Below are 57,671 nucleotides of genomic sequence, written 5' to 3'. Positions count from 1 at the left end.
GGCATCATTGCATTCAACCGTGAATTAGACGTTGCAACTGCTCAAGCAATTGTTGACCGTCAATTCGTTGAAGTGATCATTGCTCCTAGCGTTGCTGAAGGCGTGCTTGAAGTGACTGGCGCGAAGAAAAACGTACGTGTACTTGTATGCGGCGAGCTTCCTGCGATCACTGAGCGTAAAGCACAGCTTGACTACAAACGTGTAAATGGCGGTCTATTGGTTCAAGACCAAGACTTAGGCATGATCACGAAAGATGACCTTAAAGTTGTGACTAAACGTGCACCAACTGAACAAGAAATCGATGACATGATCTTTGCTTGGAAAGTTGCGAAATACGTTAAATCAAACGCAATTGTTTATGCTAAAAACCGTCAAACAATTGGTGTGGGCGCAGGTCAAATGAGCCGTGTGAACTCTGCTCGTATTGCTGCAATCAAAGCTGAACATGCTGGTTTAGTTGTTGAAGGTGCTGTAATGGCATCTGACGCATTCTTCCCATTCCGTGATGGTATTGATAACGCTGCGAAAGCAGGTATCAAATGTATTATCCAACCGGGTGGTTCTATGCGTGATGAAGAAACAATTGCTGCTGCTGATGAAGCTGGTATTGCAATGGTCTTCACTGGCATGCGTCACTTCCGTCACTAATTGATTAAAAGTCGTATTTATTAATCCCCCTAAATCCCCCTTTGTAAAAAGGGGGACTTTTCACAAGTAAAGGGACATTTTTATTCGTGAAGCCCCTCTTTTTTACAGGGTGAGAAGCATGGCTTCGCAAGGTGGGATTCTATTCTTTTGAGGGATTTTTAGATGAATATTTTAGTTTTGGGTAATGGCGGTCGTGAACATGCATTGGCATGGAAAATCGCACAAGATGACAAAGTCGCAAAAGTATTTGTAGCACCGGGTAATGCGGGTTCTGCAACTGAAAATAAATGCGAAAATGTTGCACTTAACATTTTAGACAATGCTGCAATTATCGACTTTGCAAAAAACAATGCCGTTGATTTAATCGTGGTTGGCCCTGAAGCACCACTTGTAAATGGTGTGGTGGATGCTTGCCGTGAAGCAGGTGTAAAAATTTGGGGTCCAACTCAATTTGCAGCGCAGCTTGAAGGCTCTAAAGCATTTGCGAAGCACTTCTTAAAACGCCATAACATCCCAACTGCTTTCTATGATGTATTCACTGAAGTAGATGCAGCTAAAGCATTTGTTGAAAAAAATGGCGCGCCGATTGTAATCAAGGCAGATGGTCTTGCTGCGGGTAAAGGCGTAATTGTTGCCATGACCAATCAAGAAGCATTTGATGCGATTGATGACATGCTTGCAGGCAACAAATTTGGCGATGCTGGCTCACGTGTAGTAATCGAAGAATTTCTTGCAGGTGAAGAAGCTTCTTTCATTTGTATGATTGATGGCGACAACATTTTGCCAATGGCAACGTCTCAAGATCACAAGCGTATCTTTGAAGGCGACGAAGGTCCAAATACGGGCGGTATGGGTGCTTACTCTCCTGCGCCTGTTGTGACTGCTGACGTATTTGAAAAAACCATGAATGAAGTGATGCGTCCTACCGTTGAAGGTATGAAAAAAGACGGTCACGTGTATACAGGTTTCTTATACGCAGGTTTAATGATTGATGAACAAGGTCAGCCTAAAGTGATCGAGTTCAACTGCCGTTTTGGCGACCCTGAAACTCAACCCATTATGATGCGTTTAAAATCATCTTTGGTTGATTTGGTTGAAGCAGGTATTGCGGGTAACTTACCTGCAGAAGCTGAATGGGATGAGCGTAAGACTGTAGGTATCGTACTTGCATCTAAGGGCTACCCTGAAACTTCTAGCAATGGTGATGTGATTTCAGGTTTAGACACTGAAATGGCAGATGCGAAAGTTTTCCATGCAGGCACTAAAGCACTTGAGAATGGTGACATTGTAACTGCTGGCGGCCGTGTACTGTGCGTGACTGCGCTTGGAAACACCATTGGTGAAGCACAAGCGAAAGCATTAGAGCTATGCCAAAAAGTAACATTTGACGGTGTTCAATACCGTAAAGATATTGGTTACCGCGCAATTGCACGTGAAAATGCTTAATTAGATTTAAGAATAAAAACCCCGCTAAGTGCGGGGTTTTTTGATATATTCAATTAAATATCAAACAAATACTTTCTAAAAATGCGCTTTAATTTATTTAATCAACCATCTGAAGAAATACAATATTTAGGGACACCTTATACGCAAGATTGCATTGAAGCAATTGCCTTAGTTCTACAATTTGAAGAACAAGTTGAACGAGCACTTGTTTTAACTAATGATCATAATCATTGTTTTTTAATTAAAGGTTATCGAACTGTTTATCTCATTAGATATGGCTTTAGATCAGATTATATCTCAGAAGGTTATAAAGGTTTTGTTAAAGCTTTAAAACTATTGCAAAGGCATAAAATTGAAATCAAAGAGCTGCTTATATCAACTAAAGAATTTGAAATCATTAGGCAAAATTCGTTAAGTGATAGTAACGTAGAGTCTTTCTTAAATAGTTCTTATAGCCAGACTAACACAATTTATGATTACATTAGCAATTTAGATTTTATGCTTAATGAACCTTTAAAAATAAATGACTATTATCCTAGCGAATTGCCATTAAATTTAATTGACGAGAGAATTATAGATTTAGCTTTTAAGTTTAACTTAGATGCTGATGCATCAATAATGACTGCGTATACTCGATTAGAAGATATTATTCGAGAAAAAATAAATTCGCAAAAATTCTCTAGCTCACTAATGGAAGATGCATTTTGTTCAGACGTAAAGAAAAATAAGTTATCCCCCTTCAAATGGGAGGCAGAAAATGAAGAAGCCTCTAATGCCATAGGCAGACTATTTGTAAATATGTTTAAAGCTTATCGCAATCAACGCGCTCATAGTGAAGTAAAAAAATCCTTCTCTCAGCTCCAAAGAGAGTTTTTACTAATCAACGAGCTGTATCAACTAGAAAATGAGTCAATCAAACGATAATCTATTGTCACTATGACTAATCAACTTCAAACCCCTCGCCTCATTCTCCGCCAATGGCAAGACTCCGACACTGCTCCATTCATCCACATGTGTGCAGATGATGAGGTCATGCGTTATTTCCTTAAAAAGCTCAATGCTGAGGAAGCCACTGCATTTCTGCAACGCTTAAAAGATGCTATCGAAACACGTGGTTGGGGCTTATACGCTGTAGAGCTAAAAGCCACAGGTGAATTTATTGGCTTTATCGGTTTACACATACACCCGTCCGAATTTGAAATAGCCGATGCCCCTGAAATTGGTTGGCGCTTACTGCCGCAATATTGGCATCAAGGTTATGCCACCGAAGGTGCAAAAGCTGTACTTAAACATGCTTTTCGAAACTTAAGATTAGATAAAGTCATTTCATTTACAGCGATTTTAAACACGCCTTCGGAACGTGTGATGCAGCGCATTGGCATGCAAAAAGTCCGCGAGTTCAATCATTCGCTTGTACCAGCTGAACACCCACTAAACCGTCACGTGCTTTATGAAATACAGCGTAGTGATTACTTGCACATTCCATTTTGCTAATTCAATAATTATTCACGGCAAATTCAAAACTCTAACTCTGGCAAATATTGGCTATGGATGATGTTAAAAACTTTAATTTTTGTTACCGCAGGAATTCGTATACGAAAACTAAATTATCCATTAAATCATATAAAAAACCCCGCTAAGTGCGGGGTTAAGAAAAAATATCAATATCGATCACTAGCAATTAAAACATCTTGAGGTGTAAGCTGAAGCAACTGCAAACTTGTCTAAGCATGCTTAATCAAAATGGAATACATAGTCGACAACATCAGTATATTGCACTTTAAAAAATTGAATCTTGAGGAACAATAAACCTTTCGCCAGAAATATATTGAACAAACTCGACCTGCTCCCCAATTTGCACAACACACTACCCCGATGTGATTTCAACACGTTCTTTGACATGCACCTCAAACGTTATATGTTATTCTGATGACAAAAATACACCAATGGTTTTTTGGCTACCATCTTCAATTTTTAAAACATGGCTCACCCATCTACCGCCATAATGAACCGTAGGCTTTTTTACAATTGAGACGAAATCAAACTGATTTAACATAGCGTGCCTCACATAGCAATTTATTATGACCAATTATTAAGCAGTTCATATTAAACAATATAGTGGATTCAATCTTCCTCAGATTTAGATCTAAAATTTTGAAAAACCATGAATCAAAGTTGAACTTCAAATATATCAATAAAGATTTCGATGCAGATTAGATTGAAGCTCTCCGTTATTTTCACATGTGAATGTGACAAATTTTGTGTATGACAGGACTTATTTCATTTTTATCATTTTTTCAGCAATACATTTTAAAATTTGTTATATAGACCCAAACTTATACAAATGACGTAATTAAATAGCTTAATTATAAATAATATATTGTTTTTACTTATTAAATTATTTAATTAAACATATTCCATATACATTTTTGGTGCTAAGCATAACTTTTTAAATCACTATATTGAATAATAAAAAATTGATATGATGCCTAGCGAAATATAGAGATTTGCTTTATTAAATCTTTTGTTTACAGCAGCTTGCAATGGCTATCTTTTCCCATTTGGAAATAGACTCAGATCTAATTGTATAAGTCTGTGTAGCATTTTAAATTATTAAGCATCTATCAGCCTGTCTGATAAAAGACTTAAGTAAATCTCTCCATAATATGATTTGTGAATTTATTAATTTTATAAATTTACTCGGGTGAATATATGAAAAAGCTCCTAGGATTAGTTCTCGGTTTATCTGTGGGCCTTTCAGGCTGTGGTAAACAAGAAGCTCCTGCAACTGACGCCGCACAACAAAAAGACACTGCAGAAGTGCAAACTGTTACCATGGCTTCGACTGGTTCAGATGCTGATATTTGGCGCTATATTGCTACGCTTCCTGAAACTAAAGAAGCTGGCATTAAACTTGAAGTGAAAAACTTTACTGACTATGTGTCTATGAACACTGCTGTAGCGAACAAAGAAATTGATGTTAATGCATTCCAGTCATATGCCTATATGGTTGCGTTTAATGACAATAATAAAGATAAAATCGCACCGCTTTCGACTACTTATTTAGAGCCAATGGGTATCTATTCAAGCAAAGTCAAAAAACTTGAAGAGTTCAAAACAGGTGCAACAATCGCGATTCCAAATGATGGCGCAAACGAATCACGTGCATTGTTACTACTTCAATCTGCTGGCTTAATCAAACTTAAAGCTGATTTTGACGATGTAAAAGGTACACCTGCTGACGTCACTGAAAATGCGAAAAAAATCGTAATCAAACCAATTCAAATGGCGACTGCGGTTCGTGTTAAAGACGAAGTTGATGCGATTGTTTTGGGTAATACCCTTGCGATGGAAGGTGGTTTAAACGTACTGAAAGATGCGGTTTACTATGAGCCAATCGACCAAAGTACAAAAATGAACGTGAACATTCTTGCTGTTGCTGCTGACCGTCAAAATGACCCAGTTCTACAAAAAGTCGGCGCGCTTTACCACACTCCAGCAGTTAAAGCTTACATCGATGAACATTTTGGTGGTACTAAAATTGATGTAAACAAACCAACTAGCTACCTCACTGAAGCAAAATAGTAATATAATTTCTTCAAATAAACAGGCAAAGTTTACTTTGCCTGTTTTTTCATTTCTGAACCTTTTTTGACGCTATGATCCAATTTAAAAATATCTCCAAGCATTTTGAGCTAAAAGGCCAAACCGTTACAGCACTGGATCAGATTAATCTGGACATTCCAGATGGCTGTATTTTCGGTCTAATTGGCTACAGTGGTGCAGGCAAAAGTACCTTAATCCGTTTAATTAATTTGCTAGAACGTCCTAGTGAAGGGCAAATTATTATTCATGATAAAGACTTTACTGCTTTAAATTCGGCAGAGCTACGTCAAGAAAGAACCAATATTGGCATGATCTTCCAGCACTTCAATTTACTGCAAACCAAAACAGTTGCAGAAAATATTGAAATGCCGCTTAAACTTTTAAGTGTTTCTAAAGCTGAACGCCAAAAACGTTTAGAAGAGTTGCTCGAATTTATTGACTTAAAACATAAGAAATATGCCTATCCGGATGAGCTCTCTGGTGGTCAAAAACAACGTGTCGGGATTGCCCGTGCGCTTGCCAATCATCCTAAAATTTTACTGTGTGATGAAGCAACATCTGCTCTCGATCCGCAAACCACTAAGTCGGTATTGGCGTTATTAAAGAAAATCAATCAAGAACAAGGCATTACTATTGTGATGGTCACCCATGAAATGGATGTGATTGAATCTGTTTGTGATTATGTTGCGGTGATGGAACAAGGGAAAATCATCGAACACGGCTCAACCTTAGAGATTTTTAGTCAGCCAAAACACAATACAACCAAAAACTTTATTCAAACTGTATTGCAGCAACAGCTTCCTGTTAATATTTTAAATAATCTAGAAAATCAAAACCATAACAGTATTTATTGTTTAAAATTTCTGGGCAGTTCGGCACAGGAAACCGTCATTCAAGCGGTAATTAAACAGTTTGATATTAGCCTGAATATTTTGTTTGCCAATATGACTGAAATTAATGGTGCGGTGATTGGACAAATGTTCGTTCAGCTATTAGGTGATGCAGCATTGATTCAACAAGCGGTGGCGTTCTTAGAACAACATGGCGTTGAAGTCACTCAAGCAGGAGTTCAGCAATGAGAGATTTAATTGTTCAATGGCTGACTCAAATTACAGCACCCTTTTGGAAAAGTTCTTTGTCCATGGATCAGTTCGTCACTGCCCTACAAGAAACTTTTCACATGGTGTTCTTTGCCATGCTCTTTGGCTGTATTTGGGGTTTTATCCAGGCCGTGATTTTATATGTCTCACGTCCACAAGGCATTTTGCCTAACCGTGTCATCTACCATGGTTTGAACCCGATTGTGAATGCGCTGCGTTCATTGCCATTTATTATCCTCCTGATTGCGGTCATCCCTTTGACCAAAGTCATTGTGGGTACTTCAATTGGTACTTGGGCTGCAATTGTTCCTCTCACAATCTATGTTGGTCCTTACATTGGTCGTCTGATTGAAACTTCGTTGCTTGAAGTGAATGACGGCATCATTGAGTCTGCTCAAGCGATGGGTGCATCTCCGCTGCAAATCATTACTAAATTTGTCCTACCAGAGTCTCGTAGCTCTTTAATTTTAAACTTAACGACTGCAACCATTAGCTTAATTGGTGCAACAGCCATGGCGGGTGCAGTAGGTGCAGGCGGTATCGGTGATCTTGCCATTTCTTATGGTTATCAACGTTTTGATAGTAGCGTGGTCATCATGACCGTGATTGTCTTATTGATCTTGGTTCAAATCGTACAAAGCCTAGGTGATTGGTTATCAAAATTACGCTAAGCCTGCATAATTCATATATTTAAGCTCTCCTCGGAGGGCTTTTTAGTTTCTTAGATTCTAAAATTTAGTTTTTAATGCCGCAATTAAACCAAAATTTTTTTTAGTTTTAAATTATTTTGACGGCAAATTAGCAACACCATAAAATTTAAAATATAACCTTCAATATTACGTTTACAAAAATTTGAATGAGTACAAAATATAAAAAGAACAGGATTTTATATTCCCCATGCAAACAACACTGACAGCAAAAATTTTCCGCTTAAATTTTTTTCACAACAGCAATATTGATCACTTCAGCAGCATCTGCATCCATTGCTGATTATAACTATGTGACTAGTATTAAAGTAAATGATATTGACTTAGCCTTACCCTTGCCTGCATCAAAAGCAAATGCATTAATCAGCAAAAATCCAGTAAAGCTTAAATATGAATATTCAGAATGTGCCGGCAATACTTAATTTAATGTCACATCAAAAGGTAAATTTCTAAAATTTGAAATTTATGCTGAGGACAATCCTCAAGTTAAAAATGATTCATTCTATAAAAATATAAGCAGCTTCGCCCAACTTGGACAAACCAAAGGGGATGGGATGGAATGGGATAAATCCACTCAAATACGCGATAAAATTCAAATTGGGTCAAAACATCTGATAAGCCAAAATGACTATCAACAATTTGTAAAAGACTTTACCAAAAGTGCAAAATTGGCCAATCCAAATGAAGTGGCTTATGTGATTTTACTCTCACCTACTCATGCCAAATCCGTGCTGAAAGAGCCGCAAAATTATGATTTACCCTATATTGGTAACCTAGCCTTCAACTTTAAAAATGGCAAATTACCTGCCTTTTCAGTGAATCAAGGTATTGCTTGCTAAATCGTGATTGTCATACAGCGTTTATTGATTAAACAGTGAATTTATAAATCTGTATAAAGCCATGCAATAAACGCAAGTTTGATCTCAGAGCATGCTAAAATCAGCAGCTGTTTTCGCAGGGACTCATCTATGCACTTTGTACATCTTGGTATTTTTACAGAATTTTCCATTACTGAATCTATTGTACGTATACCTGATCTTGTAAAAGCTGCAGCTGCAGATGAAATGCCCGCTCTGGCCATTACTGACCTTTCAAATCTACATGCTGCTGTAAAATTCTATAAAAAGTGCTTAGATAAAGGCATTAAACCCATATTTGGTTCAACCATTCGTTTGAATGATGCTGAACACAAAGCTACTCTTCTAGCGATGACCAATAAAGGTTGGCGCAGTCTAACAGAGTTGGTTTCTGAAGGTTATATTTCTGGTCAACAGCTTGATATTCCTTGCGTAAAAAAAGATTGGATTTTAAATCAACACCAAGACTTGATTGTTTTACTGGGTATGCAAAGTGATGTCGGCAAAATGCTTTGCTCTTCCAACCCGCAAAAAGCTGAACCCCTGTTAGCTGAATGGGTCGAAAAATTTGGCAATCGTGTTTATTTAGCGATTACACGAACTGAGCGCTCGGGTGAAGAAGACTTTATTCACGAAGCAGTAAAACTTGCGAAGAAATTTAACATTGGTGTGGTTGCTCATAACGATGTGCATTTTATACGTAAAGAAGATTTCGAGGCACATGAAGCACGCGTTTGTATTGCCGATGGCTATGTCCTCGGTGACAATCGTCGCCCTAAAAATTACAGTCCTGAACAGTATTTTAAAACTGCCGAGGAAATGACGGAGCTGTTTGCAGACATTCCAACGGCTATAGAAAATACCTATCACATTGCGCGACGCTGTAATGTGTCATTACGTTTAGGCTTCCATGACCTTCCCGATTATCCAATTCCTGAAGGTCATACAATTGACACCTATTTTGAACATTTATCAAAAGAAGGTTTAGAAGAACGTTTAGCGCATTTGTACCCTGTCGAACAACGTGGTGACGACTGGCCAGAAATTCGTAAGCCTTATGATGAACGTTTAGCTTATGAAGTCGGGATCATCCTGACCATGCAATTCCCAGGTTATTTCCTAATTGTCATGGACTTTATTCAATGGTCTAAAGGTAATGGCGTGCCTGTTGGTCCAGGCCGTGGTTCGGGTGCAGGTTCCTTGGTTGCCTATAGTTTAAAAATTACTGACCTAGACCCACTACGTTATGACCTACTGTTCGAGCGTTTCTTAAACCCTGAACGTGTATCAATGCCCGACTTTGACGTCGATTTCTGTATTGCAGGTCGTGACCGTGTTATTGACTATGTTGCACGCACTTATGGTCGAGATGCGGTCTCTCAGATTGCAACTTTCGGTACCATGGCGGCAAAAGGTGCAATTCGTGACGTAGCCCGTGTCTTGGGTAAATCTTATGGTTTGGCTGACCGTATTTCTAAAATGATTCCGACCAAGCCTTTAGGTTTAAGTTTGGAAGAATCCATTGAGGCCGAACCACAGCTAAAAGATATTGTCACCAACCCATCAAATCCTGATAACGACGATGCAGCCGAAATTTGGGAAATGGCACTCAAACTTGAAGGCATTACCCGTAATACAGGTAAACATGCCGGTGGTGTGGTTATTGCACCAACTAAGTTAACTGACTATTCGGCTGTACTGTGTGATGCAGATGGAACTAACCGTGTAGCCCAATTCGATAAAGACGATGTGGAAGCTGCAGGTCTAGTTAAATTCGACTTCTTGGGCTTACGTAACTTAACGGTAATTGAAGATGCCATTAAGCACATTAATGCCCGTCCAGATATCACTACACCTATCGATATTTCCTTAATTCCTTTGGATGACAAACCTGCCTATGCTGTGTTCGCAGATGCAAATACCACAGCAGTCTTCCAGTTTGAATCCGTCGGCATGAAAAAAATGCTGAAAGAGGCACGTCCAAGTAAGTTCGAAGAAATTATTGCTTTCGTGTCTTTATACCGTCCAGGTCCGATGGATCTGATTCCTGACTTTATTTACCGTATGCATGGTGGCGAGTTTGAATACTTACATCCATTACTAGAAAGTGTCCTTGAACCGACATACGGCATTATGGTGTATCAGGAACAGGTAATGCAGGCAGCGCAGTTCTGTGCTGGCTATAGCTTGGGTGGCGCGGATTTACTTCGTCGTGCCATGGGTAAAAAGAAAGTCGAAGAAATGATTAAGCACCGTCAGATCTTTACTGAAGGTGCTGCAACCAAAGGTATTGATGCAGATACGGCCAACCATATCTTCGATTATATGGAAAAATTCGCAGGCTATGGTTTTAACAAATCCCATGCCGCAGCCTATGCTCTTGTTGCATATCAAACCGCTTGGTTAAAAGCACATTTCCCAGCTGAATTTATGTCAGCAGTGATGACCTCGGAAATGCAGAACACGGACAACGTGGTGTTCTTGATCGATGACTGTCGTATTAATGGTCTTGAAGTCTTACCACCTTCGGTCAATATGTCTTTATATAATTTCCATGCCAGCGATCCAAAAACCATCGTCTATGGTTTAGGTGCGATCAAGGGTGTCGGTGAAGCTGCCATGCAGTCTGTGATTGACTCACGTATCCAAGATGGCCCATATAAAGATCTGTTTGACTTCTGTCATCGTATTGACCTAAAAAAAATCAATAAGCGCACGCTTGAAGCATTGATTCGTGGCGGCGCATTGGATTGTTTAGGATTAGAACGCGCTGACTTGATGGCGCAATTGCCAGAAGCTGTACAAGCGGCTGACCAAGCCCGTACAAACCGCGAAACAGGGATGATAGATTTATTTGGTGAAGTTGAAGAAGTTCAGCGTAAACCTTCTAAACCTGTTAAACCGTGGTCTGATGAAGTTCGTCTTAAAGGTGAAAAAGATACTCTTGGGCTTTATCTAACAGGTCATCCGATCGATGTGTATCGATCAGAGCTAAAAGCCTTTATTTCACAGCGCATTAATGAGCTTACGCCTACACGACGTGGTGTCACTACAGTATTTGCAGGCCTCGTCGTCGATATTGCCAACTTCCCGAACCGCATGATGGTGACGCTCGATGATGGTACTGCACGTATAGAAGTGTCTGCGAATCACGAACGTTTTAACCGCTTCAAAGATGTGATTCAAAACGAAAAAGTGGTGGTCATTGAAGGTGAAATTTACGAACGTGAAGGTTTTGATCGGCCAATGGGTCGCTTAACTAAAGCCTTCAGTTTGAATGAAATCCGTCAAAAACGTGCCAATGCCATTCAAATTAAATTAACACCTGAACATTTTAGTAAAACGCTATCACGCGACATCCAAAATATTTTACTGCCTTTTTGCAATGTCGATATGTGTACGCATATCCCTGTGCAGTTATATATAGACTATCCATATGCGACGGCCGACATTCATTTGGGCTTAAACTGGAAAGTTGCCCCACTAGATGAATTACTGTCTAAGCTGCGTGACTACTTCGGTAAAGAATCTTTGCATGTCGAATATCATGTCAAATCCAAAGCAGCCAAAGCGGTAAGTTATGAACAAGCTTCTATTCCTGCGCAGGTTCCGCCACCGCCAGATGGGATGAGCATGGATGATGCCATGGATTTATACCAAGCAGAAGCCAATCAATTTTCTTAAAGTTTAAACGCTGTTTGAACTGCTTTTTTAAATAAACATATTGGAAATATCATGAATCAAACTGACAATGCTGCGGTTTCAGCACATCTCTCTCATGTGCGTATTGTCATGGTGAATACAACATTACCCGCAAATATTGGTAGTGCATTACGTGCCATGAAAACCATGGGACTTTCAAAGCTGGTCTTAGTTGCACCTAAGACTTACCCGCATCCAGACATTAATGCTTTGGCTGCCGGTGCTGTCGATTTAATTGATCAAATTGAAATCGTTGAATCATTAGAAGATGCTATTAAAGATTGTCATATTGTCTTTGGTACCAGTGCGCGTAGTCGTACCATTCCATGGCCATTACTTGACGCTCGCCCTGCTGCCGAAATGTCTCTCAAAGCGGTCTGCGAACAACAACAAGAAATTGCCGTAGTATTTGGCCGTGAAGACCGTGGTTTGACCAATGAAGAATTGGCAATGGCCAACTACCATGTCACTATTCCAGTGAATACTGAATATGGCGTCTTAAACGTTGCCCAAGCGATTCAGGTGATTTGCTATGAAATGCGCATGGCTGCCCTTGCACATACTGAGTTAACTGCAAATCCTGATGCCAACATGCATGTTACTGATGACATCGATATGGAATGGGATGAACCTTTGGTGACCCATGAAATGATGGAACAGTTCTACCCGCATATTGAAAAAATGCTGGCAGAGATTGAATTTATGGATCCAAAAAATCCAAGATTATTACCTTTACGCTTGCGTCGCCTATTTGGACGTATACAATTAGATCGTATGGAATACCACTTATTACGTGGCATTTTTAGCCGAGTACAGGCTTTAAATAACGGAACATGGAAAAAATCTACAGACAATGAGGATCAATCTAATGCTTAAGCAGCTTAAAGAAGATATACAGGCTGTATTCGCGCGCGATCCTGCTGCACGAAATACGCTCGAAGTCTTAACGACTTATCCAGGAATTCATGCCTTAATCATGCATCGTATGGCACATGAACTTTGGAAAAAAGAGTGTAAAGGCTCAGCTCGTCTATTGTCTTCTTTTAGCCGCTTTGCCACAGGCATTGAGATTCATCCGGGTGCGAAAATCGGTCGTCGTTTCTTTATTGACCACGGTATGGGTGTGGTGATTGGTGAAACAGCTGAAATTGGTGATGATGTCACCCTCTACCATGGTGTGACCTTAGGTGGCACGACTTGGAACAAAGGCAAACGTCACCCAACTTTGGAAGATGGTGTAGTGGTTGGCGCTGGTGCAAAGATCTTGGGCCCATTTACGGTGGGTAAAAATGCCAAAGTCGGTTCAAATGCCGTCGTGACTAAAGAAGTTCCTGCAAATACTACTGCTGTGGGCAATCCAGCACGCTTTATCACCAAAGATAAACCAAAAGATGAAGCGGAAACACGTCGTCGCGACTATGCAGAAAGTATTGGTTTCCAGCCTTATGCTGCAACCCAAGACCAAACTGACCCGATGTTAGAAGGTATGCGTGTATTGTTAGATCGTATTCAGCACAATGAAAAACGTATGAATAATTTGTGTCAGCGTTTGTCTCTCCTTGACCCAACGTTCAAAAAGCAACAGCTTAATGAACAACCTTTTAGTCAGGAAGAACTTAGAATCATTGAAGATGTGCGCCGCGAATGCGAAGCTCAAAGTAGTCAATCTAAAGCTTAACCAAAAGCAATCAGAATAAATTGCCTTTAACTTGCATGTTGTTCTGAGTTTTTTTAGACTGACCAACATGCTTTTTTTTATAAAATAAATTTAATGGATGAATCATATGACGCTTAAGCCCTTGGCAGTTGCTTGTATTGCTTTAACCCTTGCCGCTTGTGGAAGCGCCCCAACTAAAAATAATGCTCCTAAAGATGCCATGATTTTTGTAGAGCCTGAACTAACTCCACCTTTCTACGCACTCAACCCATTTAACTACGATGCACCACCTCCTTTTGAATTAAATTTACAAAAAGCTGCAGCACAGCCTGTGACTAAGATGGTGGTAACTAGCCCAACCGACCCATCCAAGCAATTAACCCTTGAAGAAAACCGCCTGATTATCCCCACTGTTGACAGCAAAGAACGTTCGATGAAATTTGCTGCTTTAGCAGGTGACAATGAAATCGACATTACTGAAATTGATGATTTCTTACAGCTTGTTGAAGGTAAAGCACGTCACTATCCACCACGTTTTGTTCAACGCCAAGAACGCAAAGGGTTTGAGCTTAAACTCAAGGAAGTTACGCAAAAATTAGATACGCTTGCGTCTAAAGACAACGCCTCTTTTGATATTTTAGTTCGTGCATTTAAAGCCAGTGTGATGGCACGTAACCTTGATTTGGGTTCTGTGTACACAACTAAATCATTAACTTACGCACAACGTATTTTAAAAATCAACCAAGATGATGCAGAAGCAAACTTCTGGTTCGGTTTTGGTTTATCTGAAGGTGGTGGTCAACGTGAAGCGATTCCATACTTAGACAAAGCAATGAAAGCCGGTGTTCAAGAAGCGTATCTTTCTGCAGCAAATAACTATATTGCCATGGAACAAAAAAAGAACGCCATTCAGGTTTTAAAGAACTATAAAGTTAAATATCCACAAGAAGCAGAAGTTGCTGATCGTTTAATTCAAGAAATTGAAAAGCAAGGTCGCTGGAATGTTTGGCAAGTTTTAAATCCACCAAAAGCTGCGTCTTAAATCAGACGATTTAAAAAATTCTTTTGAAAAAAGACCGTTTTAACGGTCTTTTTTCATTTAAGGTGAATTGAAAATCCTGACAATTATCGTATGATTTGAAAATACTTAACCTTATGCGCGGCCTCTTTATGCAGCAAAATATTAAAAAAATACTGCTCCTTGGAATCATAAGTACAAGCGTACTGAGTGGATGTCAGGTCGTCAGTGTCAAAAATCAAAAACTCAATGTTTCGATTGCCAATGAACGTGAAAGTATTATTTCTCGAAATAAACTTAGCGAAGCCAGTTTAAATGTCTTGTCGATGACAGGTCGGGAAGCCAAAGCCTGCACAGAAGACCCGAAAGCCTGTGTTGATGAGTTACAACAAATTCCTCAGATTCAAGATGAACAATTACTTTCTACAGCAAGTGAATTATATTTAGCTAAAGCTATAGAATATGAATCTTCTTCAGCCTGCAAGTTAGGTGTGCTCAGTAGTCACAAATCTGAAGAAAAACAAAAAATTGAACAAGACACTTATAATAAGTGCTTAGATCAACAATTGATACTTCTCGATAAAAGTATTCGCTATAGCTATGCGTACATGTTTAAAACCAAACGTGCGCCTGCTGATCGTATTTTTGATAACCGTCAAGTTCAAATCCGTGATTTCTATAATCAAGGGATTGCCAAATTGGTTAGCAGTTATGCACTACGTTATAAACCGCAAGAAGTCACCCAACAGATTAAAGTTGGGCAAACCACCTATCACATAGACTTCAGCCACTACCCAGAACTCAAAAATCGTAAAATTGAACAATTGATGTCAACCTATAACCTTAACTTCTCAGGTTTACGTTCAATTACCCGCCGAGATGGTTTTGGCTCCGAATTTCTTGTAGTTTTACCCGAAGAACATACGATTGAAACAGGCAAAGCAAAATATATTATCAACCCGATTGATTTTAAATATCCGTCTGGTTCAAATCCTAATATCCATCAAGCGCGCTATTTAGCTGCAACCTTAACGGCTGAACCACTAAGCGCTACAACTACAGTTGATCAAATTTTGAATCAACATGAGTTTCAAATTAAAGCTTACGACCCGTATAAGTATGAACAGGTCAATATTGCCAATAAAAACTATGCGCTTGCTGCCAATTTTTCTGCTCCATATGGTCTTTGGTTAGCACAAAATAACTTGGGTAAGGCAGCTTATTTATCACTGATTGACCGAGATGAAAAACTGACGATGCCGCATCTCTACATGCTTGAACCATATAATCCTGACAAGAAAGTTATCGTCTTGGTACATGGTCTTGCTAGCAGCCCTGAAGCATGGATTCGTCTGACTAACGATATTATGGGCGATTCAGTGCTACGTGAACATTATCAAGTGTGGCAAGTCTTCTATTCAACGAATATGCCGATTATTGAAAGCCGCTTCCAAATTTATTCCATTTTGACTCAGACCTTTAGCAAAGTAGACGCCAATGCCGCGGCTAAAAAAGATGCTGTTCTAGTCGGTCATAGTATGGGCGGCATTATTGCACGACTATTGGTCAGCCAAGCCGATACCACGCAAGCAGCTTTGAAAATGATGAATTCACGTCAATTAAATCAGTACCGAAATATTCCAGTAGTGAAGCAACGTATGGTGATTGATGATATTCCTAATTTCAGCCGTGCAATTTTTTTGGCTGCACCGCATCGTGGTACTGAATATGCAGATCGTTGGTTTACCAAAGCTGCTCGAAAAATTATTAAACTCCCAGGAGCTTTTTTATCGGCTATGGGTGATGTGTTAACTCAAGAAGAAGACCTGAAAGATTTATTTCGTGAAATTGACCATGGCTTGATCCAAAATGGACCAAGTGACTTAAGTCATCAATCAAAATTTATCGCGCTCACTGAAAATATTCAGCCGCGTAAGGGTTTGAAGTTTCATTCAATTATGGGAAATAACACCAACAGTCAAGATAAAAATATTATGACGGATGATATCGTACCATACACTAGTGCTCATCTAGAGGGTGCTGTTTCAGAAAAAATCATTAAAGGGGGGCATTCGATTCAAGAAACCCCTGAAGCTGTACTCGAACTACGCCGTATATTACGTTTGCATTTGATTGAACTTGGCCTCTATAAACCATAAGGCAATACAGCATTTAAATCGATCTACATATTTTAAAACCGATCTCAGGATCGGTTTTTTTTATTTCTGCATTTACTTGAATATGCCATTATTCAGGTAATTACTATATAAGCTTTTTTTTAATTATTTTAAAACTCAATGGCACTCGTTAAACTTTACATAAACCTTATATTGGAGATAAATTATTGTAAAATAAATTCAAAATATTGTGCCCATTTCCTAATTTTTTATGAGCATATCGAATTATGAAATTTTAAGGCTTTAAGTCACTTCTTCTGTGAAATTAAGGGTCTAATCATAACTATATAAAATTAAGTTTATTTTACGTCAAGTTTATAATCCATTTATCAACCGCTCTACCGCGATGAAGCGGCGAAAAAATTTTGTTTTCGCGGAATCATTATTTTTCTCCTGTATGCCCTGTCATGTACGGGGATTTATCAAGTGATTCCATAACGCAGTTTTGTAGATTCCTCTGTATATTTGGGTAGTGTTTATCATTCTGATTGCATGGGATTTATCTTTTTTCCGCATTAAACCCTTATTTTAATGTTTATACTTGTCTAGGCTCGATGTGCGCTGTTGCGATCATATTTATCATCTTTACTATGATTTGTAATGATCACAATGATGCGCTATTACATGCAGCCATGAAGTATGCCTTGGTCATCATCTATGCCTTTGTTGGTATGCGTTTTTATATTGCCATGGTTGCGGGTTGGTAGAACATGACCCACTGACTGGGCTAGCAAACCGTCGTCCGTTATAAGGAGCTTTAGAACAGCTATGGCATTATGCCCTACGCCATCAACAGCCTTTAAGCATCATGGTGATCGATATCGATATTTTTGAAAATTAAAATGATCATTTAGGTCATCAGGCGGGTGACATCTGCCTCACACAAATTACTGAGTTTTTGTCTCAAATCACCAATCGAAATGGTGAGTTAGCTGCACACTATGGCAGCGAAGAGTTTTTACTCCTCTTTAGGGTGTTAACTGAAGCTGAAAATTGAACCTTTGGCTGCCGATTTATTACGCAGAATTTAATCACTCGAACTTCCACATCCAGCCAGCCATATGTCTAAATTTGTGAAGATTAGCATCGGTACGGAAACGATCATTCCCTCTGAATCTGATCAAATTCAAAAATTTATATTGGCCACCGATCAAGCGCTTTACCTTGCAAAAGGCAGCGGTCGAAACCAATATCGATTAGCTCAGGCTGAAGCACAGGTTGATGTTTGAGTCACTTTATCGCTTTGTAAATGTATCCATTGTTGAATTTACACACAGACTTTTTAGCGTTTATAAATAATATTTTGACTGCTTTTTTTACATGCAGACAAACCTTTTCTGGCATTTTCCTGTCACTTTTTTTGCTAGAATCAGCAACACGATTTGTTAACGTACACCTGTGGTTTTGAACGAAGAGACAATATAAATATAAAGACTTTTTTTAAATCCAATTTTCATCAAAACAGTGTTATTCGTTTAGCAGCGCACAAATTTTTATTTTAAGGTATTTCGTTTCATGCAAGCTGATAATTCCAAAGTTGACCTTTCAACCCTGACCCCAATGATGCAACAGTACATGTCAGTCAAAATGCAAAATCCGCATTCACTGATGTTTTATCGGATGGGTGATTTTTACGAGCTCTTTTTTGAAGATGCGCATAAGGCAGCAAAACTTTTAGGAATTACACTAACACATCGTGGTAAAGCCAATGGTGAGCCTATTCCTATGGCGGGTGTCCCATACCATGCAGCTGAAGGCTATTTAGCCCGCCTTGTAAAAAAAGGGGAAACGGTGGTGATCTGCGAACAAATTGGTGAGGTAACTGGCAAAGGGCCGGTTGAGCGCGGCATTGTTCGTATCATTACACCGGGGACATTAACGGATGATGCACTAATTGCCTCTCATCAAAGTTCAAATTTAGTCGCGATCTGCTTACAACAAAATCAGATCGGGATTGCTTTACTAGACCTCAGTGCAGGTATTTTCAAAGTTCAGCAAATGGACTATCAGCTGGAACAATTGGCAATCGAACTTTCGCGTTTAATGCCGAGTGAAATTTTGATTGATGAAGATCTCATTGACCCGAATATTGTCGAGCAAATTAAACGTCAATTAGACTGCCCTGTCACTAAACGTCCAAACGTCGACTTCAATTTAAATAACGCACAAAAAACGCTGTGTGACCAATTTGCAGTTGCCACACTTTCAGGTTTTGGTATTGACCATTTACCTTTGGCGAAAGCTGCCGCAGCGGCTTTGATTCACTATGCAAAAGTGACTCAAAAAACTGCTTTACCACATATCCGCAGCATTCAACTCGAACAAAGTAGTGATTTTGTGGCGCTCGACCCCGTCACTCGTCGTAACTTAGAACTGATTGATCCCCTATTTGAACATGGCACTTCCCTGTTCCAACTTATCAATGATTGCCAAACTGCGATGGGTGGCCGTCTATTAAGTCGTACCTTAATGCAGCCTTTACGAGATACCGCTTTATTGGATGCACGTTTAGATGCATCACAAGCGATGCTGCAAGGCTATCATGAGTCTCCGATCCGCTTAGTTCTCAAAGAAATTGGTGATATTGAACGTGTGCTATCTCGTGTAGCTCTCGGCAGTGCTCGTCCACGAGACCTAGTTCAGTTACGTCAAACTTGTGCACAAATTCCCTATCTTCGACATGCACTTGAACCGATCATTCAGTCACACCAATCTAAGCTGATCGCTCAGTTAAATGATGAAATGGGTGATTTTCACGGCTTACATGAGCGTCTCATGTCTGCCATCGTAGAAAACCCGCCAGTGCTTTTACGTGATGGAAATGTGATTGCCGAGGGTTTCGACACTGAACTTGATGAACTGCGTAAAATTCGTGACCATGCAGGACAATTCCTCATTGATCTCGAAATCAAAGAGCGTGAACAAACCGGAATTTCAACCTTAAAAATTGGCTATAACCGTGTCAGTGGCTACTATATTGAACTCACTCGAGCGCAGGCTGAGCAAGCACCTGATCATTATATTCGCCGCCAAACCCTAAAAAATGCGGAACGCTACATTACCCCTGAGTTGAAATCTTTTGAAGATAAGGTGCTTTCGAGTGAGTCACGTGCATTAGCGCGCGAAAAAATGCTCTTTGAGCTATTACTTGATGAGTTACGTGCAGATATTGGCAACTTACAAATGATGAGCGCCGCTATAGCGCAAATTGATTTACTGGCTAATTTTGCCCATCAAGCTCGATTACGAAATTGGTCACGTCCTGAATATAGCCCTGAAGTTGGGATCAAAATCAAAGCCGGTCGTCACCCTGTTGTGGAATCTCTGAGCAAATCAGCATTTACTCCAAATGATACTAGTTTGGACTTTAATCACCGCATGGCGATTATAACAGGGCCAAATATGGGCGGTAAATCGACCTTTATGCGCCAAACTGCCTTAATCAGCTTATTGGCCTACTGTGGTAGCTTTGTCCCTGCCCAATCTGCCATTTTAGGGCCGATCGATCGGATATTTACACGTATAGGATCTGCCGACGACTTGTCTACAGGCAAATCAACCTTCATGGTGGAAATGACTGAAACCTCTCAAATTCTTCATCATGCGACCAATCAATCATTGGTACTGATGGATGAAGTTGGGCGTGGTACGAGTACCTATGACGGCTTATCACTAGCGTGGGCATGTGTACTCGATCTCACGCGTCGTATTAAATGTTTATGCCTATTTGCAACGCATTATTTTGAACTCACCGAGTTAGGCAAAGACGCTAATATCGATAACTATCATGTGACTGCTCGTGAGCTAAATGGCAACCTGATCTTACTGCATAAAGTTCAACAAGGCCCGGCGAGTCAAAGTCATGGTCTACAGGTGGCAAAGCTTGCAGGTATTCCTGCGGCAGTGATCAAAGAAGCACAAAATCGCCTTCGCATTTTAGAAACTCAGCAAAAGCAGCAACTCAATACGGCTGTACAAACCGATTTATTCTCTGCACTAGCAGAGCCAGAAGTCATCGAACGCGTGGTTGAAGTTGAAAAAACATCGCCCGTACTTGATGCCTTAGCAGATTTAGATGTCGATAACTTAAGTCCACGTGAAGCACTACAACAACTTTACGCCTTGAAAGATTTACTTAAGATCTAAATTTAGCAGAAGCGATAGATGAGATATGCAAAGAGCACCTATAAAGGTGTTCTTTGCATTGACACCATTCAAACGCGTAAATTAGTGAATGTTTGCTATCTACCACTGCGGCTATTCAGCAATAAATTGATAAAAAAAATTATGTTTTAAAATATTTCATGCTTAAAATGCACATAAAAATATTGTTCGATAAACAGATGTAATTTAATTAGTTTTTGAGTATGATTCTCATTCATTGTGAAATTTACATAAATTGTTCAGTTTTTAGTGATTTTAACAGCACTGCATATAATAATTATCAATAAAAGGAATTGTTAGTTACCCTATTTTTTGCCTAAAATACACCATTAGTTTATTAGAACCATATTTTTTAGGTAGCTGTCGCCATGACCTTTGTTGTCACTGAAAACTGTATTAAATGTAAATATCAAGACTGCGTAGAAGTTTGCCCTGTTGACTGTTTCTATGAAGGTCCAAACTTCCTTGTTATTAATCCAGATGAATGTATCGACTGTGCGCTATGTGAACCTGAGTGTCCAGCTAACGCGATTTTCTCTGAAGATGAGTTACCTGAAGGTCAAGAAGTATTTATCGAACTTAATACTGAACTTTCTCAAAAATGGCCGAACATCACTCAAATTGGTGATCAACCTGCCGACCGTGAAGAATGGAACGGTAAAGCTGATAAATTACAATATCTTGAAAAGTAATTTTACGCTTTCATGAAAAGATCAGCACATGCTGATCTTTTTTTATACTTAAAGCACACATTTCATTGCAAATTATTCAAATTTTCTCAATCAAATTGGATTAAAATAGAACGAGTTTATAAATAATTGATTTCTATAATGAAGCATTTACTCAAGGGATTATTGTCCGTTGCAATATTCCCTCTTGTTTTCATTGGTTGTACAACTACACCACAAAAACAAGGTCACACTATTACAACTCCCGACGGTAAACGTATTTACATACCTCAAGAAAAAGTGGCGACCATCAGACAAGCCCCGCCTAAAGTGGTGCCTTATGCATACAACTCATGGGTCGCATCTGTTGATAATTTACGTCGCGTTCGAGACTATGAAGTCTTTTTAGAGAAAAATGGTGTAGGCAATATCATCCCTTCATTTGAGCTGATGCGTACTGCACGTGATTGGCAAAAATGTGGTCGCTCAGAATATATGGTGCCTAACCGTGAATTATGGCAAAACCAAATTGCAACCTTACGTGTCTTTAAATATTTAGTTGCGGCCAATATCTTAACGGACTTTGAAGTGACTTCGGTTTATCGTGATTTGCCTTTGAACCAATGTGCCGGTGGTGCAAGTTCATCTCGTCACCTATATAACTCGGCGATTGATTTCCGTATTGGACCTGCGTACCCGCAGCCCGAAGACTACAGTTATATTGAAAATACCAAGTTCCGTTTATGCCAATTTTGGTCACAACACGGGCAGAGTCTCAATATGGGATTAGGTTTATATGCCAGCGGACAAATTCATATTGATACTCAAGGCTACCGTACTTGGGGGCCTGATCACTCAAGTCGCTCATCAATGTGTAATTACTAAAACATTACATCGTCATAGCAAGACCTCTTCGTAGGTCTTTTTTGTACATAAAATATTCAAATATAGAACAATAAATTGCGATGTTGGTGGAAAGGTTTAAAATGCTTGCATCAATCACGAGGTGCGACAACATGCAACAAATGTGGACAGACATTGATGCTTACATCGATTCACATTTAATTCCTGAAGATCCAATATTGACCCAAACACTTCAACATACGGATGAACGTGGCTTTCCTGATCATCTTGCTGTAGCGGCTAATCAAGGCATGCTGCTTCAAATGTTAATCCAAATGAACAAGTGTAAACGCGTTTTAGAACTTGGAACTTTTGCAGCCTATAGCACCATGTGGCTAGCACGTGCATTACCTGATGATGGTTATATTCTGACCATTGAAGGTCGTGATACACATGCTGCCCTCGGTCAAGAAAATATTGATAATGCGAAGCTTGCACAAACGATTGAATTGAAATGTGGTCGTGCGGCAGATATTTTACGTGCCCTTCCTGAAAATACCGAAGCTTTTGACTTTATTTTTGTCGATGCAGACAAACAGAGCTATCCTGAATATTTAGAATTAAGCCTAAATTTATCTCATTCAGGTACAGTGATTGTTTTAGACAATGTGATTCGTGCAGGCGAGATTCTGAACGCTGAAAACCACAAACCAAGCATTGAAGGTATTCGTGATATGTTCAAAGCTATGCAAAATCATCCGAAAATTTTATCTTGCACAGCACTTCAAACTGTTGGTTGCAAAGGTCATGACGGTTTTGCAATTGCAATCGTTAAATAATCTCAATCGAGGTGTTTTTTAAACACCTCGAATAAAGGTATAAAAAACAATCAATATAATATTTTATTTTAAAAACAATTACTTACAAATACTACACACAGAGTTATCCACAATTTTTGAGGATAACTCTGATTATTTTTAAATCAACAACTTATTATTTATTTACTCGTAATTGTCCGTCTATTAAATCAACTCTGTTCGTTTGCTCAACTTATTTTACAACCAACAATGGAACACTCGAATTTCTGAAAATACTGGTGGTGATACTGCCCAAGAAGAACTGATGGATTTTACTGTGGCTAAACGCACCCAGTACGATTAACTGAATGCCATGCTCTTGTTGATAGTCCAGAATATTTTCCGAAACATCGCCATAGCGGTATTCCGTCACCACATCTAGACCGGCATTGGTTAAATAATTTTTTGGATCATCCAAGATTTGTGGGTGATCTCCAACATAAACCAAATGACATTGTAAGAGTTTGAGTAGATCACTTTGTGCCACACGCTTCATTAACTCAACGCATTTAGGCGAATATTCATAGGCAAAAATAAAGCGAGTCGGTGGTTTAAACGTTGGTCCTACGGTCATAACTGTACAACTTGCACCACGAATAAAGTTTTCAACATTACTACCGAGCGGCTTATTGCGCTCTGCTGAACGTTCACCTACCCGACCAATTAAAACAATATCGTCATCTTGCAAAATATTAAAACTTTGCTCTAAGAAGTCACCCTTTTCCTGAATATGGGTGGTTTGAATCCCATGCTTATCTTGGATCATTTCAGAAATGTGTTTGAGCAAATTATTACTATAATCTAAAGCTAAATCACTTTGTTTTTGTTCTAACTCCGCGAGTTCTTTCAAGAGCATGGCATTACTTTCAAACCCAATCACGCCACTGATTTCACCTAAGTGATAACTTGCCGGATAGTAATCAAGTATTTGTAGTAAAACCAACTCGCGGTGAGTTTGTTTAGCAACCCAAGCAGCAGCATCAGCTAGTGCATTAATGCATGGAGAAGAGTCGATACAGGCGATAACTCGTTTCATGATTAGCCCTCGTTTTATTATTGCTTGGCTATAAAATGTTGTTTGTTATTTTTAACTTATCACAACTCTGTTTCACTGTGCATGCAATTGTGTAAGCATAAAAAATATTTATGACGTATTTGGCGATTATTTATTCACGATATCGAATGAATTTTGCAGGATTTCCAGCAATGATTGCACGCGCTTCGACATTTTTCGTCACCATACTGTTCATACCGACTACAGCCTGCTCAGCAATGTGAATGCCATCCTTGATTCCAACATGCGTACCTAACCAAACATCACGCTCTATCTCAATCCCTTGTGATCGTACAGCCTGCTGATAGATCGGTTGATTGACATCCATTCCATGATCGAAAGCATATAGATGGCAATAAGCGGCCATACGAACTTGATCATGAATTTTTATGCCCACGCGCCCACCATCTAAAATACAGTGATGATTGATCGCCACTTCATTGCCAATTTCTATTGGGCCATGCAGGGTACAATCCGCCGCAATAAAGCTGTTATCTCCAATAACAATCTTACGTCCCGGTTCGGCAAAAATATGAGCCAAGGGTGATATAAAACAATTTTCACCAATTTCCACAGTTTCCATCGATTTGAGATAGTCTTGATATTCTTGTTGCCAAGCTTCAGCCCAACCACGATTTTTCGGTTTGAGTGACCAATACAACCAAGGCATATAATTCAAACGATGCTTATGTTGCTCTCGATATTTCAATAATGGATCTATTTCATTCATCTTCAGCAGCCTCAACGATATGCAATTGTTCACGTCCGCGAGTTACATCTTGAATCTTTAACTGTAGCGGTTGGATTTGATGAATTTGCAATGCTGCAAGTACATTTACGCCCTGCGCTGTATAGTCTTCCTGAAATTCAATTTGCTGCTGACTGAGTTCGTATTGGAAAATTGCCCATTCATTAAATTGACAACTAAACTGCACTTTTTTCTTCTCAATAAGTTCAATTTTTTCAGCTTGTAAAAGGCATTGACCTGCACAGCCACCATAGGCACGTACCAATCCCCCTGTCCCGAGCTTAATTCCGCCATACCAACGATTAACCAAGACCAACACGTTGGTTAGGTCATTCCCTTCTATGGTTGCTAGAATGGGCCGACCTGCTGTGCCTGAAGGCTCACCATCATCATTAAAACGTACGGTATGTCCAATTTTCCATGCCCAACACTGATGTGTTGTTGAGATATCCTTATGGGCTTCGAGAAAATCTTTAACGGCTTGTTCATTTTCCACAGGAACTGCGATGGCTTGAAAACGACTTTTTTTAATGTCTTCTTCATATTCAAACTGTGCGGCGAGTGTAAATGGCATAACGTCTTTAGATCCTCTATCAAAGGATATTATAGCGTTTTTTGAAAGACTTACATCCACAAAAAAGCCCCCAATACTGGAGGCTTGATTGGCACTGCGTTATTAACGTTCGCGAAGTGCTTCTTTTGCTTTATTGAATGGCTTGATTAAGTATTCAAGTACAGTTTTCGAGCCGGTACGGATATCAACTGTCGCCACCATACCCGGAGTGATACTAAAACTTTTACCTTCTTTATTGCTTAATTTATCACTATCTGTACGGATATAAACACGATAATAGAACTGATCTTGTTTCACTTCATCACGTAAAGTATCTGGTGAAATGACGGTCACTTTACCTTTTAGACCACCATAGATCGAATAGTCATATGCCGTAATTTTCACTAAGGCTTCTTGACCCGGACGAATAAAAGCAATATCTCGCGGTGAAATACGTGCTTCAACCAGAAGCTGTTCATCCAAAGGTACGATGGTCATCAATTTACCATTTTGCGGAATCACACCGCCCAATGTCATCACATCAATTTCTTTGACCACACCACGAACTGGAGATTTAAAAACGGTACGGCTCAGCGTATCCGATTTGCCTTTCACCACTTGTTGCTGCGATTCAATATCAGTATTGGCTTTCGACAATTCTTCCCGTGATTTCACCAAATATTGGTTACGGACATCATTTAACTGATTTTGTAAGTCATTCGCTGAACGCTTTAAACGAAGTACTTCAACTTCACTTGCTGCCCCTTTAGCAACGAGCGGCTCAGTCATGGCCAATTCTTGTTGAACTAACACCAATGCCTGTTTTAAGCCGGCAACAGATTCTTCCAAGTTTGCACGCCGGGATTGATATAAAGCTGTTTCTTCCTTCACTAAAGCTGGAATCTTTTGAACATCTTCAGGAAAGCTTAATGGTGTACCATTCACTTCTGCACGTAAACGTGCTGCTGTCGCACGTGATGCCACAAGTAAAGACTCGGTTTCACCAACATTTGATGCGAAGCGTGTTGGATCGAGTTGCGCAAGGACTTGTCCTTGTTCAACAATTTGACCTTCCTTCACATTCAACTTGGTTAAAATACCTCCCTCAAGCGACTGAACAATTTGTTCTTTCGAAGATGGAATCACTTTACCTGTCCCTGTAGAGACTTCTTCTAATTTAAACAACCAAGCCCAAACTAAAAGGATTGCCAGACCAATCGTAATAATCCAAATGATTAAACTCGATTTCGGTAATGGTGGCTCTTTAAAGCTGACTTTGGTCGAGCGTTGTATTTCTTGTTTATTTTCACTCATGATTTAAGCCCCAGCTACTTTTTTCTGAGCATTCTGATTCAGAATTTGATCACGTGGCCCATCCATGACAATTTTACCTTCATTCACCACAATAATGCGGTCAACCAACTCAAGTACCGCACGGCGATGTGTTGCCACCACCATAGTTCGGTTTTGTAAATAACCTTTTAAATGATCGATCAACTGCTTCTCAGATACGTCATCAATGGCTGCTGTAGGTTCATCAAGCAATAAAATATTGGGTTGACGAATCAATAAGCGTGCAAGCAACAAAGCTTGGCGTTGACCGCCAGAGAAGCCTACACCACCTTCTAAAATGATATGGTCTAGCCCTTCTTTTTTCTCTTGAACAAAGTGAATTGCACCCGTAATTTTCAGTACTTCAATCAATTGTTCATCAGTCGCCAGCGGAGCACCCAAGGTCAAGTTTTCACGAATCGTACCATAAAATAACTGTGAATTTTGGTTCAATAGCCCCATATCACGGCGTACATCTGCGGGGTCAATTAAAGACAGCTCAATCCCATCTAATTTAACTTTGCCTTGTACTGGCGTTTGCATACCCGATAACAATTGGAGTAGCGTCGACTTACCAGCACCGTTACGGCCCAAAATTGCGATTTTTTCTCCAGCCTTAATTTCCAGTTTTGGAATTAAAAGACTTGGACGTGGGTCATCTTCACCATACTTAAATGACACACCATTGAGTTCATAATGACCATTAATTGATGGTCGATGAATAAGATGAGAATAATCCGGTTGATCGACAGGTTTCTTCATGAGTTCATCAAGACCTGCTTTCGCCACTTTAGCCTGTTGTAAACGACCTAATACCCCAGCCAGTGCAGAAATTGGTGCCAACATTCGTGAGGACAAAATCGAACAAGCCACCAAAGCACCTGTGGTCATTTCACCTTTCATCACAGCAAAACAGCCGACAAGTACAACAATTGCAAACGTTAGACCCTGAATTTTTTGTGTCCATGCCGACATTAAGCCCACGATTTTACGTTGACGCATGCTGACATCAGCAGACACTTCATTCATGTGGTTCCATTGGTTTTGGAAACGTGATTCAGCACGAAGTAATTTGACATCCTCCATACCTTGCACAGATTCAACCAATAAGGCATTACGAATCGAAGACTCGCGCATACCCATTTGTGCAAGTTTAGCCAATGGTTTTTGCGCCAAAATCCCTGGAATAATCATCAAAGGAACCACCAACAGCATAACCCAAAATAGATTGCCACCAATTAACCAGAAGATGAACAAGAATAGGAAGAAAAACGGTAAGTCGGCAATCGCAGTAACAGTCGTCGAGGTGACCATCTCACGCACGCCTTCTAATTCACGAATCTGTGAAATAAAAGTTCCCGTTGATTTTGAGCGTTCGCTATTTTTAATTCTTAATGCATGACCAAACACACGATCAGATATTTTTAAATCGGCACGTTTACCAATAATATCCGACAAATAAATTCGTGAAACACGTAGTGCAAACTCAAATATCGCCGCAATTAATACCCCACCTGCAAGTACCCATAAGGTTGGCACAGATTGAGATGGAATGACACGGTCGTACACGTTCATCGAGAACAAAATGGTGGCAAGGGCCAAAATATTTGCCATTAATGAAGCAAACATAATGTCGATGTAGCGTTTCCAGTCTTTTAAAACGATCGACCAGAACCAATTTTTTTCAAACGGCTTGATGTATTCATCAACACGTGCATCGGGTACAGATGACTCTGGACGCAGAATATATATATTGCGAACGCCATGGCTCAATCGTTCAATAGAGAAGACTTGAGATAAACCTTCATCTCCGCTCAATTGGACACTGGCATTACCGTCTACGTCGATGCGTTCTACCACACCCACTTCACCACTGATAAACTCAACCAATACAGGTAAGCGCCATGGGTTGAGCAGATTTATGTCATATTTATTTTTTCGAACACTTAATCCAATTTGGCGTGCCATGACTGCAACCAGTTCATCGGCATTTTTGTGTTGATCCCAATCCAACTGCAACCGTATACGTTCTTCAGAGGGTTCAATTCGATAATGCTTTGCAATATTCAGAACCGCTTGCAGCCACGGTTGATAATTTATTGTATTACTCATGGCTGAACTTCAAACCCCTGAATAGATATATTATTAAGTTCATAAATATTTCGTGAACGCCCTGTCACTTGGATGTACTGTGCAAGTGCTGAGTAGATATCATATTGCGATGTCACAATTTCTTGTGCGGCACTATGTATGGCTTGCTCTGCATTCAGTAGATCGACAACCGTTCGAGTTCCTAATTTATATTGTTCTTGATACAGCTCTTTGGTTCTTACCGTTGTTTCACGGCGCTGCACCAATATCGACATTTGACGCTTTTTATTTTCGATTTGTTCACGAATCATTCGGACTTGATCAATCACATCCAAATACACTGTATTTACTTGTGCTTTTGCTGCTTCTTCTGCATAGCTTGCGGCACGTGTTTGCGCTGCAATTGCACCACCTTGGTAAAAATTACTGGTGGCTTCCAACATGATTGAATTATATAAACCATCATCTTCATCATTATTTGGATTACGGCCATTCACCGCCTGACTCAGACTGCCTTTGACATTGAGGGTTGGATAAGCACTTAATTTTGACTGTTGCTTTTGCAATTTGGCAATTTCAACCCCAGCCTGTGCTTTCATCATGCTCGGAATCATCTTGAAATCCGGATCCTCATATAGAGCTGCAGCCGTTAAGATGCGATCTGGGATCACCCAATTGATCTGACTTACATCAAAACCTAACAAGGTACGAAGTCGCTGTTGGTACTGTCGAAGTTGAGTTTCTTGCACAATTAAATTTGATTCTGCAGCTTCTAAATTTGACTTGGCTTGAATAGGGTCTGCTTGACTACTGATCCCTGCGGTTGCACGTAAGTTAGCAATCTCAGCAATCCGACTCACACCGGCAATTTGCTGCTGCGCAATTTTAGCCACTTCTTGATATCGTTTAATGTTGATAATTGCATTTGCAACATCAAAAGAAACTTCATCTAAATTTACAAGTACATTAGCCTGCTCTTGTAACATTTTTGCTTCTTCGATACCGACAGCACTTTTGGTTTTACCAAAGTCATATAACATCTGCGTCGCATTTAAAGATACCAACTGACGTCCACGCTCGCCTTTTGTCAGATCTGCGGTACTTAATCCACCTGAAATTTGGGGATAATATGCAGCATTCGCTAGGTCAATATTAGCGTTTTGCGATGCGACTGTAGCAATACTTTGTGTGATTTCTGGACGTCTTTGGACGGCGATATGTATCGCATCAATAAAACTTAGATTCTTCGCTACTGTGCTTGGATTATAGCTGCCTTGTTGCGTTCGACCATAAGCAACGGCTGGCATTTCTTGGACACGTGAGGTATCTAAATTATATTTACTGAGTTCTGTGATGTTAATTTTTTCGGCAGAAGGTTTCGGCTTATTAGGTAAAAAAATCTTATCTAATGTCTTTTGAATGGTACTTTGTGCAGTGCCGGTATCTGCTGCATACACTGAACCAATGGAAAAGGGTAATAATAATATACAAAAGAAATTGCACTTATTTTTACGCGGACGCCCAACTTCTGGACCATTCATCTTTCGTAATCGCATGATTTTTGCAGGTCGTATTTTTAGTTTAAAGTATACTGAATTCTTGTTAATTTTTTAGATTAATCGCTCAGTTTTTGTCATTTCAGACAATAACATAAACCCGCTGAATGAAACTAGCGCCATTCAACGGGAAATTTCTTATATTATTCAATTAAACGGTAAAATCATCACCAAGATAAACTTTACGTACAGTTTCATCCGCAAGGACTTCTTCTGGAGTACCTTCTGCAATCACTGAACCTTCGCTCACGATATAGGCATGCTCACAAATCGCAAGGGTTTCTCGCACATTATGGTCGGTAATTAATACACCAATACCGCGATCTTTCAATGTTCGGATAATGTCTTTGATATCACCCACCGAAATAGGATCAACCCCTGCAAAAGGTTCATCGAGCAACATAAATTTAGGATCTGCTGCCAAAGCACGCGCGATTTCCGCACGGCGTCGCTCACCACCTGACACACTCATACCAAGAGAATCTTTAATATGTGTGATTTTAAAGTCGGCAAGCAATTCCGTTAGACGTTGCTGACGTTGTTGCTTATTTAAATCTTTACGGGTTTCTAAAATCGACATGATATTTTCAGAAATGGTTAATTTTCTAAAAACAGATGCTTCTTGAGGTAGATAACCAATACCTTTACGTGCGCGCTCATGCATTGCCAAGTCAGACAAATCAAGATCATCTAAATGAATCTCACCTTTATCCATACGCACCAGGCCAACAACCATATAGAAACTTGTGGTTTTACCTGCACCATTTGGACCAAGTAAACCCACAATTTGACCACTTTGCATGCTAAAGGATACATCCTTTACCACCCAACGCTTACTGTAGTTTTTGGCTAAATGTTTAATACATAAAGTTTGAACTTGCGAGGTTTGCTCCATTAATCACGTGCTCCCGGAAAGGACTTAGTGCTTGACGGTGGAATCACGATTTGAACACGACCTGAAGAAGATCCAGATTTATTTGGTGTACCTTCAGCAACGATGTCACCTTTATTCATACTGTATTTCAGGCTATTACCACGAATACTTGCACCATCTTGTTGTAACAAAGCACCACCCGTCATGGTGATAATTCCTGTTTCAGCATTGTAGACGATTTTCTGTGCTTGGCCTTTTGCATAGCCTTTGGCAGGGTCAGTTTTTTGTTGGAAATGTGCTGGCCCACCCGTTGCTGTAATCGTACTGATCTCTTTTTTACTGTTTAAGTTCGCAACGATTGAGTTTGCCTGAAGCTTCATCGAACCCTGTTCAATGATGACATTACCGGTATACGTCGTAATCCCAGTTTTTTCATTAAATGTTGCACGATCGGCAACCAATGAAATCGGTTGATTACGATCTGAAGGCAAAGCAAAAGCTGCAACTGAACATAACGCCAGTGAACCGAGTAGCGCTGTACGTTTTAGGAAAGTTTTTGCAGTTTTTCGATTAAAATTATGGTTCATACTTTCCTCGAATATTAAAAAATTCGTATTGACCGTCGTTTAAATTTGCTTTTAAACCTTGGCTGACAAATTCGGCTTGTGGTGAAATCACCGTTACAGTCTTGTCCGTTTCTATTTCACGCTGTTTTGGAAAAGCAGTTAGTTCCTCAGTACGAAACTCCATTTGCCCTTCACTCATCAATTTTGTCGCAACCACATTGTCACTCAGTACGACTTTTTGGTTATCGTCCATACCATTGGCTTGTTTGGCAAAGAACGTGGCATCAACAGCACCATCTTGATAGGTCGATGCTTTCAGATTGACCAAATGAGACGTTTGCTTTTGCAAATCCTGCTCAAGTCGATCGACTTGCGCACGAATATGCAATTTTCCCTGCTCATCAGTCTGCGTCAGGTTAATGTTTTCAGCTGAGTAAGTCATACTTTTCGAAGAGTCCGCCTGAAGCTTATTACCCTTTCCACCGAAATAGTAAAAACCACCGCTTACTGCAGCAATGACCACAGCTGTCACGTATAAAACTTTAGTATCCATAAGCGGAGATTCAATCCAATGACTGCATCAATTTATTAATAAGGTGCACTTGCATATTTTTCAAGTAGTTCCTGGTATACACCTTTAGAAACTAAAAGCATATCGCAGATTTCACGAACAGCACCACGTCCACCCATCGCCTGCGTAACAAGATCTGCACGGCGACGTACTTCTAAATGTCCATTTGGTACGGTCACTTTCATCCCCGCAATAGCGAAGGCTGAAAGATCGGGCCAGTCATCGCCCATATATAGGCAATCTGAAGGATCAATACCGAACTGTGCGCAGGCTTCAGTCAAGGCAACGCCTTTATCTTCACGACCTTGAAAGACCAAATCGACACCTAAGTCAGACATGCGTTTTTCAACAATATTACTTTTACGGCCAGTAATAATGATGACTTTGATACCCGCTTGTTGCACCAACTTCATGCCTAAGCCATCTCGAATATCAAAGGATTTGATTTCATCGCCGCTATTTGTCAACGTTACAAATCCATCACTTAAAATTCCATCTACATCCAGTACTAGTGCTTCTATGTGACGCGCTTGTTCTAGCAATACATACGATGCCATTTTCTTAATTTACCCCAGCCTGAATCAGATCATGCATGCTGATAATCCCAATCACTTTATTGGCATCATCAACAACCACAAATTGTGTAATTTTCTTGTCGTTCATACGTTCTAAAGCATGTACCGCGCGTTCTTCTTGTGAAATCGTCAAAGGATTTTTAATCATCACTTCTGAGACTTTCATATTCACATCAAAGCCTTGCTGTTTATCAATCAAACGACGTAGGTCACCGTCGGTAAAGATACCCAATAAGGTATCGTTTTCATCGACAATTGTGGTGAGTCCCAAACGTTTATTTGAAATTTCGTAGAGAACTTTATTCATTGGTGTCTCTGGCGACACTTTGGGTAAGTCTTCACCTGTATGCATTAGATGTTTTACATGCAATAACAAACGCTTACCCAACGCTCCAGCAGGATGAGATCGTGCAAAATCATCCGAGGTAAAGCCACGTGCATCCAATAAAGCAACCGCAAGGGCATCACCTAAGGCTAATGTTGCAGTGGTACTTGAGGTCGGAGCTAGACCCAAAGGGCATGCTTCTTGAATATTACCCAAGGTCAATGCGACATCAGCATTTTGTGGCATTGGGCCTTTATTGTCGCCACTCATAGTAATGAGAGGAATGCCCAAATGTTTGATCAATGGCATCAGCATCATAATTTCATCACTCTTACCTGAGTTTGAAATTGCAATGAGCACATCACCTTTAACCAACATGCCCAAATCACCATGTCCAGCTTCACCCGGATGCATGAAGAAAGATGGCGTACCAGTCGAGGCAAATGTAGCGGCCATTTTACGACCGATATGACCCGATTTGCCCATACCAGTAATCACTAAACGCCCTTTGCACTGTAAAATGATTTCGCAGGCTTGGCTAAAACGATCATCTATTTGCGTCGCTAATACTTGTAAAGCATGCTCTTCAATACGCAAAGTTTCTAATGCGACTTTCTGAAAATCGACTTGATTCGGCATATTTGGTGGATTCAAAGTTGTTATACCTTAAGCCGTGAGAGGTGCGCTCTCACTTTCAAAATAAAAAATTTTCACAATTTTATCATATCTATGCAAATAGCACGTTTCCAAATGTATAAGAATTCATGAATTATGCAGAAAAGATGCATTTCTTCTTTTTAACTTAGGAACAGATAAATTGAATTAAACTCTCAAATGAAATTCAGCCCGAATCAAATGAGCCTTCAACTTCTTTTTCCAGCAGTACAATTACATCAAGCATTAAAAAATATCTGCTTTTTTGGGTTTTAACTTTATGAATAAAAATGCTTAGGTTAAGATGAGCCATCTTTTGGTAGAAACAATTTGAAGACCTATGCAACCTTTTGTTCTATATAACTCAGAGCAACGTAAAAAAGTAGAATTCGTACCTCGTAAAGAAGGACATATCGACATGTATGTCTGTGGAATGACCGTGTATGACTACTGTCATATTGGTCATGCTCGAGTTATGGTTGCATTCGACTACATTATCCGTTTCCTGCGCAGTCAGGGCTGGAACGTTAAATACGTTCGCAACATTACCGATATTGACGACAAAATCATTGCCCGCGCCAATGAAAATGGCGAAAGCATTACTGCTTTAACCGATCGCTTTATCAAGGCCATGAACGAAGATGCTGCCAATTTAGGTTGTGCAGCACCTGATGAAGCACCACGTGCAACAGACTATATCGATCAAATGCAGAATATGATTGGTAACTTGGTTAACAAAGGTACAGCATATCCATCTGCAAATGGCGATGTTTATTTTGAAGTTGAAAAGTTTGCCAAATATGGTCGTCTTTCGGGTCGTAAACTTGACGATATGCAGGCTGGTGCTTCTGAACGCGTTGATGTAGAAGTAGAAAAGAAACATCCTTTTGACTTCGTGCTTTGGAAACATGCCAAAGAAAATGAACCTTCTTGGGCTTCGCCTTGGGGCAATGGCCGTCCGGGCTGGCATATTGAATGTTCCGCGATGTCGACCTGCTGCTTAGGTAACCATTTTGATATTCATGGTGGCGGTTCAGACTTAACTTTCCCGCATCATGAAAATGAAATTGCGCAATCTGAGGCATCTACTGGCGAACAGTATGTTAATTACTGGATGCATGTCGGCTTTATTAATGTCGATGGCGAAAAAATGTCGAAGTCTTTAGGTAACTTCTTCACTATTCGTGATGTGATGGATAAATTCCACCCTGAAGTGATTCGCTTCTTTATTGTGTCATCACATTACCGTAGCCCAGTAAACTTCTCTGACACTGCTTTAAAAGAAGCGAAAAATACCCTTTCCCGTTTCTATCATTCATTTAAAGCTTATCAGCAAGTCTATGGTGAAAAAACCGTAGAAACTTTGGATGATGCTTTAGTTGAGCGCTTTAATGCCGCTATGCGTGATGATTTCAACACCGCAGAAGCAATTGCGGTATTGTTTGAAGTCAACAAAGAATTGAACCGTGCCGTAAAAGATGAAAATGCTGAACAAGCGGCTGTGTATTATTCGACATTGCGTCACTTGACCAATATTTTAGGTTTGGTTCAGCACAATGTTGATGAATTTTTAAAATCAGATATTGGTCAAGAAGCACTAGGTCTCTCTGAAGAGCAAATTGAAGATTTAATTCAACAACGTAAAGATGCGAAAAAGGCCAAAGAATTTGCCAAAGCAGATGAAATTCGTCAGTCTTTACTGGATCAGGGCGTAGTTCTGGAAGATACACGTCAAGGTACTATTTGGCGCCGTGCTGATTAATTAAGCAAACAGAAGCATAGAGAGTTGACAGCTGTGTGAAATTCTCTATAATTCACCTCATTGCGGGAATAGCTCAGTTGGTAGAGCATAACCTTGCCAAGGTTGGGGTCGGGAGTTCGAGTCTCCTTTCCCGCTCCAGAATACGAAAAACCCTCATCGAAAGATGAGGGTTTTTTTATGTTTAAATTTTTCTTCAAAGGCTTATTTTTAGATGTATTTACTCATGTTATGCACATGAAAGCAATTTCGCATTTTTAAAATAATATATAAGTCTATTCGACGGAGTCTTACATTTAGGGATTAAATACAGGGATTAGCTTTCGGCTGGAAATACTCTTACGAGACGTTGTTTCTCACTCGGCAAAATGAGATGCGAAGCTTCGCAAGGAAAGCATCTTGCGGTGCAATGACTTCACTGACAAAACTCATTCATTACCGTCAAATTATTCAACGTATCGCAAAAACATTTTTGAAGAGAAGTCGTCCTGTCTCAAACAATTGCGGATGACATGACCGCGTATCTTTATTATTTGAAGCAAAGTACGCTTCTGATGCTACTGCGTCATCAGTGATTTATTATATTGTAGCGACGTTAATAGGCCTTAATTTTCCCCCAACGAATAAGGCTTCCCCTATTGCCACACAACCTTTCACCTACCTGTTAAAAAATAATCTGATGAAATGCTCATCTAGGCTATTTTCCTCAATTTTTCTCCATAATTTTCCGTTATTCTTTGCCAAAATTACATTTGGACAACCAAATAATGCACGGCGCGCACACCACACTCAAACTGACCAGCTTAAGTTACGCATTACTTACGATCTCAACATCAATTTGGGCCGCAGATACTGTTCAAAATCCCCAAGAATCTGCAGCAGTTCAGCAAATGGAAGCTTTAACATTTGAAGTTCCAACAGCCAGCACTAAGCCCAAAGACCCAGATATCAGTGCTGTCGCAAAAACCATCATAAGCCGTGATGAAATGTTGAAATTTGGCGATCAGTCCATCAATGATGCACTGCGTCGTGCTGCAGGGTTTCAACTCCCCGGTGCTGGCAGTGGTCCACGTGGTGGTGCAGGTGCTGGCGGCATGCGTTTTCGTGGTGGTGGCGCACCCGTGTTCTTAATCAATGGTGAACCTGTACAAGGTGGTCCTCGTGGTGGCATGTCAGTTGTTGATAGCATTACACCGGAAATGATCGAACGCCTTGAAATCACCAAACAACCAAGTGTAGCTCAAGGCTCGGTTGCTTCATCTGCTGTCATTAATATTATTTTAAAAGAACCACTAAATGGCACGCGTTTGAGTGGTTCTGTACGTGCTGGTTATGGTCTAACAAAGTCAAATACACGTGAAGAAGAACGCACTAATTTAAACTTTCAAATGGATGGTCGTTCAGACCCTTGGATCTATAGTTTATCTGGGAGCCAAATGTGGAATGATTCAGATACGCTCACCCGTACACAAGATGCAACAGGAACGAAAACCCAGAAACGCATCACCAATCGTACGTCGCAAATGCTTACCCCACGTGTTGAATATCAACTTGATGATCAACAAAAATTGGTCGCTGAAATGTTTTATCGCAACAATGAAAGCAAAGGCACAAGTGGCACCCAAGTCCAAAAAGATAAAAATGACAGCATTCGACTCAACACACGATATGAGCGTAAAGACCAAGGTAATTCCGACAAAATTCGCTTATCAATCGAGCAGCAAAATGAAACGGAATTAACAGAGTATAGAAATTCTCAATCATATATTGATGAACAAATTAATGAATATGGCTTAGGCTACGACGGTGTCCGCAAGTTCGACTCAAAACGCCAAATAAAATTTGGTACTGATCTACGTAGCAATGAACTTGAAAGCAATATTGCAGCGACCTTAGATGAACAATTGTATGCTGCTTATGTTGAAGGAAGTTGGAAATATACGCCGCGCCAAACCTTAACTCTAGGTGTACGCCAAGAGTGGATTGATCGTTCAGGTTTAGTGGATTATCAAGATCAGCATTTAAGTCCTGTATTAGCACACCGTTTTGACTTTAATGACCAATGGTCACTTCAAACCAATTTGAGTCAGGCTTTTAAAAACCCACGTAGCAATCAATTAATGCCGACTATTTCAGTTTCTACAGATAGCGATGCAGGGACACTAAACAACCCTGATCGTGGTGGTAATCCTGACCTAAGACCTGAAACTATTAATGCTTACGAAACAACCTTAGGCTATAACACCCCTGCTGGCGGTGTAAATATTACAGCTTATTATCGAGAGATTAATGACTATATCGAAAAATCGATTCTGTCAGAAAATGCTACAGGTGGTCGTTGTGAAACAGGAAATACCGATTGCCGTTTTGTCGAACGCCCATATAACCAAGACAGTGCAACCACCTATGGTGTGGAAATTTCTGGACGCTATGCACTGAAGCAAACGGATAATGGCCATTCATTTATGTTGAATGCTCAACTTTCAACTGTACGTGCAAAAATTGAAGAAACTGACGGCTCTGATCGTTTGGCAAGCGATGTTGCACCTTATACCGCAAGTGCTGGTTTATCTTATAACTATCAACCGTGGCGTATTGCAACAAGTGTGAACCTCAATTATACCCCTGAATATACACGTGCGTTGAGTAACGAACCGTACAATCGCACCAGCAATGAACGCGTCAATATGGATGTGAGTTTTACTAAGCGCTTTGATCAAAATTGGTCTGCATCTGTGAATGCACGTAATATTCTCAGCTCAGATTATAAAGAAGTGTTAAAAGAACAAAGTTCTGGCGCGCTATACCAATCTCGTATCAATGAAGCAATTCCAAGCTTTATGTTTACCTTAGAAAAGAAATTCTAAACCGTTTCTAAGAGCTTCCAATGAGATTTAAACTAAAAAAACCGATACGGATACGTATCGGTTTTTTTATTCGTACATGACCGCAAACTAGCGCTCAATTGCCTTCAACATTTTCGCAATTTTTAGGGTATGTTCCTTCTGCCCTTTTTTCTCTAAGACCTTTTGCTCGACCCACCATAAATATTCAAAAATTTCTGATTCACTTGAATCCTCTTGAATTAATTTAAAAATATTGGGCAAATAATCATCATATTCATCACGTAAAGCAGGAATACGGCGAATCCCTAAAGGGTCCCATTCCTTCAATAAAATTTTATGTATCGCATGCAAGAGACTGGCATCTCGATTATGTTTTGACTGCATACAAGTTCCCTGGCTTATATTTTTTTACTTTTAAAATCAGTTATCTAATTATGTGATGATATTAAAAGAAAAATGAACTGTTGTTTGTCGAAGATTTCATCATACGCATCTCTAAACGCTTTTCCATTGGTTTTTCATCTTTTTTTTATACTAAACCAAAGCTTTATCAAAATATCATGCACTTTTTCTCATAAATTTTGCCAATAAAGTCTTTCGAGAATCCCTTACTTCACAGTACAAAAGTTTTAAATGCTATGTTCAATTTTCAGACCTAATCATTCAAAGAAAAAAACAATACGCTTCAGCCAACTTCTATATTTATCTCTTTTCGCAATTGTGAAAAATTTACAGTTTTCCTTTTTAATCTCCGACAATTCAAGCTACATTCTATTTTGAAATTTTAATCCTGAAAAATCCCTATGAGTACTGCATTAAACGAAACCATTTACGTCATTCAACACCTTGCATTTGAAGATTTGGGTTCATTGGAAGATGTATTTTATCAACTGGGTTATCGGGTGAGATACTTCGAAGCTGGTATCGATGACCTCAGTAAAGCTATGCAACATACAGGGCTTACCATCATTTTGGGCGGCCCGATCGGAGTTTATGAAACTAATGACTACCCTTTCCTACAAAAAGAAATAGACTTACTTAAAGTACGTTTAGAGAGTAATTTACCGACTTTAGGCATTTGCTTAGGTGCTCAGCTAATTGCGCATGCATTGGGAGCGAAAGTTTATGCAGGTCATAGCAAAGAAATCGGTTGGAGCAACTTAGAACTTCATGCTATTACTCACAATATATTAGCGCCATTAGATCAAGTGCCTGTACTGCATTGGCATGGTGATACCTTTGATTTACCTGTAAATGCACAGTTACTCGCCAGCTCAGCAATTTATCCAAATCAAGCGTTTAGCTATGGGCCCAATATTCTAGCTCTACAGTTTCATATTGAAGCAGAAACACAGGCCATGGAAAAATGGCTAATTGGGCATACATGTGAACTGCATAAAGCACAAATTAACATCCCAAATTTACGCATGGAAAGCCAACAACATGCACCTCATTTAGAACGTGTTGCTCCCCTTATTTTGCAACAATTCTTACAAGAGCTTGAGCTTTAAAACAGCTATTAATTTAAAGCTAAATGGCTTATAACGGTTGCACTTCAAAACGTATAAGCCATTAGAATGACTCCCTTACTCAGCATTGCGCTCATCCACTTTTTTGCTCTCATCAGCCCAGGCCCAGACTTCTTTTTTGTCACTCAAAGTGCTATTCGACAATCCAGATCACATGCATTATTTGCCGCATTAGGTATATCACTCAGTATTTTAGTTTGGTCAATTTGTGCAATAAGTGGCTTACATTTTCTATTTCAAAAAATGGCTTGGTTACAACAATGCCTCATGATTTTGGGTGGCTTATATCTTTTATATTTAGGCTCTCAGTTATTAAAATCTGCATGGAGTAAAGACCTCGGCACAATAACGAAACCAACCGAGCAAGCTGTACAGAAAAAATCGCCTTTGACGCTGTTATTCCAAGGTTTCTTGACCAATATGGCCAATCCTAAAGCATTGGTTTATTTCACTAGTGTATTTTCCATTGGGATCAGTGCAAAGGTCAGCATTTTTGATCAAAGCTCTTTATTGGCTTTAGTCTTTATTGAAAGTTTGATTTGGTTTGCATTGGTTGCGGTCTTATTCTCAGCACCTAAAATGACCCATTACTATCAAAAATTTAGTAAAAAAATTGACGCCATTACCGGTGGAATTTTCATCAGTTTTGGCTGCCTATTGCTGCTCAATCGCAGTTGATCACACACCAGTTAAATAAGACATAAAAAAGCACCCAAATGGGTGCTTTCTTAACTTAGCTGAGGGAGCTAAATCTTATTTCGCTGCTGCCTTTGCTGTAGATACAGCCGCTTCAGTCGTAATATTTACCGTAATTTTGTCGCCTACATTTGGTACATATGCACCGACACCAAATGCTGAACGATCAAAAGAAGTCGTTGCATTAAAACCAATCGTTTCCGCCTTAGTCATTGGGTGAACGGCTTGCTTGTTCAATACAGCATCCAATACCACTGGTTTAGTCACATTTTTAACTGTTAAATCACCCGTGATTTTGTATTTAGTTTTGCTGATCGCTTGAACTTTTGTACTTTTAAACGTGATATTTGGATATTTTTCAGCATCAAAGAAGTCAGCTGTTTTTAAATGATCATCTAATGCTTTGACATTGGTATTTAAGCTCGATAATGGAATCGTCACATTCACAGACGAATTTGCAGGTTTTGCATTATCGACATTAATTGTCCCTTGAATGTCACTAAAGTTTGCAGAAGGCGTTGAGAAACCAAAATGATTCCAAGTAAATACTGTTGCTGTATGAGTAGGATCAATTTGATAGGCAACAGGTTTTGCCATAGAAATTGTTGTAACTGATGCTACCGCCAAACCGATTGTTAATGCTTTAAAGTTCATGTTTTTATCTCACTATTGAATACTATTAAGTCTATAGGTTTTTAGCCGTATTACAGCTTTAAAGATAAAACGTTTTGTTGCATGTTTAGAACGATAGTTTTGTAAAATCTGTAGCAGCATCTACAACCACTCTGAATTATTAAATTTCACATATATTTCAAATAATTAATAATTTAATTGATCCATGAGTTATTTATCCTAAATTTAGGAAACATCAACCTATCTGAGTTGTAGGTTTTCTAAACAAATCCACTTAAGATTTTTAGACATCATAAAAATCTGAGTACCCAAAAATGACAGAACAATCGCTGGCTATTGAAAAAGCCTTAAAGACTAAAACTCCCAAAGATGTCGTGTTGGCATTTCTTATGAATACTTCAAAAGAACTCGTCGAAAATGCAACTCAACTGCTGGTTGCAGAAGACGCAGCGTATGTTTCCCTAAACTTCAGCAACCCAGAACTGAAACAAATTGAGCCGTGGGCTGGGTCTGGCACAGGCAGAGACATTTATATTTATACCTTTGCCAACGTCGGGACCTACTGGAATATCGACGACTTTCAAATCACGGATATGATCGCTGAAGATGAAACCGTAGCTGTATTTGGTCAATTCACCTACACCTCAGTCTATGCAAAAAATACTTTCACCTCGCCTTTTTCAATTAAAGCCAAAGTTCAAAATGGTTTAATCAGCTTTTTCCAATTTATGGAAGATACCTATGCCTCTGCATCATCATTCCGCGTAGGTGGAGAATGGATCATTCAGCAAGATGCTGACTCAGCTAAAAACTTTAAAGTTTCAGCTTAATACTTAGATGCGCAAAAGCTGCTGTTGATTTGGAATAGCTTTTTACATTGAGTTAATGACAGCGGTATTGGATAAATCCGGTTTTTCTCGCGATTTGATCATACAGCTTTTGCGCAGTTTCATTGTCCTGATGCGTAAGCCAATACACACGGTCACACTGCCGCTGATCACAATATTCTTTCACTTTCGCGATCAGCGCCTTGCCAATACCCTGCCCGCGATATTCTTCAAGCGTATATAAATCTTGCAAATAGGCATAAGGCTGCAATTTCCAGCAGCTCTCATGTTCTATGACATGCACGATCCCAACCACTTGATGTTCAATTACGGCTGCAAAGCCATACATATGTTCGCACTCAGCAGCATGTAACCTTTGCCATGTTCGCTCGGTCACTGCATCCACCACCTGACTTTTATAAAATTCTAAATACAGCTCCCAGAGCGGCTGCCATTGGTTTTTTGATATTTCTGTTAAATTTTTAATCTGTATTTACACGTTTGATGTCTTTTTAAATGAGCACTGGATTTTTATAACTGAAATAAAGCTTTTTGTGTTGAAAACACTGTATTTTATGCGCTCTTTTTAAACATGATGAGTCTTGAAAGAACGTTTTCTTATCTGTTTTATAAATACGATAGGCAAATAAAAAGCCCGAAGATTCGGACTTTTTAACCATTCAGCTTATAGCTTTTCAACCAAGATCCGATCTACCTGTTTTAGACCTGTATGCTTTTCATGGTTCTTACGGCGAATCTTAATCACTTTGTCTTCTTGCAAATCTTGCAGCATCAATTCTACTGCAACCATGGCTTCAAGCTCTAAGTCTGTGCCAATCCATTTCTGTTCACCAGCATCCATCAGTACAATTTCATCATTTATCTGATCATAAAGGCTCATCGTTTCCTCACTTGGGGCAACATTGCACCCGTGGCTGAATACTGCATGAATGAATTAATTTTAAACCAATGCTTTAATTCATTCGTTACAAATCGTTATTTCACAATTAAAAATAAATTTAATCTCTGCAATAAAAAACGCCCCTTCTCTGGGGCGTCTTTATTACGGTTAATCTTTACAGATTAAGCGGTAATTTCTTTCACAGCAGCAACAACAGCATCAGCAGTAATACCAAAGTGTTGGTACAAGTCTTTTGCTGGAGCAGATTCACCGTAAGTCGTCATACCGATTACACGACCATCAAGACCTACAAATTTCCACCAGTAGTCCACATGCGCAGCTTCAACAGCAACACGCGCACGGATCGCAGCTGGAAGAACCGCTTCACGGTAAGCAGCATCTTGTTTTACAAATTCTTCAGCACATGGCATAGAAACAACACGTACGCCTTCAAGCTGTGCGTAAGCATCCATTGCCAATGAAACTTCTGAACCTGTCGCAATGATGATTGCTTTCAATTCACCTTTTTCTTTTGCAAGAACATAACCGCCTTTCGCAACGTCAGCAATTTGATCTGCTGTACGAGTTTGGAATGGCAAGTTTTGACGAGAGAAGATTAACGCTGTAGGGCCTTCTGAACGAAGCAGCGCAGATTTCCAAGAAATAGACGCTTCTACAGTGTCACATGGACGCCAAGTGTTCAGATTTGGTGTACCACGTAAAGATGCAATTTGCTCTACAGGTTGGTGTGTAGGACCATCTTCACCTAGACCAATTGAGTCATGGGTATACACATGAATCACACGCTGTTTCATCAATGCAGACATACGTACTGCATTACGCGCATATTCCATAAACATCAGGAATGTTGCTACATAAGGAACGAAACCGCCATGAAGTGCAACACCGTTAGCAATCGCAGTCATACCGAATTCACGTACGCCGTAATGAACGTAGTTACCCGCTGGGTTAGATTCAACGCCTTCTGCGCCTTTCCATAAAGTCAGGTTAGAGCCTGCAAGGTCAGCAGAACCACCTAGAATTTCTGGAAGCTGTGGTGCAAATGCTTGAATGGCATTTTGGCTAGCTTTACGAGTAGCGATTGTTTCAGCTTTAGCATTTACTTCAGCAATATAAGCATCCGCTTTTGCTGCGAAGTCAGCAGGAAGGTCACCAGAAAGACGACGTTTTAGTTCAGCTGCTTCTGCTGGATATTTAGCAGCATAAGCAGCAAATGTGTCGTTCCAAGCAGATTCAGAAGCAGTACCTTTGGCTTTTGCATCCCAAGCTGCATAAACATCAGCAGGAATTTCAAATGGACCTTCTGTCCAGCCCAAAGCTTCACGAGTCAAAGCGATTTCGTCATTACCAAGCGGCGCACCGTGGCAATCTTCTTTACCTTGTTTGTTTGGTGAACCTAAACCAATAATGGTTTTACAGATAATTAAGGTTGGTTTCGCAGTTTCAGCTTTTGCTTCAACAGTTGCCGCACGGATTGCGTCTGCATCATGGCCGTCAACTTTAAGTACTTGCCAGCCGTATGCAAGGAAACGCTGTTCTGTATCATCAGAGAACCAGCCTTCTACTTCACCGTCAATCGAGATGCCGTTGTCATCGTAGTAAACAACTAATTTACCTAGACCCAAAGTACCAGCCAATGAACATGCTTCGTGAGAAACACCTTCCATTAAACAGCCGTCACCTAAGAAACAGTAAGTGTTGTGATCTACAACTGTAATGTCTTCTTTATTGAATTGAGCCGCTAAAGTTTTTTCAGCAAGTGCAAAACCTACAGCGTTCGCAATACCTTGACCCAATGGACCAGTCGTTGTTTCGATACCCGGTGCATAGCCCAATTCTGGGTGACCTGGCGTTTTAGAATGCAATTGACGGAATGATTTCAAATCTTCAATAGACAGGTCATAACCTGTTAAGTGCAATAGCGCATATTGCAACATAGAGCCATGGCCGTTTGACAATACGAAACGGTCACGGTTTGCCCATTGTGGGTTTGCAGGGTTGTGGTTGAGGAATTCACGCCATACCACATCAGCAATATCTGCCATCCCCATTGGAGCACCTGGATGTCCTGAATTTGCTTTTTGCACAGCATCCATTGCCAATACACGAATTGCGTTTGCAATACGACGTTCGTTAAGCGGGGTTGTCATAGGTCAGAGTCCAAACAAATGGTTTAAAAGAGTAAGATGAATAAGAATTCAAAGATGCGCATATTGTCTTAAAAAAAGCGGAATGGGTAAAGCCTCAGGGGCAAATTTTCGCTAATTATTCCTGCACCACCTGTATTTTGGGTGCTTATTGCTCAATTTCAAGCCTATGCATGTCGTTTATTTTGTATACAGTGACGCTTTTATATGGCGAATCAATGACAGCGCAATGCATATTTAGAGTTTAGTGGCGAAAGCAAACGCTTCGTAATTGATAAAAGTCCAATACATCGAATGGAAATTGTGAATATAAATAGCAGCCAAAGACGATCCAGATAAATGACCATTAGAAATATGAAATATATTCAATAAAGAAACCTATGAATGTTTGTGAAACTCTAAGAGCATACTCATCCCTGTGAAATCAGCACTGATCCAATATACTCACGGTTTCACATTCAATACTTTAGATCCCACGACATGTAGCAGGTAAATTTCGCTGCGAAATATCATCCGATTGACAATTCCAAGCACCATTTAAATCATCTGGAATATTAAAATAGATCTGCTTTGAGCGAAGAGCAAAATTGACATCTGTTGATTTAAACGTAAAAACCACTGAACACGTTCCTGCCACATCAGTAATGTCACTACTCGCAATATATTTGGTACTGATACTTTCATTCAGCGCTGTATTCAAATCTACACAGCTTTGTTCCTCTGAATAATTTTCAATCAGTTTCAATTTATAGGATGAAATCATTGTTAAAACTTCAGCCACTTGCGCTCGAGCGACATAGCCATTGTAAGATACAGTAGCAATTGCAGCCAAAATGCCGATAATTGCCACTACCATCATGATTTCAATGAGTGTAAAACCAGACTGTTTCATTACGTTTCCCCATTCAACGTAATGACAAATAGGCAATTTGCGTACCAAGTCTCAAAAGCGCGTACTTATTGTGTTTTATTTTTCAAATTAAACGAATAATTGTCGTTTACAGTCATATTCTGGCAGTTCATGACATTCATTATTGATAAATCTCAGGATATTGATTTGATTTTTTCTTATAATTGATTCACTTAAAATGCTACTTTAGGCATTTTAACGCCTAATCACATTGTTGCTTGTGCCAAAACAAAAATATCTCAATTTTATCTCATCATAAAAAATTAAATTGATAAATCCATAGCTCATATCAATTTTTTAGATGCCTATATCAATTAAAAAGTCATTGAAATGAATTAATTTCATCCAATTTGGTCATGTTAAGCTAGTCCTAAACGCTTTCTCGATGTAACATATTGCGTCTTTAAATTTAACTGTGATAGGACTTATGCGCGAGTACGCTGTATTTACCTCGGAATCTGTAAGCGAAGGCCATCCGGATAAAATGGCTGACCAAATCAGTGATGCTATTTTGGATGCAATCTTAAAAGAAGACCCATATGCACGGGTTGCTTGTGAAACGCTTGTAAAAACGGGTGCGGTTGTACTTGCCGGTGAAATCACAACAACTGCAAATGTTGACTTTGAAGCGATTGTTCGTAATACCGTAAATGGTATCGGATACCACCATTCAGATCTTGGCTTTGATGGCTCAACTTGTGCCGTGATCAACATGATCGGGAAACAATCACCTGAAATTGCTCAAGGCGTTGACCGTCAAAAACCTGAAGATCAAGGTGCGGGCGACCAAGGTTTAATGTTTGGTTATGCAAGCCGTGAAACTGATGTGCTTATGCCGGCACCTATTTCATATGCACATCGCTTGATGGAAAAACAAGCTGAACTACGTAAACAAGGCAAACTTGCTTGGTTACGTCCTGATGCAAAAAGCCAAGTAACATTTGCTTATGAAAATGGTATGCCAGTTCGCTTAGACGCAGTTGTACTTTCAACTCAGCACGATCCAAAAATTACCCAAGCTCAATTAAAAGAAGCGGTAATTGAAGAAATCGTGAAAAAAGTGATTCCTGCTGAAATGTTCCATGCAGACACTAAATTCCACATCAACCCAACAGGTATGTTCGTCATTGGCGGCCCTGTAGGCGACTGTGGTTTAACAGGCCGTAAAATCATTGTAGATACTTACGGTGGTATGGCTCGCCACGGTGGTGGTGCGTTCTCTGGTAAAGATCCATCAAAAGTGGACCGTTCTGCTGCTTATGCAGGCCGTTATGTTGCTAAAAACATTGTGGCTGCTGGTCTAGCTGACAAATGTGAAATTCAAGTGTCTTATGCGATTGGTGTTGCAGAACCAACATCTATCTCGATCAACACATTCAATACTGCAAAAGTATCTGAAGATTTGATTATTGCACTTGTACGTGAACACTTTGACTTACGTCCATACGGTATTACTCGTATGTTGAACTTGATCCAACCGATGTACCAACAAACTGCTGCGTATGGTCACTTCGGTCGTGAAGGTTCTGATACAGCATTTACATGGGAAAAAACTGACAAAGTGGAAGCGCTTAAAGCATCTGCTGGTCTTTAATCTTAATAGATTAATTTCCCAAAAAAGCCTGCATTGATTGCAGGCTTTTTTATGCCCCATATGTCCATAACTAAATCATCTAGAATAAAAATAACGAGTGTAAAAAATATTGACTAAAATTTACGCCTAGCTTATTCATAAATCACCAAAATAATTTAAGAACAACATCATGCCCTTTCCATTAGACTTAAAATTTATTACTGCAACTGAAGAACAATTAGGATTTAAGTTTCCAGAAAAATATAAAGCCAAAATGCAAATTGAAAATGGTGGCGAATTCGGCATTAGCTTTTCTAATGCGGATGAATTTGAAGATGATGATGACATCGAAGCTTGGTGGCTTTTTCCCTTCCAAGACACCAGCGATGTGAAAAGAATAAAACGTACGATGAATCATCTAGCCGTAGAACATCAATCCATAAGTGAAATAGAAGACTTCCCTGAAAACAGCATTGCTATTGCACATAACGGCGATGGCGATTATTTATTGATGCGTACGGTAGACGATACACAATTGGGGGAAGAAATATATTTATGGCGCCATGAAGACAGTGAATTTCTCTATCTACTTGTTAACTCAATTGAAGAATTATTTACTCAAAATCCTTAACACCATAAGCAGATATAAAGCCTTTCAAACTACAAAATAAGCTGGATAAAATTACACTAAATCAACAATTTTTGATCGATTTTTAAATATTTTTTCAGCTAATATAAATTCAGCCCATGCTACGGGCATAACAAAAAAAGGAAAGATCAAAATGAATAAATTACTTGTTGCTTTAGGTTTGGCTGCAACTGTTGCACTTGTTGGCTGTAATAAAGACAAAGCGCCAGAAACAGGTGCAACAACTGGTGAACACTTAGAAAACGCTGCTGACCAAGCAGGCCATGACATCGCTGATGCAACTTCAGATGCGGCAACTGCGACAGCGACTGCTGTTGATAATGCTGCAACTGCAACTGCGACAGCAGCCGAAAATGCTGCAGAAAATGCTGAAGCTGCTGCACACAATGCCAAAGAAGCAGCTAAAGACGCAACTGCTGCAACAGCAGGTGCTGTTGAACAAGGTGCAGCTGACGTGAAAGAAAAAGCGCAGCAATAAGCATTTTATAAAAAAAAGCACCTTCGGGTGCTTTTTTTACATCTGTATTTTATTCAACTTACTGTTTCAATCTATTTTTAACTTGAAATTTAACTGATGTCAGGTCAATCTTATGAGGTCATATAAATAACAAACTTAGAGAAAATAATGTCTTACTCACATCATGCCGAAAAACATTTTATGGAACGTACAGGTTGGCTACGTGCATCTGTACTCGGTGCAAATGATGGCATTATCTCCGTCACTAGTTTAATTATGGGCATGGCTGCAAGTGGTGCTTCTAGCCATACCTTACTCATTACCTGCATTGCAGGACTCATCTCTGGTGCAACCTCTATGGCGGCGGGTGAATATATCTCTGTGAAATCTCAAGAAGACGTCGAAAAAGCAGATCTTCACATGGAGCATAAAGAACTACAAAAGAACCCTGAGCTAGAACTTAAAGAACTTACCCAAATTTATATTCAACGTGGTTTAGAGCCTACACTGGCCCATGAAGTCGCAGTCCAATTAACTGCACATGATGCACTTGAAGCCCACGCCCGAGATGAAATTGGAATCCATGACAATACAGCAGCAAAACCCGTTCAAGCAGCGCTATCATCGGCTTTAGCCTTTTCAATTGGTGCAATATTTCCGATGGTTGCGATCATGGTCAGTGCTGACATGCATATTGAAAAAACCGTTATGGCCGTTGGCGTGATTTCTCTAGCACTACTCGGTGCCTTAGCCAGTTATGCAGCAGGTACTTCTATGTTGAAAGGCAGTCTACGTGTTGCACTCTGGGGCATTGCAGCCATGCTATTTTCAAGTTGGATTGGTTCTTTATTTAATGTAAATCCAGTTTAATGTTTCTTTTATCAGTTTTACAAATATTGAAAATCAATTATTCACAGCAATGATTGTGTGAATTCTAAACAATATTAATTTTTACAATATATAAAAACCGTAAAATAGAGATACATTTTTTAAGCTTTTTTTTCCATGTCTTTTATTGCTGCGCCAGCCAATCGATCCAATATATCGATTTGGGTGGCTTTTATTTTATTAATTTTAGGTACCATTGGTGCTTATCTGATTGTAGGCGTTAACCAAGCATTACTATTTTTAATTGGTGGTGCTTTGGGTATGACCCTTTATCATGCGTCTTTTGGTTTCACCTCGAGTTGGCGTGTCTTTATTAAAGAGCGTCGTGGTCGTGGCTTGCGTGCACAAATGATCATGTTGGCATTGGCTGTACTGCTCTTCTTCCCTGCTTTAGGTGCGGGTGAATTATTTGGCAACCCAGTCAAAGGTAACGTTAATCCTGTTTCAATGTCCGTGATGATCGGTGCCTTTATTTTTGGTATTGGTATGCAACTTGGCGGAGGCTGTGCATCAGGTACCCTGTACACTGTGGGCGCAGGTAGTGCACGCATGATTGTAACGCTGATCTTCTTCTGTACAGGTTCATTGATTGCAACTTCACATATTCAATGGTGGTTTGACCTTCCCCACTTTGAGCCGATTTCTTTAGTCAAAAGCTTTGGTGTAGTTCCTGCACTGGCATTAAACTTTGTGCTTTTTGCAATCATTGCCGCAGCAACAGTTTACTTTGAAAAGAAACGCCATGGTCAGCTTGAGGTTGAGCCGCAAGCAATGCAACACGGCTGGAAACGTTTTCTACGTGGTCCATGGCCATTGGTTTGGGGCGGAATTATCCTAACTTTACTGAACTTTGCCACACTCGCACTTGCAGGCCGTCCTTGGGGCGTGACCTCTGCCTTAGCCGTATGGGCCGCAAAATCAGCAAGTGTTATGGGGATCGATGTTGCATCTTGGGCATATTGGCAGCAACCTGCAAATGCAAAAGCACTGACCGAGTCATTATGGTTTGATATCACGTCAATGATGAATTTCGGCATCATGCTCGGTGCATTACTCGCAGCGAGCCTTGCTGGTAAATTTGCACCGAACTTTAATATCCCAAAACGCTCACTGCTAGCAGCTGTGATCGGTGGTTTGATGTTGGGTTATGGCGCACGTTTAGCATACGGTTGTAATATTGGTGCGTATTTCAGCGGTATTGCTTCAGGTAGTTTACACGGCTGGTTATGGTTAGTATTTGCCTTCATTGGGAACGGTATCGGCGTCAAACTACGTCCAATCTTCTTCCCTGGCGAACGTCCACAACCGGAAAAGTTAACAGGCTGCTAATTTCTGTAAAAAAAAGCCCCTCATTGAGGGGCTTTTTTTAATCTGCTATTGCGGCTTTTAGATTACAACCATATTGCATGGTTTCTTGTGCCTGTTTATATGTGGTATAGCGGTTGATAATAAAATCATAAAATTGGTCTGCATTCGCAAATACCTGACTCAAATCTTCGTTTGCGGCATTTGGTAGTTTAACGTCTTTCACCAAGGCCAAGTTCACATGTCCGAGATGATACATTTCGGCAAAATAATGATTCATTACTTCGCAATAGGCAATTTTGGAGCTTTTTAAAGCGGTGTTGGCAACAAAATGCTGATTTAAAGTTTTTAAGTTCTGAACATCTAAAGCGGATTGGTCTGAAAAAGCCAAACTTTCTACTTTTTTCAGTTGGCTAAAATCTATAGCTAGAGTTTGATTTAATTGTTCAAAGCGTAGTTGTAATCCAGCAGCATCGGCAACTTGATAACTTTTTGGATCGAATGTTTTCTTTTCTTGCTCATTTGCAGAACACGCCGTGAGCGTCATTGCCGTCAGAACGGTTGTAACAAGAAATAATTTCATCAAAGTCTCATTTAAACAATCAAAAGCGCAATCATTATGCCCGAAAATTGCTAGATGATTCGCACCTAAATCGCTTTTTCATTCATATAACGCCAATAACGACGTGGCACATACTGCACATGTAATTTCATATTACGTCGGGCTTCAATATTGACACTTCTAAAATAATCTTTCCAAAGCTGATCATATAAAACCTCATCATCATCCAGTTCGATATTAAAGGATTGACTATGGCCTGATTGTATTTGCCTATCTATGGTTGTGGCATCCATATCCACTTGATGCACCTGTTTTAAATCATAATAAATGCCATAATTGCGTTTTTCATCGTAAATCAGCCAACGTTGATCTTGATAGCGTGATTTGAAATGCCGTTCGATCAAAGGCAATACATTAAAGTCAGGTGAGACTAAACTAATAAACAAACCATCCTGACATTTTTTAAAGCGCACAAAAGCTTCCATTCGGTGCTTTTCACGCCCCACTTGCTTCGCCCACTGACTCATCCCTAATACATCAGCATGACCATAGTTTTTAGACACATCACGCTGTTGCTGGAACACATAAATCGCAAAATTAAAACAATATTGAAAAGCCTGCTGCTGCTCGGATAAAAACGCATAATAAAACTGCTTCAAAGCACTTTCAGATGCTTTAAGCTTTAATCCTTGCCATACCCGCTGTGCTTGTTCATCATGACTAGCCACATCAATGACATCGGCGAAAAGACCTGCCTGCACTTGCCCATCTGTACAAATCTGAATGTCAAATTGCTTAAATTGAAAGGCCCGAAAAACACAGCTTAACAATCCTGTCATCGTGCCATCAAAGACATAAATACTCACGACTGTATCCTAAAAACCTAAGTTCAATTGTGGAGAAATTTGCTGCGTATATTTCGACTGGCCACTTTGCAAAATCTGCTGTCTTATTTGATGAGGCTGTTGTTCACGAATAAATTTAGGTGAATCTTCACAGCGTATAAAATGTTGTGCTCTGTTGTAGGAAATACCCATACGTTTTAATTGGTCGATATGAATTTTACCAAAACGTCGTGCTTGAACAATTTTTTTAGCAGAACGCACACCGATGCCCGGCACACGTAAGATCATTTGATAATCAGCACGATTGATATCCACTGGAAATTGCTCGGGATGACGCAGTGCCCACGCTAATTTAGGGTCAATATCCAATTCTAAATTTGGATGCTCTTCATCGACCAATTCCGTCGCTTCAAACCCATAAAAACGCATCAACCAATCACTTTGATACAGCCGATTTTCTCGTAATAAAGGTGGCGCAGATCCCACAGCTGGCAGCGCACGCTCCTCTTCATTAATTGGAATATAACCCGAGTAATACACACGCTTGAGCTTAAACTCTTTGTAATGACGGTCTGCCATCAGTATGACATCACGGTCAGACTCTTGATGTGCGCCCACCACCATTTGCGTCGTTTGTCCTGCGGGTACAAATTTGGGGACTGTACGTATTATTTTTCGTTCATCTTTGAATTGAATCAAACGATCTCGCACAATACCTAAGTCTTTTTGGACTTCGACATGACTTTTTTCAGGTGCAAATTTTTTTAAACCATCTTCTGTCGGCATTTCCAAATTAATGCTCATACGGTCAACATATAAACCTGCTTCGGTGATGATTTCCTGAGATGCCCCCGGAATGGTCTTCAGATGAATATAACCATTAAAATTTTCTTCTAAACGCAGCTTTTTCACCACTTGCAACATGCGTTCCATGGTGTAATCCGCCGATTTAAAAATCCCCGAACTTAAAAACAGCCCCTCAATATAGTTCCGACGATAAAAATTCATGGTCAAATCTACCACTTCCTGTACCGTAAATGCTGCGCGCTTTACGTCGTTACTCCGACGGGACACACAATATGCACAGTCAAAAATACAGACATTGGAAAATAGAATTTTTAACAATGATACGCAGCGGCCATCTTCGGTATAGCTATGGCAAATACCGTTTCCAGTATTACCCAGACCTTTATCTTTATTTTGGCGCTTGCTACCACTCGAAGAACATGAGACATCATATTTGGCAGCATCAGCTAAAATTTGCAGTTTTTCACGGATACGTTCAGACATGGGAGAATTATAAAATTTAAAGTGAACACAGCATTATTTTAAAAGGATCCACCTCAAAAGTCGGGTCATACATCATTACTACGACACGAGGTGTCGCTTAATTTCAAGTACAACTTTCGTGTAAGCATAAGACCATTTTGATATGAAATAACGAATATTATTTGCTTAATTTCACTCGCTTGGGCAAAGTATTTAGAGTGATTGGAGTATGCACATGACTTTATTAGAAAAACTTGGCATCAAACACCCTATATTTCTTGCCCCAATGGCAGGTGTTTCTACACCTGAACTTGCTGCAGAAGTGTCAAATCAAGGTGGACTTGGTTCACTGGGTTTAGGTGCAAGCAGTGTTGAGAATGCACGTCAACAAATATTACAAACTCAAGAACTCACTGAACAACCTTTTCAGGTCAATTTTTTTTGTCATGACACAGTAGAACTCGATGAACAAGTTGCTGCCAAATGGATCATGCAATTTAAATCACGCTTTGCTCAATATAATGCAGAAGCTCCAGAAGCACTGAACTGTATTTATCCAAGCTTTAAAGACAATGACCATTTTCTAAACCTCTTACTGGAAACGCGCCCTAAAGCGGTAAGCTTCCATTTTGGTATTCCACATCCACATCAAATCCAAGCCTTGAAACAAGCGGGTATTTTGACTCTAGTTTCTGCTACCAACTTAGCAGAAGCTAAACTGATCGAAGCTGCAGGCATTGATATCGTGATTGCTCAAGGTATTGAAGCTGGTGGTCACCGCGGCATTTTCAATGAAAACTTTGATAGCAGCGTCAAGACTCGTGATTTGGTTCAACTCTTGAAACGCCATATTCAATGCCCCATTGTTGCTGCTGGCGGCATTATGAATGGACATCAGGCCTATCAAATTATGGAGTTGGGTGCAGATGCTGTTCAATTGGGCACTGCTTTTGTGCAATGCAAAACATCAAATGCAAATGAAGCTTATCGCAAAGCATTATTTGATGCACCCATCACGCAGATTACATCAAGTATTTCAGGCCGCCCTGCTCGTGGCATTATCAATAACTGGCACACAGATATTGACACACCAACACGCCCGACCGTTCCGGCTTACCCATATAGCTATGATTTAGGCAAACAATTACATGCCGCTGCTAGCAAGCATGGTGTACATGAATATGGTGCTTTTTGGGCGGGAACCAACGTCTCTCAAATACGTGAATTTGAAGCACCCGACTTGATCAATCAATTGGTTTTAGAAATGCGCTTCAACTAAAACTTAGCTCTACGCGTCATTCAAACATGAATGCCTAAAAAAGCCCTCTAAAACGAGGGCTTTTTATTAGATACTGATTTCAAATCATTTAAAATAAATTAGTTTTAATCTATTTCAATAAATCTAACTAACTTAAATATCGACCTACATTGTATCGAATTGAACATATTTCGTTTGGTTTTCAGTTATTTGGTTTCAAGCAAATTGACATGATCAACCTGAACATCACTCATGATCTGACCATGATCAAGTAAGTGATTGAAATAGTCCTCGACGACTTTATATTGATCTGCTGTAGATTCAACTTTATACATATTTTGGCGGAACTCATTACTAGAACGTAAACCTTTGGTGTACCAAGCAATATGTTTGCGTGAAATTCGACAACCTGAATATTCACCATAAAAACCGTATAACTCAGATAAATGTCCGAGTAATACGTCACGGACTTCCATAATACTTGGCGCCGCCATATGCTCACCCGTCGTCAGGTAATGTCCTATTTCACGGAATATCCATGGGCGACCTTGAGCTGCACGGCCAATCATGACTGCATCGGCACCGGTATAATCCAGTACATATTTGGCTTTTTCAGGTGTATCAATATCACCATTGGCAATCACAGGAATATTGATCAACGATTTCACATCTTTAATTAAGCTATAACGCGCCGTATTCAGATACATATCTTCACGTGTACGACCATGAAGCGCCAATGCAGCAATCCCTGCTTCTTCGGCACGTTTCGCAACACGCATAATGTTTTCATGGCCATTGAGATAGCCCAAACGGGTTTTTAAGGTCACGGGCACATCAACTGCATCAATAACAGCATCTAAAATACGAGCCACCAAGTCTTCATCTTTGAGTAGCGCTGAACCTGCCAACTTATTACAGACTTTCTTCGCCGGACACCCCATATTAATGTCGACAATTTGTGCACCATTTGCCACTTGATAGCGAGCGGCTTCAGCTAGTTCAGCTGGATCTGATCCTGCAATTTGAGCTGAGATAGGTGCTATTTCACCATCAAAATTCGCACGATAAAGACTCTTTTTACTCATGCGTAAGGTCTTATCTGCCGTCATCATTTCACTGACAGCATGACCAGCGCCAAAGTATTTGCAAAGGGTACGAAATGGGCGATCTGTAACCCCTGCCATAGGTGCCACCCACAGTTTTCTCTCGATGGGACGATCGAATAATTCTTGAATGACATTGTTTTTACTCAAAATCTTTTAACCTCGTTTAACTTCGTTTAGTCGCTTCGTATTGACTTTTAATGCTCTTTAGTTGCAACCTATTTGCACCACGAAATTTCAATGTTGCAAATTTATAGGTACAGTCACTAAGCGACAAACAAAAGACGGTACAACTCGGTATAGAGCTCAAGTCCGCGTACAACTTCAAGGCTACCCAGAATTCAAGCAATCCAAAACATTTAGCTAAAAGTCTTTGGCTGATGAGTGGATTAAACGCGCAGAGGCAGAAATTGAATTGCACCCTGAAAAAATGTTGAACCCTGAGGTGCAACTTAAGCAAAAACACTCAGAGAATTCATATTTCAGTATTTGGATGAGGCGGACAGTTTTGCTAGGACAAAAACAGGAGCACTACAGCATATCGCTAGTTTAGATATTTCTGAAAAGAATATCTATTATTTAACGCGACAAGACTTTTCTGATTACGCCGCTTCTTATAAAAGTATTAATCTTTCTGAACACCAACATTATCTGCATCAAATTCTAATGACATTTTCTCAAATAGCTTGCTTTCAGCTGCATCTAAGCGAGCTTTTGCGGCAGCTAATGGTTTCCGGTAATAAAGATAGCTTTTCATATCTTTATCACAGCTATCCAGTTTTTCCTCACAATCACTATCATTCCTTTTGGCTTCTCTAGATTCTCTGATTATTCTGTTGTAATTATTTTTGGCTTCGTACCATTTAAATTCAATTACATTATGAGCATTTGATGGTTCATCTTTAGCATAGCAGTTCACTGATGCTAGGAAGCAAATTGTTATTCCGTTAATAATTTTGGTTAGATAATGCACTTTTGATGCTCGTTAAATTGGATGTTATTGTAAATAGTAACGTATGATGTGTGCTGAATTAGCAGGAGACTTTCACTTGGGAGATTCTAGGCAGCTAACCGATAAAAGTCTTCTGCCATTTGATTTGGTGTCTTAAAATCCAAGCCTTTTTGAATTCTTCGCTGATTATAA

At 39.8% G+C, this 57,671-nt stretch carries 51 protein-coding genes, 1 tRNA gene and 3 pseudogenes (1 of these 55 running past the window's edge); 33 read left to right on the top strand and 22 right to left on the bottom strand.

Annotated elements, in window-relative coordinates:
• From purH to FTV27_RS10205, 20 genes and pseudogenes are all read left to right on the top strand, one after another.
• Positions 1-648 carry the final stretch of a bifunctional phosphoribosylaminoimidazolecarboxamide formyltransferase/IMP cyclohydrolase gene (gene purH / locus FTV27_RS10290; RefSeq protein ID WP_168377619.1) on the top strand. It extends 927 nt beyond the left edge of the window, so the window shows 648 of its 1,575 coding nt (coding positions 928-1,575); its start codon lies off the left edge, out of view; the stop codon is at positions 646-648.
• Positions 649-810: 162 nt separating this feature from the next.
• Positions 811-2,094 carry a phosphoribosylamine--glycine ligase gene (purD, locus tag FTV27_RS10285; protein WP_180078371.1) on the top strand — a complete coding sequence of 428 codons (1,284 nt, stop codon included), beginning with the start codon at positions 811-813 and terminating at the stop codon, positions 2,092-2,094.
• 81 nt (positions 2,095-2,175) lie between these two features.
• Positions 2,176-3,018 (top strand): TIGR02391 family protein, encoded by an 843-nt coding sequence (locus FTV27_RS10280; protein ID WP_180078369.1) that lies wholly within the window; start codon positions 2,176-2,178, stop codon positions 3,016-3,018.
• Between the two features lie 12 nt (positions 3,019-3,030).
• Entirely contained in the window at positions 3,031-3,588 is a 558-nt protein-coding gene (locus FTV27_RS10275; RefSeq protein WP_180078367.1) for a GNAT family N-acetyltransferase, read from the top strand.
• 1,218 nt (positions 3,589-4,806) lie between these two features.
• On the top strand, positions 4,807-5,679 hold the full coding sequence (locus FTV27_RS10270; RefSeq protein WP_180007758.1) for a MetQ/NlpA family ABC transporter substrate-binding protein: 873 nt from the start codon (positions 4,807-4,809) through the stop codon (positions 5,677-5,679).
• Positions 5,680-5,753: 74 nt separating this feature from the next.
• A complete protein-coding gene (locus tag FTV27_RS10265; RefSeq protein ID WP_180078365.1) occupies positions 5,754-6,779 on the top strand; it encodes a methionine ABC transporter ATP-binding protein in 1,026 nt (341 codons plus the stop codon).
• Positions 6,776-7,471, top strand: coding sequence for a methionine ABC transporter permease (locus tag FTV27_RS10260; RefSeq protein ID WP_078188742.1), 696 nt, complete (start codon positions 6,776-6,778; stop codon positions 7,469-7,471). Before FTV27_RS10265 ends, FTV27_RS10260 begins: the two co-directional genes overlap by 4 nt.
• 284 nt (positions 7,472-7,755) lie before the next feature.
• Positions 7,756-7,929, top strand: coding sequence for a hypothetical protein (locus FTV27_RS17235; RefSeq protein ID WP_257230012.1), 174 nt, complete (start codon positions 7,756-7,758; stop codon positions 7,927-7,929).
• Positions 7,930-8,061: 132 nt separating this feature from the next.
• On the top strand, positions 8,062-8,346 hold the full coding sequence (locus tag FTV27_RS17230; RefSeq protein WP_257230011.1) for a hypothetical protein: 285 nt from the start codon (positions 8,062-8,064) through the stop codon (positions 8,344-8,346).
• Between the two features lie 129 nt (positions 8,347-8,475).
• The gene (dnaE, locus tag FTV27_RS10250; RefSeq protein WP_180078363.1) at positions 8,476-12,048 is read left to right on the top strand and encodes a DNA polymerase III subunit alpha; all 3,573 of its coding nucleotides are present in this window, start codon (positions 8,476-8,478) and stop codon (positions 12,046-12,048) included.
• A 51-nt stretch (positions 12,049-12,099) separates the two neighbouring features.
• Complete coding sequence (locus FTV27_RS10245) at positions 12,100-12,942, top strand: RNA methyltransferase (protein WP_078193553.1); 843 nt, start codon at positions 12,100-12,102, stop codon at positions 12,940-12,942.
• A complete protein-coding gene (gene cysE / locus FTV27_RS10240) occupies positions 12,935-13,744 on the top strand; it encodes a serine O-acetyltransferase (RefSeq protein ID WP_180078362.1) in 810 nt (269 codons plus the stop codon). Before FTV27_RS10245 ends, cysE begins: the two co-directional genes overlap by 8 nt.
• Positions 13,745-13,850: 106 nt before the next feature.
• A complete protein-coding gene (locus tag FTV27_RS10235; RefSeq protein WP_078193555.1) occupies positions 13,851-14,765 on the top strand; it encodes an ABUW_2363 family tetratricopeptide repeat lipoprotein in 915 nt (304 codons plus the stop codon).
• 128 nt (positions 14,766-14,893) lie between these two features.
• Positions 14,894-16,900 (top strand): triacylglycerol lipase, encoded by a 2,007-nt coding sequence (locus tag FTV27_RS10230; RefSeq protein ID WP_180078360.1) that lies wholly within the window; start codon positions 14,894-14,896, stop codon positions 16,898-16,900.
• Positions 16,901-17,771: 871 nt separating this feature from the next.
• Positions 17,772-17,915, top strand: a pseudogene (locus FTV27_RS17225) (diguanylate cyclase domain-containing protein); the annotation flags it as partial.
• Positions 17,916-17,964: 49 nt separating this feature from the next.
• Positions 17,965-18,147 (top strand): annotated as a pseudogene (locus FTV27_RS17220) (diguanylate cyclase domain-containing protein); the annotation flags it as partial.
• A gap of 286 nt (positions 18,148-18,433) precedes the next feature.
• Positions 18,434-21,064 (top strand): DNA mismatch repair protein MutS, encoded by a 2,631-nt coding sequence (gene mutS / locus FTV27_RS10220; protein ID WP_180078358.1) that lies wholly within the window; start codon positions 18,434-18,436, stop codon positions 21,062-21,064.
• A 386-nt stretch (positions 21,065-21,450) separates the two neighbouring features.
• Positions 21,451-21,774 (top strand): ferredoxin FdxA, encoded by a 324-nt coding sequence (fdxA, locus tag FTV27_RS10215; RefSeq protein ID WP_004651686.1) that lies wholly within the window; start codon positions 21,451-21,453, stop codon positions 21,772-21,774.
• A gap of 138 nt (positions 21,775-21,912) precedes the next feature.
• Positions 21,913-22,635 carry a D-Ala-D-Ala carboxypeptidase family metallohydrolase gene (locus tag FTV27_RS10210; protein WP_180078357.1) on the top strand — a complete coding sequence of 241 codons (723 nt, stop codon included), beginning with the start codon at positions 21,913-21,915 and terminating at the stop codon, positions 22,633-22,635.
• A gap of 131 nt (positions 22,636-22,766) precedes the next feature.
• The gene (locus tag FTV27_RS10205) at positions 22,767-23,432 is read left to right on the top strand and encodes an O-methyltransferase (protein WP_180078355.1); all 666 of its coding nucleotides are present in this window, start codon (positions 22,767-22,769) and stop codon (positions 23,430-23,432) included.
• Between the two features lie 211 nt (positions 23,433-23,643).
• On the opposite strand, the gene FTV27_RS10200 is transcribed toward FTV27_RS10205, so the two are convergent.
• The 11 genes from FTV27_RS10200 to FTV27_RS10150 all read right to left on the bottom strand — a co-directional run bounded on the left by FTV27_RS10200 (position 23,644) and on the right by FTV27_RS10150 (position 34,334).
• On the bottom strand, positions 23,644-24,486 hold the full coding sequence (locus FTV27_RS10200; RefSeq protein ID WP_078193559.1) for a universal stress protein: 843 nt from the start codon (positions 24,484-24,486) through the stop codon (positions 23,644-23,646).
• Between the two features lie 130 nt (positions 24,487-24,616).
• Complete coding sequence (locus tag FTV27_RS10195; protein ID WP_180078353.1) at positions 24,617-25,234, bottom strand: DapH/DapD/GlmU-related protein; 618 nt, start codon at positions 25,232-25,234, stop codon at positions 24,617-24,619.
• Entirely contained in the window at positions 25,227-25,826 is a 600-nt protein-coding gene (locus tag FTV27_RS10190) for a YigZ family protein (RefSeq protein WP_180078351.1), read from the bottom strand. The genes FTV27_RS10195 and FTV27_RS10190 overlap by 8 nt, the downstream gene beginning before the upstream one ends.
• 102 nt (positions 25,827-25,928) lie before the next feature.
• Entirely contained in the window at positions 25,929-27,119 is a 1,191-nt protein-coding gene (locus FTV27_RS10185) for an HlyD family type I secretion periplasmic adaptor subunit (RefSeq protein ID WP_180078349.1), read from the bottom strand.
• Positions 27,120-27,122: 3 nt separating this feature from the next.
• Positions 27,123-29,249, bottom strand: coding sequence for a type I secretion system permease/ATPase (locus tag FTV27_RS10180; protein ID WP_180078347.1), 2,127 nt, complete (start codon positions 29,247-29,249; stop codon positions 27,123-27,125).
• Complete coding sequence (locus tag FTV27_RS10175) at positions 29,246-30,769, bottom strand: TolC family protein (RefSeq protein ID WP_180078475.1); 1,524 nt, start codon at positions 30,767-30,769, stop codon at positions 29,246-29,248. The genes FTV27_RS10180 and FTV27_RS10175 overlap by 4 nt, the downstream gene beginning before the upstream one ends.
• Positions 30,770-30,935: 166 nt before the next feature.
• On the bottom strand, positions 30,936-31,679 hold the full coding sequence (lptB, locus tag FTV27_RS10170) for an LPS export ABC transporter ATP-binding protein (RefSeq protein ID WP_180078345.1): 744 nt from the start codon (positions 31,677-31,679) through the stop codon (positions 30,936-30,938).
• Positions 31,679-32,245: a lipopolysaccharide transport periplasmic protein LptA gene (gene lptA / locus FTV27_RS10165; RefSeq protein WP_111883783.1), complete on the bottom strand. Its 567-nt coding sequence runs from the start codon at positions 32,243-32,245 to the stop codon at positions 31,679-31,681. Before lptA ends, lptB begins: the two co-directional genes overlap by 1 nt.
• Positions 32,235-32,777 (bottom strand): LPS export ABC transporter periplasmic protein LptC, encoded by a 543-nt coding sequence (gene lptC / locus FTV27_RS10160; protein WP_180078343.1) that lies wholly within the window; start codon positions 32,775-32,777, stop codon positions 32,235-32,237. The genes lptA and lptC overlap by 11 nt, the downstream gene beginning before the upstream one ends.
• Before the next feature lie 35 nt (positions 32,778-32,812).
• Entirely contained in the window at positions 32,813-33,352 is a 540-nt protein-coding gene (locus FTV27_RS10155) for an HAD family hydrolase (protein WP_180078341.1), read from the bottom strand.
• A 4-nt stretch (positions 33,353-33,356) separates the two neighbouring features.
• On the bottom strand, positions 33,357-34,334 hold the full coding sequence (locus FTV27_RS10150) for an SIS domain-containing protein (RefSeq protein ID WP_180078473.1): 978 nt from the start codon (positions 34,332-34,334) through the stop codon (positions 33,357-33,359).
• Positions 34,335-34,689: 355 nt separating this feature from the next.
• On the opposite strand from FTV27_RS10150, the gene cysS reads away from it, so the two are divergent.
• The 3 genes from cysS (at position 34,690) to FTV27_RS10135 (ending at position 38,975) form a co-directional block, all read left to right on the top strand.
• The gene (gene cysS, locus FTV27_RS10145) at positions 34,690-36,111 is read left to right on the top strand and encodes a cysteine--tRNA ligase (RefSeq protein WP_180054468.1); all 1,422 of its coding nucleotides are present in this window, start codon (positions 34,690-34,692) and stop codon (positions 36,109-36,111) included.
• Positions 36,112-36,173: 62 nt separating this feature from the next.
• A tRNA-Gly gene (locus FTV27_RS10140) sits at positions 36,174-36,249 on the top strand.
• 626 nt (positions 36,250-36,875) lie between these two features.
• Positions 36,876-38,975, top strand: coding sequence for a TonB-dependent siderophore receptor (locus tag FTV27_RS10135; protein ID WP_180078339.1), 2,100 nt, complete (start codon positions 36,876-36,878; stop codon positions 38,973-38,975).
• Between the two features lie 87 nt (positions 38,976-39,062).
• Here the strand turns inward: FTV27_RS10135 and FTV27_RS10130 are convergent, their stop codons facing one another.
• Entirely contained in the window at positions 39,063-39,338 is a 276-nt protein-coding gene (locus FTV27_RS10130) for a hypothetical protein (protein WP_078193570.1), read from the bottom strand.
• Between the two features lie 419 nt (positions 39,339-39,757).
• Here FTV27_RS10130 and FTV27_RS10125 point away from each other — a divergent pair, with 419 nt between their 5' ends.
• Together FTV27_RS10125 and FTV27_RS10120 are read left to right on the top strand one after the other, a co-directional pair.
• Positions 39,758-40,465 carry a glutamine amidotransferase gene (locus FTV27_RS10125; RefSeq protein WP_180078337.1) on the top strand — a complete coding sequence of 236 codons (708 nt, stop codon included), beginning with the start codon at positions 39,758-39,760 and terminating at the stop codon, positions 40,463-40,465.
• Positions 40,466-40,531: 66 nt separating this feature from the next.
• A complete protein-coding gene (locus FTV27_RS10120; RefSeq protein ID WP_180007745.1) occupies positions 40,532-41,161 on the top strand; it encodes a LysE family transporter in 630 nt (209 codons plus the stop codon).
• Positions 41,162-41,236: 75 nt separating this feature from the next.
• Here the strand turns inward: FTV27_RS10120 and FTV27_RS10115 are convergent, their stop codons facing one another.
• The gene (locus tag FTV27_RS10115; protein WP_078188771.1) at positions 41,237-41,833 is read right to left on the bottom strand and encodes a YceI family protein; all 597 of its coding nucleotides are present in this window, start codon (positions 41,831-41,833) and stop codon (positions 41,237-41,239) included.
• Between the two features lie 293 nt (positions 41,834-42,126).
• On the opposite strand from FTV27_RS10115, the gene FTV27_RS17215 reads away from it, so the two are divergent.
• The gene (locus FTV27_RS17215; RefSeq protein WP_249748735.1) at positions 42,127-42,642 is read left to right on the top strand and encodes a nuclear transport factor 2 family protein; all 516 of its coding nucleotides are present in this window, start codon (positions 42,127-42,129) and stop codon (positions 42,640-42,642) included.
• A gap of 52 nt (positions 42,643-42,694) precedes the next feature.
• Here FTV27_RS17215 and FTV27_RS10105 read toward each other — a convergent pair whose 3' ends face one another.
• The 4 genes from FTV27_RS10105 to FTV27_RS10090 all read right to left on the bottom strand — a co-directional run bounded on the left by FTV27_RS10105 (position 42,695) and on the right by FTV27_RS10090 (position 46,600).
• Entirely contained in the window at positions 42,695-43,132 is a 438-nt protein-coding gene (locus FTV27_RS10105; RefSeq protein ID WP_180078471.1) for a GNAT family N-acetyltransferase, read from the bottom strand.
• 192 nt (positions 43,133-43,324) lie between these two features.
• Positions 43,325-43,540, bottom strand: coding sequence for a hypothetical protein (locus FTV27_RS10100; protein WP_078188774.1), 216 nt, complete (start codon positions 43,538-43,540; stop codon positions 43,325-43,327).
• A 182-nt stretch (positions 43,541-43,722) separates the two neighbouring features.
• A complete protein-coding gene (gene tkt, locus FTV27_RS10095; protein WP_180023835.1) occupies positions 43,723-45,711 on the bottom strand; it encodes a transketolase in 1,989 nt (662 codons plus the stop codon).
• Between the two features lie 463 nt (positions 45,712-46,174).
• Positions 46,175-46,600, bottom strand: a complete 426-nt coding sequence (locus FTV27_RS10090; RefSeq protein ID WP_180078335.1) for a pilin — start codon at positions 46,598-46,600, stop codon at positions 46,175-46,177.
• 445 nt (positions 46,601-47,045) lie between these two features.
• On the opposite strand from FTV27_RS10090, the gene metK reads away from it, so the two are divergent.
• The 5 genes from metK (at position 47,046) to FTV27_RS10065 (ending at position 51,514) form a co-directional block, all read left to right on the top strand.
• Positions 47,046-48,212, top strand: a complete 1,167-nt coding sequence (gene metK, locus FTV27_RS10085) for a methionine adenosyltransferase (protein WP_078188779.1) — start codon at positions 47,046-47,048, stop codon at positions 48,210-48,212.
• Positions 48,213-48,381: 169 nt separating this feature from the next.
• Positions 48,382-48,822, top strand: a complete 441-nt coding sequence (locus FTV27_RS10080) for an SMI1/KNR4 family protein (RefSeq protein WP_180078333.1) — start codon at positions 48,382-48,384, stop codon at positions 48,820-48,822.
• Between the two features lie 151 nt (positions 48,823-48,973).
• Positions 48,974-49,318: a hypothetical protein gene (locus FTV27_RS10075; RefSeq protein ID WP_078193577.1), complete on the top strand. Its 345-nt coding sequence runs from the start codon at positions 48,974-48,976 to the stop codon at positions 49,316-49,318.
• Between the two features lie 147 nt (positions 49,319-49,465).
• Positions 49,466-50,167, top strand: a complete 702-nt coding sequence (locus tag FTV27_RS10070; RefSeq protein ID WP_078193578.1) for a VIT family protein — start codon at positions 49,466-49,468, stop codon at positions 50,165-50,167.
• A 135-nt stretch (positions 50,168-50,302) separates the two neighbouring features.
• Positions 50,303-51,514, top strand: coding sequence for a YeeE/YedE family protein (locus FTV27_RS10065; RefSeq protein WP_180078331.1), 1,212 nt, complete (start codon positions 50,303-50,305; stop codon positions 51,512-51,514).
• Positions 51,515-51,551: 37 nt separating this feature from the next.
• Here FTV27_RS10065 and FTV27_RS10060 read toward each other — a convergent pair whose 3' ends face one another.
• From FTV27_RS10060 to FTV27_RS10050, 3 genes are all read right to left on the bottom strand, one after another.
• Positions 51,552-52,073 carry a hypothetical protein gene (locus FTV27_RS10060; RefSeq protein WP_180078329.1) on the bottom strand — a complete coding sequence of 174 codons (522 nt, stop codon included), beginning with the start codon at positions 52,071-52,073 and terminating at the stop codon, positions 51,552-51,554.
• 65 nt (positions 52,074-52,138) lie between these two features.
• The gene (locus FTV27_RS10055) at positions 52,139-52,918 is read right to left on the bottom strand and encodes a TIGR03915 family putative DNA repair protein (protein WP_180078327.1); all 780 of its coding nucleotides are present in this window, start codon (positions 52,916-52,918) and stop codon (positions 52,139-52,141) included.
• A gap of 9 nt (positions 52,919-52,927) precedes the next feature.
• Entirely contained in the window at positions 52,928-54,187 is a 1,260-nt protein-coding gene (locus FTV27_RS10050) for a putative DNA modification/repair radical SAM protein (protein ID WP_180078325.1), read from the bottom strand.
• Positions 54,188-54,401: 214 nt separating this feature from the next.
• Between FTV27_RS10050 and FTV27_RS10045 the strand changes: the two genes are divergently transcribed.
• Positions 54,402-55,445, top strand: a complete 1,044-nt coding sequence (locus FTV27_RS10045) for a nitronate monooxygenase family protein (RefSeq protein ID WP_180078322.1) — start codon at positions 54,402-54,404, stop codon at positions 55,443-55,445.
• 185 nt (positions 55,446-55,630) lie between these two features.
• Here the strand turns inward: FTV27_RS10045 and dusB are convergent, their stop codons facing one another.
• A complete protein-coding gene (gene dusB, locus FTV27_RS10040) occupies positions 55,631-56,635 on the bottom strand; it encodes a tRNA dihydrouridine synthase DusB (RefSeq protein ID WP_373687151.1) in 1,005 nt (334 codons plus the stop codon).
• Positions 56,636-56,780: 145 nt separating this feature from the next.
• On the opposite strand from dusB, the pseudogene FTV27_RS17205 reads away from it, so the two are divergent.
• A pseudogene (locus FTV27_RS17205) lies at positions 56,781-57,136 on the top strand (site-specific integrase); the annotation flags it as partial.
• Between the two features lie 16 nt (positions 57,137-57,152).
• On the opposite strand, the gene FTV27_RS10035 reads toward FTV27_RS17205, so the two are convergent.
• Entirely contained in the window at positions 57,153-57,500 is a 348-nt protein-coding gene (locus tag FTV27_RS10035; protein ID WP_180078315.1) for a hypothetical protein, read from the bottom strand.
• Positions 57,501-57,671 lie beyond the last annotated feature (171 nt).

This window comes from Acinetobacter sp. YH12251 (genome assembly GCF_013417465.1).
Taxonomy (GTDB): Bacteria; Pseudomonadota; Gammaproteobacteria; order Pseudomonadales; family Moraxellaceae; genus Acinetobacter; species Acinetobacter amyesii.
Note: the sequence above shows the minus strand (reverse complement) of the source record. Positions and strands in the feature narration are given on the sequence as shown.

Coding starts and splice junctions, on each gene's coding strand:
- purD (WP_180078371.1), top strand. CDS start 811: ATGAATATTTTAGTTTTGGGTAATGGCGGTCGTGAACATGCATTGGCA.
- FTV27_RS10280 (WP_180078369.1), top strand. CDS start 2,176: ATGCGCTTTAATTTATTTAATCAACCATCTGAAGAAATACAATATTTA.
- FTV27_RS10275 (WP_180078367.1), top strand. CDS start 3,031: ATGACTAATCAACTTCAAACCCCTCGCCTCATTCTCCGCCAATGGCAA.
- FTV27_RS10270 (WP_180007758.1), top strand. CDS start 4,807: ATGAAAAAGCTCCTAGGATTAGTTCTCGGTTTATCTGTGGGCCTTTCA.
- FTV27_RS10265 (WP_180078365.1), top strand. CDS start 5,754: ATGATCCAATTTAAAAATATCTCCAAGCATTTTGAGCTAAAAGGCCAA.
- FTV27_RS10260 (WP_078188742.1), top strand. CDS start 6,776: ATGAGAGATTTAATTGTTCAATGGCTGACTCAAATTACAGCACCCTTT.
- FTV27_RS17230 (WP_257230011.1), top strand. CDS start 8,062: ATGGAATGGGATAAATCCACTCAAATACGCGATAAAATTCAAATTGGG.
- dnaE (WP_180078363.1), top strand. CDS start 8,476: ATGCACTTTGTACATCTTGGTATTTTTACAGAATTTTCCATTACTGAA.
- FTV27_RS10245 (WP_078193553.1), top strand. CDS start 12,100: ATGAATCAAACTGACAATGCTGCGGTTTCAGCACATCTCTCTCATGTG.
- cysE (WP_180078362.1), top strand. CDS start 12,935: ATGCTTAAGCAGCTTAAAGAAGATATACAGGCTGTATTCGCGCGCGAT.
- FTV27_RS10235 (WP_078193555.1), top strand. CDS start 13,851: ATGACGCTTAAGCCCTTGGCAGTTGCTTGTATTGCTTTAACCCTTGCC.
- FTV27_RS10230 (WP_180078360.1), top strand. CDS start 14,894: ATGCAGCAAAATATTAAAAAAATACTGCTCCTTGGAATCATAAGTACA.
- mutS (WP_180078358.1), top strand. CDS start 18,434: ATGCAAGCTGATAATTCCAAAGTTGACCTTTCAACCCTGACCCCAATG.
- fdxA (WP_004651686.1), top strand. CDS start 21,451: ATGACCTTTGTTGTCACTGAAAACTGTATTAAATGTAAATATCAAGAC.
- FTV27_RS10210 (WP_180078357.1), top strand. CDS start 21,913: ATGAAGCATTTACTCAAGGGATTATTGTCCGTTGCAATATTCCCTCTT.
- FTV27_RS10205 (WP_180078355.1), top strand. CDS start 22,767: ATGCAACAAATGTGGACAGACATTGATGCTTACATCGATTCACATTTA.
- FTV27_RS10200 (WP_078193559.1), bottom strand. CDS start 24,486: ATGAAACGAGTTATCGCCTGTATCGACTCTTCTCCATGCATTAATGCA.
- FTV27_RS10195 (WP_180078353.1), bottom strand. CDS start 25,234: ATGAATGAAATAGATCCATTATTGAAATATCGAGAGCAACATAAGCAT.
- FTV27_RS10190 (WP_180078351.1), bottom strand. CDS start 25,826: ATGCCATTTACACTCGCCGCACAGTTTGAATATGAAGAAGACATTAAA.
- FTV27_RS10185 (WP_180078349.1), bottom strand. CDS start 27,119: ATGAGTGAAAATAAACAAGAAATACAACGCTCGACCAAAGTCAGCTTT.
- FTV27_RS10180 (WP_180078347.1), bottom strand. CDS start 29,249: ATGAGTAATACAATAAATTATCAACCGTGGCTGCAAGCGGTTCTGAAT.
- FTV27_RS10175 (WP_180078475.1), bottom strand. CDS start 30,769: ATGAATGGTCCAGAAGTTGGGCGTCCGCGTAAAAATAAGTGCAATTTC.
- lptB (WP_180078345.1), bottom strand. CDS start 31,679: ATGGAGCAAACCTCGCAAGTTCAAACTTTATGTATTAAACATTTAGCC.
- lptA (WP_111883783.1), bottom strand. CDS start 32,245: ATGAACCATAATTTTAATCGAAAAACTGCAAAAACTTTCCTAAAACGT.
- lptC (WP_180078343.1), bottom strand. CDS start 32,777: ATGGATACTAAAGTTTTATACGTGACAGCTGTGGTCATTGCTGCAGTA.
- FTV27_RS10155 (WP_180078341.1), bottom strand. CDS start 33,352: ATGGCATCGTATGTATTGCTAGAACAAGCGCGTCACATAGAAGCACTA.
- FTV27_RS10150 (WP_180078473.1), bottom strand. CDS start 34,334: ATGCCGAATCAAGTCGATTTTCAGAAAGTCGCATTAGAAACTTTGCGT.
- cysS (WP_180054468.1), top strand. CDS start 34,690: ATGCAACCTTTTGTTCTATATAACTCAGAGCAACGTAAAAAAGTAGAA.
- FTV27_RS10135 (WP_180078339.1), top strand. CDS start 36,876: ATGCACGGCGCGCACACCACACTCAAACTGACCAGCTTAAGTTACGCA.
- FTV27_RS10130 (WP_078193570.1), bottom strand. CDS start 39,338: ATGCAGTCAAAACATAATCGAGATGCCAGTCTCTTGCATGCGATACAT.
- FTV27_RS10125 (WP_180078337.1), top strand. CDS start 39,758: ATGAGTACTGCATTAAACGAAACCATTTACGTCATTCAACACCTTGCA.
- FTV27_RS10120 (WP_180007745.1), top strand. CDS start 40,532: ATGACTCCCTTACTCAGCATTGCGCTCATCCACTTTTTTGCTCTCATC.
- FTV27_RS10115 (WP_078188771.1), bottom strand. CDS start 41,833: ATGAACTTTAAAGCATTAACAATCGGTTTGGCGGTAGCATCAGTTACA.
- FTV27_RS17215 (WP_249748735.1), top strand. CDS start 42,127: ATGACAGAACAATCGCTGGCTATTGAAAAAGCCTTAAAGACTAAAACT.
- FTV27_RS10100 (WP_078188774.1), bottom strand. CDS start 43,540: ATGAGCCTTTATGATCAGATAAATGATGAAATTGTACTGATGGATGCT.
- tkt (WP_180023835.1), bottom strand. CDS start 45,711: ATGACAACCCCGCTTAACGAACGTCGTATTGCAAACGCAATTCGTGTA.
- FTV27_RS10090 (WP_180078335.1), bottom strand. CDS start 46,600: ATGAAACAGTCTGGTTTTACACTCATTGAAATCATGATGGTAGTGGCA.
- metK (WP_078188779.1), top strand. CDS start 47,046: ATGCGCGAGTACGCTGTATTTACCTCGGAATCTGTAAGCGAAGGCCAT.
- FTV27_RS10080 (WP_180078333.1), top strand. CDS start 48,382: ATGCCCTTTCCATTAGACTTAAAATTTATTACTGCAACTGAAGAACAA.
- FTV27_RS10075 (WP_078193577.1), top strand. CDS start 48,974: ATGAATAAATTACTTGTTGCTTTAGGTTTGGCTGCAACTGTTGCACTT.
- FTV27_RS10070 (WP_078193578.1), top strand. CDS start 49,466: ATGTCTTACTCACATCATGCCGAAAAACATTTTATGGAACGTACAGGT.
- FTV27_RS10065 (WP_180078331.1), top strand. CDS start 50,303: ATGTCTTTTATTGCTGCGCCAGCCAATCGATCCAATATATCGATTTGG.
- FTV27_RS10060 (WP_180078329.1), bottom strand. CDS start 52,073: ATGAAATTATTTCTTGTTACAACCGTTCTGACGGCAATGACGCTCACG.
- FTV27_RS10050 (WP_180078325.1), bottom strand. CDS start 54,187: ATGTCTGAACGTATCCGTGAAAAACTGCAAATTTTAGCTGATGCTGCC.
- FTV27_RS10045 (WP_180078322.1), top strand. CDS start 54,402: ATGACTTTATTAGAAAAACTTGGCATCAAACACCCTATATTTCTTGCC.